This is a genomic window from Demequina gelatinilytica, assembly GCF_000971115.1.
Lineage (GTDB): Bacteria > Actinomycetota > Actinomycetes > Actinomycetales > Demequinaceae > Demequina > Demequina gelatinilytica.
This window is the reverse complement of the sequence record NZ_BBLV01000002.1, coordinates 168,873-225,911: the sequence shown is the minus strand read 5'-3', so window position 1 is coordinate 225,911 and position 57,039 is coordinate 168,873. Positions and strand designations below refer to the sequence as shown.

The following is a 57,039-nucleotide window of genomic DNA, read 5'->3' as shown; positions in this document are numbered from 1 at the left end:
CTGACAGTGCCAACGGATCCCGCCGCGACGCGCCGGCGATCGGGGACGATGCGCGCGAATCGGCCGGCGTGTCGGGATCAGGTCCGTTGTGGCTGTCAGGGGCGGGCGGGCGTGCGAGAACGGGGTTATGGGCGGAACGTCCCGCCTTTTGTTGTATGGTGCCAATTAACCTAGTCGAAAGACACGGGGTGCCATTGGGGGCGTCCCGGGTGGACGGTCCCGGCGAGCGGCGCGAGCAACGATGCGCCCGTGTGCCCGCACCGTTCTGGCCAAGGTCGGCCACACATTCACCGAATCCCCGGAAGGGATGTGCCATGAGCGCACCTACTGCAGCCACGCCCGCCATCGGCGGCGGGTCCATCACGTCGTCGCTCAAGCGCGGCGTGTTCTGGAACTACGGCGGCCTGTACTTCTTCTACTTCGCCATCTGGCAGATCTTCTTCTCCTTCCACGGCCTCTGGTTCAAGCAGGCCGGCATCGGCGAGGGGGACATCGGCCTCATCAACACCGTCATGGCGATCACCGCGCTGTGCCTCCAGCCGCTGTACGGCTACCTGCAGGACCGCCTCGGGCTCAAGAAGCACCTGTTCTCCTTCGTGGTGCTGTGCGGCGCGATGGTGGGCCCGTTCTTCGTGATCGCCTTCCCGGCGCTCGCCGCATGGAACGTGACCGGGGCGGCCGTGGTCGCCGGCATGTACATGTCGCTCGTGCTGCTCGCCGGCGTCAGCGTGGTCGAGGCGTTCAACGAGCGTGCCTCGCGCGCCAACGAGTTCGAGTACGGCCACGCGCGCCTCTTCGGCTCGATCGCCGGTGGAACCATCACCGCCGTCGGCGGCTGGATCTGGACCAACGTCAACCCCGACTCCATCTGGTGGGCGGCCTCGTTCTGCGCCCTGGTGCTCGGCGCGCTGCTCTTCGTCGCCAAGGTGCCTCACCAGGCCGCCGAGAACGCCGCCAAGGGCGAGGTCTCGGAGACCAAGGTCACCAAGGACACCATCAAGGGGCTGCTGTCGAACCGCAGCTTCGTCGGATTCGTCGTGCTGATGTTCGGCACCGCCGCGCTGTACGACGTGTTCGACCAGCAGTTCTCCATCTACTTCGAGCAGCACGTCAACCACGGCGACCCCGTGTCGCTGTTCGCCAACGTGGTGACCGTCCAGATCTTCTGCGAGGCGGCGGTCATGCTGGTCGCGCCGTGGTTCGTCAACAAGATCGGCGCCAAGCGCGGCCTGCAGCTCTTCGCCGCGATCCTGGTGATCCGTGTGCTCGGCTCCGCCATGGTCACCACCACGGAGGCGCTCATCGCATGGCGCCTGCTCGCTGCGATCGAGATGCCGCTCATGCTCGTGTCGGTGATGAAGTACATCACCCGGATGTTCGACGTGAAGATTTCCGCGACCGCCTACATGCTCGGCTTCGGCGTCGCCAAGTCGCTCGGCGTCGCCGCCTTCTCGCTGCCGTTCGGCCACGCCTACGAGACCATCGGCTTCGCCGACGCGTACCTCATCATGTCCGTGGTGATCGTCGGCGTGACGGTGATCGCGAGCTTCCTCATGCGCAACGACAAGGGGCTGGACGACGCGATCGACGCAGATCCCGGCGAGCCCCGGGAGCGCGAGCTCGTCGCAGCCTGACCGGGGCGCCGCGGGCACGATGCGGAGGCCGTCCGGCCTGGGGGACCTACCCAGGGCGGGCGGCCTCGTCGTAGTGTGGGGGCGCTGAGGGGTCTGAGGGAGGTCCGATGCGCCGCATCGTCGCGCTGTCCGCCGTCTCGAGCGCGCTCGCGCTCGCGCTTGCCGGCTGCACGCCCGCGTCCGAAGGCGCGCCGTCGCCGGGCGCATCGTCGACCGTCGCGTCGCAGCCGGCGGTCACCGCCGGTGCGGGCGGCGGGGAGACGTCGGACCCCACCACCACCGTGGTCGAGGCGCAGGAGCCCACCACCGCGTACATCGCGCGCGCGAAGTCGCAGACGGTGGAGGTGCTGACCGAGCCGGACGGCGACGGTCAGATCACCATCCGCGCCGACGCGGTGCTCACCGTCCCCGACCAGACGCCGCTCGTGTTCCTGGTGGACCAGATCCAGGGTTCCTGGGTCCACGTGTACCTGCCGGTGCGGCCCAACGGCTCCATGGGCTGGGTCGCGGCGGACGATGTGGTGCTGAGCGCCACCGACTACCGCGTCGACATCGCGCTGAGCGAGTTCGAGCTCACCGTCTGGGACGGCGAGGACAAGGTGCTCAGCACCGAGATCGGGCTGGGCACGGAGGACCTGCCGACCCCCGGCGGCACGTACTACATCCGCGAGCTGGTCCAGCCTCCGAACCCGGACGGCGCCTACGGCCCCTACGCGTACGGCCTGTCCGGCTACTCGCCCGTGCTCGACGAGTTCGCGGGCGGCGAGGCGATCATCGGCATCCACGGCACCAACGACCCCGACTCCTTCGGCAAGGCCGTGTCGCACGGGTGCATCCGGCTGCCCAACGACGTCATCACGGAGATCGTGGAGCAGGTGGGGCTGCCGCTCGGCACCCCCGTCTACATCGAGGAGTAGCGGCCCCTCCGGGAAGCAGGCAGGGACCCCGGGACGGCGAGAGGCCCGGGGGCTCGACCTGCTGAGGAAGGTCGAACCCCCGGGCCGGGTACGCCGGGGATCAGCCGGTGTACGTCACCACGCCGGCGACAGCGGTCGCGGGCGGGGCGTCCAGGACGACCACGATGTCCGTCGGAGGCTCCGAGTTGCACTCGGGGGTGGCCGGCGGGTACGAGACCGTGAAGGACTTGGAGGGGTTCACCGTGAGGATCACCTCGACGCCGGGCTCACGGGTCCAGCCGTAGTTGGCGTCGCCCACGGGCTCCCACGACTCGGTCGCGGTGCTGTACTCCCAGCCGGGCCAGCCGTCCGCCACGCCGTCCTCGTCGACCGACGCGCCGGGCCACAGGATCCTGCCGGAGCCGATCGCGACGGTGCGCGTCCAGTTCTGGCTCGGGTCCGTCGGGTGGACGAACGTGAGGGTGGCGGTGCCGTCGCCCTCGTACTGGCCGTCGGGGTCGTCGAGCACGATGTCGTAGCCCAGGTAGGGGGCGTCCGCGGTGCAGACCTCCCCCAGGATCGACCCGTCGATCGACGGCTCCTGGGGCTCGTCGACGGCGCAGCCCTCGGTCGCCTGGTCCTCGATCGTGTACTCGACGGTGAGCTCGGTCGCACCCCCGGCGAAGGCGTGGCCCTCGTCGGCGATGAACGTGACGCTGTGGTCGCCGGGCTCCGTCGCGGGGGTCTCCGTGGCGGTCGCGTGCTCCGTGGAGACGGTGTCGATCGACCCCGGCGCCGCGCACGTGGCGGGCGTCACGGTGATCGAGGCGCTCGCGTCCTCGCAGGGGATGACGCCCTCGAGCACCACGGTGCGGTAGAGCGTCTCGACGTCGATCTTGTCGACGAGCCACGCGACGATCCCGCCGCTCAGGTCGAGCTGGTAGGTGGTCGTGGTCTTGAGCGCGAACTGCGTGAAGGTGGCGACGCCGCACGCGGGCTCGCCCTCCCAGTCGCTCACCTCGACGGACGCGGGCATGGTGCACGTGCCCGGCTCGTCGGCGGTCAGGCCCGCGGGGACCTCGGTCTGGAGGCCCGGCAGGTTGGTGCAGACGTCGACCGGCGGGATGGTGCAGATGCCGTCGTCGTCGACCTCGTAGCCCTCGGGGACGGTGGTCTGCATGCCGTCGAGGTTCTTGCACACGTCGATGCGCGGCGGCTCGCACGGGCTGCAGGTGCCGTCCTGGTTCGCCTTGTACCCCTGGGGGACCTCGGTCTGGACGCCGTCGATGTTCGAGCACACGTCCACGACGGGCGGCGCGCAGTGCTCCGCCTTCTCCGCCTCGGTCATGTCACGGCTGGTCTTCTCGGTGGTGGTCGACGACTGCTGGTCGAGCACCCACTCCCACGCGGACGCGTCCCACACCCAGTCGGTGGTGGTGATGGTCCGGGTCTTCTCGACCGTCTCGGAGCCGCAGATGTAGTCCGAGACCTCCCACTGCCCCCGCTCGACCTGCGGCGCGGGCTTCTCGGGCTTCACGCGCTCGCCGCACGTCACCGAGCCCTGCCAGTGGTAGTTGGTGCCTCCCACCTGGACCCACGTGACCGCGTAGTAGCCCCAGTCGGGCCAGCTCGAGTGCGCGGTGAAGTCGAAGGTCTTGGTGCCGGACCAGGTGCCTCCGTTGTTGTGGAAGTTGAGCGTGGTGGTCGCCTGCGTGACCAGGTTCGTGAACGTGACGTTCATGTCGTTGGCCTGGCCGGCCGGGATGTTCTCGGGGTAGGTCACCACGAGGTCGGTGCATGTGGGCGCCGGGTACTCCCAGTTCCAGTCGAAGCTGCGCCCGCTCGGGCACTCCGCCTCGCCGGTGTAGGTCTCGCCCTGCGCCGTGTTCTCGTCGGTGACCTCGTCGATGACGTACGAGCTGGTCTGCCCGTCCTTGAACCACTCGCCCACGGTGGCGCTCGCGTCGACCGCGATCGGGTTCTTGCCCGGCTTGAGGACCTCGTCCACGTACGGTGTGCCGGAGTACTTGCAGACCCACACCTTGTGGATCCCGTCGTTGCCCGGCTGGGTCCCGCCCTGCGTCGCCTGTGCGGCGGGCGAGATGCCGATGATCGCCAGAGTCGCCACGGCGAGCGCGACGACGTATTCCCTCAGTCTCATGTTGTCCTCCCGGCCTGGAGCAGCCGGGCGCCCTCAGCGACACCCATTCCCCCAGGTCGCACCCATGCTCTTGCCGGCCCCGAGCAGCGTCAAAGGCGTGACGAAGGTCACATGTACCCAAGTGGCGGCGATATACGTGCGTGAAGGATGTGACAGAAGTGAGACTGTTATCGGCTCAAGTGTGGCGGCGAAGCGGCCGATGCGGGGCGAATCGGGCGCGGCGTGTCGGCTCGGCATCGCCCCAGGTCCTCTGATGATCGCGGCTGTATCTCAATAGATCTTGAGATAGTGTGAGCCCATGACCGACCGCGCCGCCGTCCTCGCGGCCCTCGCCGACCCTCATCGGCTCGCGATGGTCGACGCGCTCGCGGAGGGCGACCTCGCGCCCGGCGAGCTGGGTGCGCGAGGAGGCCTCGCCTCGAGCCTGCTCGCGCATCATGTGCGTGTGCTCGAGACGGCGGGGGTGGTGGTGCGGCGCCGCTCGGATGCCGACGGCCGGCGCTGGTACCTGGCGCTCCAATGGTCACCCCTCGTCTCGGTCGCCGTCGCGGAGCGCGATCGGCGCGCCGCGGCCCGCCCCGCCCGCGTGGTCTTCGCGTGCACGGGCAACTCCGCGCGCTCCCAGATGGCCGCCGCGCTGCTCGCGGCCGAGCGCATCGTGCCCGTCGCCTCGGGGGGCACCGACCCTGCCGCGCGCATCCATCCGCTCGCGCTCGACGAGCTCGACCGGCGCGGGGTCGCCCCCGCCGCGCTCGCGCCCGCCCGTCTCGAGGACGTCCGCCGCGACGGCGACCTGGTGGTGTCCGTCTGCGACCTCGCGTACGAGCAGTGCGGCGGCGACCTCCATTGGTCGGTCGCGGACCCGGCGCTCGAGGGCACCACTCGTGCCTTCGCCGCCGCGTTCGACGACCTCGTCCCTCGGGTCCGGCGCCTTGCCGCGGCCCTCGCCTCGTCACCTACGGAGAAGATCTGATGACCGACAAGCCTGCCGTCCTGTTCCTGTGCGTGAAGAACGGGGGCAAGTCCCAGATGGCGCTGGGGCTGTTCGCGCACTATGCCGGCGACCGCGCGAGCTCGTGGTCCGGCGGTTCCGAGCCCGGCGAGTCGCTGAGCGCCGGTGCGGTCGCCGCGATGGCCGCCGTCGGGATCGACATCACGCATGAGCACCCCAAGCGCTGGACCGACGCCCAGCTCCAGGAGGCCGACGTCATCGTCACCATGGGGTGTGGCGACGCATGCCCGTACATCCCCGGCAAGCGCTACGAGGACTGGGCCATCGAGCCCGGCCCGTCGGAGGACCAGCGCGACCAGATCGATGCGCGCGTGCGCGCGCTCATGGAGAGCCTGGGCCTCGAGCCCGGACCGTCGGTGGTCGCCCCCGCCTGAGGACGATGCGGGCGGCTCAGCCCGGGTAGCGCGGCTGGCCCTCGGCGGGCTCGGCCGCTCCCGCGACCTCGCCGACCGCGTCGTCGTCCAGCGGCTCCGCGGCGTCCGAGCCGTCGTCGGTCCCGGTGTCCGGGTCCACGGTGGGGTCGGTGGTCGGATCCACCGTCGGCTCGGTGGTGGGCTCGACGGTCGGCTCGGTGGTGGGCTCGACGGTCGGCTCAGTCGTGGGCTCGGTGGTGGGCTCGACGGTCGGCTCGACGGTCGGCTCGACCGGGGGCTCGTCGCACACGACCTCGCCGGTGTAGACGCCGTACACCACCTGATCGCCGAGCGCGGCGTCGATCGTGTACGTGTAGCTGCCTTCGGGGAGCTTCTCCGCCGGGATGGACTCGTGCATGCCCATGAGGTCGCCGTCGCCGTCGGTGTGGGTCACGGAGTCGCCGGTCGAGCTGGTGACCCGGAACGTCCACGGCGACTCGGGCGCGTTGTCGTACGTGATGTCGAAGAACATGTCGCCGCCGCACGACGCGTTCACCGTGATGCTGCCCCAGCCGGGGTAGTAGGACGCCGGGGCGATGCCCTCGGCTGCCGCTCCCGTCGCGACCGCGACCGCGGCCGTCGCCGCGACGACCGTTCCCGCCACTACCCCCAGCGCGTGCATCGGCCTCATGGTGCCGCTCCTCAGCCTCGTCGTGCAGGGCGGTGCCCCCGCGTTTCGCTTGTATTGATGCAACAATCTTAGGGCGGGTGCGGACCCGGCCAGGGGGACGCACGTCCCGGGCGACGCGGGTCCAACGGCCCTGGCACGCGCCGCTCGCCTGGGTGGAAGAATGGCGCGCGTGACCACGACGGCCTCGCAGTCTCCCGTTTCCGCCGACGCCGCGGACCTCGCCGCCGATCTCGCGCGCGCGATGGAAGGCGAGGTCGACGCGAGCGCGCGTCGCCGCGCCGAGTACAGCTCCGACGCCTCGAACTACCGCATCCCGCCGCGCGTGGTGGCCTACCCGCGCGATGCCGACGACGTCCTGGCCGCTCTCGCGGTCGCGCGCGAGGCGCGCACCCCGGTGACGATGCGCGGCGGCGGCACCTCCGTCGCGGGCAACGCGATCGGCCCCGGCATCGTCCTCGACGTGAGCCGTCACATGAACCGGATCCTCGCCGTCGACCTCGACGCGAAGACCGCGCGCGTCCAGCCGGGTGTGATCCTGTCCGACCTCCAGAGGCGTGTCGCGGGCGCGGGGCTGCGCTTCGGTCCGGACCCGTCGACCTCCACGCGAGCGACGCTGGGCGGGATGATCGGCAACAACGCGTGCGGTCCGCACGCGGTGGCCTTCGGGCGCACCGCCGACAACATCGCGGCGCTCGACGCGGTCGACGGCATCGGCCGGCGCTTCGAGGCCGTGCGCGGGGGAGCGGCCGCGGTGCCGGGGCTCGAGGAGCTGGTGCAGGCCAACCTCGCGCTCATCCGCACGGAGTTCGGGCGCTTCTCCCGCCAGGTGAGCGGCTACTCCCTCGAGCACCTGCTGCCGGAGCTCGGCGGCGACCTCGCGCGGTTCCTCGTGGGAAGCGAGGGCACCCTCGCGATGATCCTCGAGGCGACGGTCGCGCTGGTCGACGTGCCGCCGGCCCGCCTCACGGCGGCGTTCGGCTACGACGACATGCCTGCGGCGGCCGATGCGGTGGTGCCGATGCTCGCGCACCGGCCCCAGGCGGTCGAGGGGCTCGACGCGCGCCTGGTCGCGCGGGTCGCGAACGCGACGGGCCCCGTGCCGGACCTCCCCGCCGGTCAGGGATGGCTGTTCGTGGAGGTCGGAGGCGAGACCGAGGAGGAGGCGCGGGCCACGCTCGAGGCGCTCGCGGCGGACTCCGGCACGGCCTCGTGGCGCGAGGTCGCGGACCCGAGGGAGGCGGCGCGTCTGTGGGCGATCCGCGCGGACGGCGCGGGCCTCGCGGGCCGCACGTCCGACAACAAGGAGGCGTGGCCCGGCTGGGAGGATGCCGCGGTGCCTCCCGAGCGCCTCGGCGCGTACCTGCGCGACTTCGACGCTCTCATGGAGCGCCACGGTGTCGAGGGTCAGCCCTTCGGGCACTTCGGGGACGGGTGCATCCACGTCCGGCTCGGCATCCCGATGCAGGAGGACGGGCGGCCGCTCCGGGCGTTCATGGAGGACGCGGCGGCGCTGGTCGCCTCGCACGGCGGCTCCCTGTCGGGCGAGCACGGCGACGGCCGCGCCCGGTCGGAGCTGCTCGCCACGATGTACTCCGAGGACGCGGTCGCCCTGTTCCAGGGCGTCAAGCACCTGTTCGACCCCGAGAACGTCCTCAACCCCGGCGTGATCGTCGACCCCGACCCGCTGGACGCGCACCTGCGCAGGCCCGCGGCCGCCCGCACGCCTGCGCTCGGGCTCGCGCTCGAGCACGACCACGGCGACATGGCGGAGGCGCTCCACCGCTGCACGGGGGTGGGCAAGTGCCGTGCCGACTCGATCGGGTCGGGCTCGGGCTTCATGTGCCCCAGCTATCAGGCGACGGGTGATGAGAAGGACGTGACCCGCGGTCGCGCGCGCGTGCTGCAGGACGCGCTCATCGGCACGCTCATCGGCGGCCTGAGCTCTCCCGAGGTGCTCGAGAGCCTGGACCTGTGCCTCAGCTGCAAGGCGTGCTCGTCCGACTGCCCGTCCGGCGTCGACATGGCCGCGTACAAGTCCGAGGTGCTGCACCGGACCTACAAGGGCAAGGTGCGCCCGATGACGCACTACTCGATCGGGTGGCTGCCGCGCTGGCTCAAGGTCGTGGGCCTCGCGCCGCGCCTGATCTCCGCGGTCCTCAGGCCGGACTGGCTCCAGCGCCTCGTGGTGCCCGTCGCGGGCATGGACAGGCGACGCCGCCTGCCCGAGTTCAGGGTGCCCTTCCGGCGCTCCGAGGTCGCGCGGCGCCGCCGCGCGGACCCGGCGCGCGCGACGCGGCTCGACAACCTCGTGGTGCTCTGGGCGGACTCGTTCACCGACGGTCTCGACCCGCAGATCCCCACCGCGATCGTCGAGGTGCTCGAGGACGCAGGGCTCGACGTCGTGGTGGTCGCAGGAGACGCATGCTGCGGGGTCACCTGGATCTCGACGGGCCAGCTCGACGGCGCCAAGAAGCACCTGTCCCATCTGCTCGGTGTGCTGGGGCCCTGGGCCGTCAACGGCGTGCCGATCGTGGGCGTCGAGCCCAGCTGCATGGCGGTGCTCCGGGGCGACCTGGTCGAGCTCCTCCCGGAGGATCCGCGCGCCCGGGCCGTGGCGTCGTCCACCTACACGCTGGCCGAGGTGCTGACCGGGCGCGCGCCCGCGAAGCCCCGCGAGGACTGGCGCGTGCCGGACCTCAGCGACGTCACTGCCGTGGTCCAGCCTCACTGCCACCAGTACTCCGTGCTGGGCTTCGCCGCCGACCGCGAGCTGCTCGCGCGTGCGGGCGCGGCCGTGACGGAGACGGCCGGCTGCTGCGGCCTCGCGGGCAACTGGGGTACCGAGAAGGGTCACTACGACACCTCGGTCGCCGTGGCGGAGAACTCGCTGCTGCCTGCCCTGCGCGAGGCGCCCCCGGGGTCGCTCTACCTCGCCGACGGTGTCTCGTGCCGCACGCAGGCGGACGACCTCGCGGGGGTGCAGGGGCGGCACCTCGCGGAGCTGCTGCGCGAGAGGCGCGACGTCGCGCGTTGACGGGCCCCCGGGCGCGGCATCGTCCGCCCGCTCTTGACGGCACCCGTTAGGGTGCGCGTGTGGGCCGGGGGATGAGGATCGTGATCGTGCTGCTCGCGTTCGGCCTGGTGGTCGCCGTCGTGGGATGGCCGCTGTACGTCGCGCCTGCGCACGACGAGCCTCGCGCCGTCGACGCGGTCTACGTGATCGGACCTCCCACCGACGAGCGGATCGCGCTCGCGGAGGGCATGATCGCGGACGGGCTCACGGACACGCTGGTGATCTCGCTCATCGAGGACCCGGTGCAGCGGGCCGCCATGCCCGCGGCTGCCGCGGCCTGCGACGAGCCGCAGGACTTCACCGTGCTGTGCTCGCAGCCGGCACCCTTCACCACGCGCGGGGAGGCGCGCTGGCTGCGCGACCTGGTCGACGATCACGGCTGGCAGTCGGTGGCCGTGGTGACGGTCACCCCGCATGTCACGCGCACGCGGGTCATCATGGAGAGGTGCTGGGACGGGGACATCTCCTATCTGGAGTCGGGGGAGAGCCTCGCGCCGTGGCAGTGGGCCTACCAGTACGCGTACCAGTCGGCGGCCTTCGTCAAGGTCGCGTGGGAGGACGGATGCTGAAGCGGTCGCTCGTGGTCGGGATGGTCGGCGCCGTGCTGCTGGCGGGCTGCTCCGCCGGGCCGACGCCTCCCGACGAGCTCGCGAGCGAGATGTTCGAGCTCGCGAACCAGGAGCGCGTGGCGCAGGGCCTCAGCCCCGTCGAGTGGAGCGACTGCCTCGAGCAGAAGGCCGAGGAGCGCGCCGCGCCGTTCGTCGAGGAGGCGGACCTCGAGCACGACGTCCTGGTGTCGACGTGCCACGAGGGCGCGAAGGCAGGGGAGAACCTCTCCCGGTCCGACGCCTCGGCCAAGGGTGTGGTCGCGGCGTGGATGGGATCGGCCGGGCATCGCGCCAACATCCTCGACGCCGAGTTCACCATCGGCGCCGTGGCGTGCGTGGCCGCGGATCCGGGTGCCGACGGCGAGGACAGCGGTGTCCGCGCGTGCTCGTTCCTCTACGAGGGCGACGCGCCCGAATAGCGGATCTGCGTGCCACCTCGCGCTCATCCGCGCAGAATCCGTTCTTACCAGAATGCCGCGAACAAGAAAATAGCGACATTCTGCCCACACGGTGCTAGCGTCAAGGGAGCGCCGCGGGGTCAGGGGGGCCGACGCGGACCGAGGGGGTTGAGGGACCATGTTTGGTCGTGCCATCGTTGCGACACTCTTTGCTGGTGCGGTGGCGTTCCTGCCTGCCGTCGCCAATGCGAGCACGGAGGAGCCGCCGGACTATCCCGCGGAGGAGCCGCACATGGCGTGCACGCCCCTCTTCGCGCAGCCGGGGACCGAGTTCCACGTGCTGATCACGGGGCCTGCAGGGTCGATCGCGACCATCCAGGCCACCAACGAGGACGGCGATCCGACCATCGCGGGCACCGTCACGTCCGCGCCCAAGGAGATCGTCGGCCCCGGGGTGGTGTTCACCGTCACGGTGCCGCCGAACACCACGGGCAGCACGGTCGCGGTCGGGTTCGTCGACGGCGTCGAGGTGGGCACGTGCCAGATCGGCCTCATCGAGGTCTTCAACACGACCACGCCCACGCCTGAGCCGTCCGAGTCCGAGACCACGTCCACCCCCGAGACGTCCGAGCCCGGCAGCACCCCTGAGGTGACCGAGATCGTGGTGGTCGAGGATGCGGGACCGGTCGACACCGACACCACCGAGGCCGTGCTGTCCGGCACCGGCTTCGACGGGGTCCCGATGGCGGCCGGAGCTGCAGCGCTCCTGGTCGCGGGTGCGGCGGGCGTCGTGTTCGCGGCCCGCAGGAACGGGGCTCGCGAGTAGGCGAGGGGCCGCACGAGGCCGATGGCGGGATGAGGCGCGGATGGGGGGTCGCTGAATGTCGATCGCGGTAGTCGCACCAGCACGCGTGACGGTGCGCCCCTGGGGGATCTCCCTCCAGCGGCGCATCGCGGTCACGGACACGCTCGTGGTGGCGCTGGTCATGGTCATCGCGCACGGGCTGCGCTTCGGGTGGGACCCGTTCGTGGGGCTCGTGGGGCCCTCGGGTCCCGCGCCGTGGTGGCTCACGGTCGCGATCTCCGTGCTCTGGCTGCTCGAGCTGTCGTGGACGCGATCCCGGGACGTGCGCATCCTCGGGCAGGGGCCCGAGGAGTACGAGCGCGTGGGCGCGGCCGGGTGGCGCACGTTCGCCATGGTCGCGATCGTCGGCTTCTTCACCCAGTGGGGTGTGAGCCGCGGCTACCTCCTCTTCGCCATCCCTCTCGGCACGCTCGTGCTGTTCGGGTACCGGCGCGCGTGGCGCCTGTGGCTCCAGGAGCAGCGCAGCCACGGTCGCATGCGCCAGCGCGTGGTCCTCGCGGGCCCCCAGCGCACGGTCGAGCAGATGATCCGCCGGCTCGCACGCGCCCAGAAGGACCATCCCTACGAGGTGGTGGGCGTGTGCCTCGCAGGCGACCGCGACGTCCCGCTCGCCCCGGACATCGGGCCGATGCGCGTGCTCGGGTCCATCGGCGAGGCCCCGCGCATCGCGGACGATGTGGATGCCGAGTTCATCGTGCTCGCCGGCACCGAGGAGGTGTCGCTGCGCGAGGCGCGCCGCCTCGAGTTCGCGCTCGAGGACACGGGGGTGGGGCTCATCGTCGCCCCGACGGTCGCGGATGTCGCGATCCCGCGCATGGTGGTGAGCGAGGTCGCGGGCCTGCCGCTCATGCATGTGGACCCGCCGCGCTTCACGGGCCCGACGCGCGTCCTCAAGTACGCCGCGGACAAGGCCGGCGCGCTGCTCATCCTCGCGATCGTCGGCCTGCCGATGCTCGGCATCGCGATCGCCGTGAAGCTGTCGAGCCCGGGGCCGGTCTTCTTCCGCCAGAGCCGCGTGGGGCTCGGGCACGAGCCGTTCGAGATGCTCAAGTTCCGCAGCATGTACGTCGACGCCGAGGAGCGCAAGGCCGAGGTCATGGGCGAGGACGACGACGGCAACGGCGTGCTGTCGAAGCGCCGCGACGACCCGCGCGTGACGCCGGTGGGTCGCATCCTCCGCCGCTACTCGCTCGACGAGCTCCCGCAGCTGCTCAACGTGCTCAAGGGCGACATGTCGCTCGTGGGCCCGCGTCCGCCGCTGCCGGCCGAGACCGAGCTGTGGGATCAGGACGTGTCGCGCCGCCAGCTGGTGCGCCCCGGCATGACGGGGCTGTGGCAGGTGAGCGGTCGGTCCAACCTCTCGTGGGACGAGAGCGTGCGGCTCGACCTGCACTACACGCAGAACTGGACCATCGGCCTGGACCTGGTGATCCTGCTGCGCACGGTGCGAGCCGTGGTCGCGGGCCGCGGGGCCTACTGAGGCGCGAATGGGACTTTTCAGGCAGCGTGCCCGCGAGGCATGATCGGAAGGTCGGCGCGGGGCGGCTGCCACGACGCCGACGCGGCACTACTGGGGGGATGTGCAGCATGGGGGACAAGCTCCCGATCACCGCGGTGATCATCAGCAGGAACGAGGAGTCGGGCATCCGCGCGACGCTCGAGCGCCTGCGGGACTTCGACCAGGTGATCGTGGTCGACTCGCGCTCGACGGATCGGACGGTCGAGATCGCGCAGGAGTGCGGCGCGACCGTGGTGCCGTTCGACTGGGACGGCCGGTACCCCAAGAAGAAGCAGTGGGGCATGACCCACGCGGGCGCGCGGCACGACTGGATCCTGCTCCTCGATGCCGACGAGCTGGTCACCCCGGAGCTCGCACAGGAGATCCGCGCGCGCCTGCCCGAGCTGGCCCGTCGCGAGTACGGGGCGTACGACATCCGCCTGCGCTACAAGTTCGCCGGCCGTTTCCTGGACCACGGCCACACCGTGGTGAAGCGCTCGCTCGTCGACCGCCGCGTCACGCGGTTCGTCGAGCTCGAGGAGCTGGGCTGGGACTACGAGGTCGAGGGGCACGTCCAGCCGCAGTCGGACCTCCCGATCGGCCGCATGGCCGCCCGGATCGAGCACGACGACCGGGATCCGGTCGAGTCCTGGTTCACGCGTCACAACAAGTACTCGGGCTGGGAGGCCCGCCTCATGGCGGACCGGGAGCTCTTCCGCGAGGTCGCGCACCGCCGCACGTCGCAGGGGAGGGTGTGGGCGAAGGTGCCCTTCAAGCCGCTCGTGTTCTTCCTCTACTCCTACGTCGCGCGCGCCGGCTTCCTGGACGGCCGCGCGGGCTTCGACTACGCCGTCGCGTTGTCGATGTACTACTGGCAGATCGGCGTCAAGGCGCGCGAGAACGTGCGCCTCGCCCACAAGGAGGCGGTGTCCGCATGAGGATCGTCCACATCTCCTGCTCGGTGGCCCGCAGCGCGGGCGGCCCCGCCGAGCTCCTGCGAGGGCTGGTGCCGGTCGAGCGCGAGCGCGGCCATGAGGTGGTGGTGGTCACCACGGATCAGCACGCGAGGCTCGACGACGACCTGGTCATCGACGGCGCGGAGATGGTGGTGGTGCCCGCGGTCGGTCCGCACTGGATCGGGGCGGGGCGAGGCCTGCGACGTGCCGTCCGCGACGCGGTGCAGGGGGCGGACGGCGTGCTCATCCACGGCGTCTACCAGTTCTCCTCGATCTGGGGCATGCGCGAGGCGCGTGCGGCGGGGGTGCCCTACCTGGTCGCGCCGCACGGCGTGTGGACCGACGGCCATGCGCCCGCGCACCCGCTGCTCAGCAAGGTGTGGGACCGCGTGCTGCTCGAGCCGGCGATGAAGGGCGCCCACCGGTACGTGGGCGACTCGCGCGTGGATGCGCAGCACCTCCACGACCGCGGCCTCGACCCGGTCGCGTCCATCGTGCTCGGCGTGGATCCGGCGCTGCACGCGATCGACACGCCGTGGGAGCGGCGCACCGGCGTCCTGTTCCTGGGCCGTGTCGCGCGCAAGAAGCGGCTCGACCTCACCATCCGCGCGTACGCGCGCTCGGGGCTCGCGGAGCGCGGGCATCGCCTGGTGGTCGCGGGGCCCATCGAGCAGGGGCTGCCGTACGACCCTCGCGAGCTGTGCGCGAGCGAGGGCGTGACGGAGCATGTCGACTTCGTGGGCGTGGTGAACGGTGCGCAGCGGCGCGAGCTGCTCACGCGCATGCGCGTCTTCATGCTCCCGAGCGACGACGAGAGCTTCGGCATGGCGGCGGCCGAGGCGGCCTCCGCCGGCATGGCCGTGGTGGCCTCGCATCACGTCGCCGCGTGGATCGAGGCGGAGCAGGACGGTGTCGCGCGCACGTGGGACCAGGACCCGGACGTGCTAGCGCGTGCGCTGCGAGAGGCGGCGGCGGACGATGCCGGCGCGGCGGCCGCCGTGATGACGGACTACGTGCGCGCCAGCTGGACCTGGCAGCATGCCGCCGAGCAGGTCGAGGAGATGCTCGCGGCCGAGCCCGCGCCGACGCCGTAGCGGGACCCGGGTCGGCTACGCCGTCGCGAAGACCTCCTCGACGGCATCGCCGAGCGCGGCACGATGCGCGGACCACGGGAGGTCGGTCGCGCGCGCGTGCGCGGCGGCGCGGGAGGCCTCCCTGGCCGTCGCATCGTCCGCGAGGACGCTCAGCCGTGACGCGATGGCGTGGGCGTCGCGGATGGGCACGATCCACCCGGGAGCACGCTCGCCCGTGAGCCCGCCCACCAGCTCGGGGCCGGCGGTGTGGTCGGTCGCGATGATCGGGGTGCCCTGCGACAGGGCCTCGGCGAGCACCAGCCCCGAGCCCTCGAACAGCGAGGGCAGCACCAGGACGTCGTGTGCGCGCATCTGCTCGAGGACGCGCGGCAGCGGCAGCGAGTCGATGTACGTGACCGTGGACAGCGCGGCGCGCAGGGCGGCGTTGTCGGGGTCGCTCGGGCGGCCCACCACGGTGAGCTCGACCGCGCCGCCGAGCGCCGCGACGGCCTCGAACAGGTAGGACAGCCCCTTGCGCTGGGAGAGCCCTCCCACGTAGAGCACCTTGAGCGGCCCGGCGGAAGGGACGCCGGGGGTCGCGGCGGGCTCGGGCACGCCGTACGGGACCACGCGGATGTCGAGCGCGTCCCCGCCCGGGGCGCTCGCGAGCGTCCGCTGGGTGAACGCGCTCGCGCACAGGATGCGCGTCGCGAGCGCGATCTCGCGGTCCTTGCGCTCGAGCTTGGCCTGCGAGTCGCGTAGGGCGGAGATGGTCGACGCCCACGCGGGCTGGAGCTCGGCCTCCTCGCCCAGGATCCGCAGGGACTCGCGCCAGTAGCCGATCGGGAGGTCGTAGAGGCGCGGCAGGCCGCGCTCCGCCGCGGCCTCGAACGCCGTGGCCGCGCCGTCCTCGTAGAGGTAGACGCCGTCGAAGGCGCCGCTACGGATCCGTCGCGCCACCGCGGCGTCGATCGCCTCGCCCCGCTTCTGGATCGAGAAGTAGCCGTCATGCATGTCGACGGGGAGGATGCGCTTGCGCTCGAGCACCAGCCGTGCCGCCTCGGGCAGAGGGTGGGTCCGCAGGGCGTGGGCGAGGCGTGGGTCGAAGGACCGGCGCTCGAGCTCGCCTCGGAGCCGCGAGGGGGCGAGCCGCGCGAGGCGCGTGGTGTCGAGCCCGGTGTGGAACTCTCCCAGCAGGCCGCGTTCCTCGAGGGCGAGCGCGGCGTGGCGCACGTTGGTGTTGGCGTTGGGATGTCCGAGGATCAACATGCGGCGGAGCCCTCCGAGTCTCGGGTGACGCGACGGTGCGGATGAACCGGGCGGGGGGAGTACCGGTAGGCGACTTCGTCACCTACTGTAGGTGACGTGCCCCGGCGAGGCACCCCCCGTCGGGGGTGGATCTCCCGCGAGGCTCGAGCCGCGAGGCAAGCGGCCGCCGACAGCGCATGGGGGGCGTGCGATGGGGGATTCGTGGTGACGCCGGAGGCCGACGCGGCGAGCCCTCGCTCGGGCATGCGTGCCGTCGCGTCGCGCGCGGCATCGTTCGCGGGCGTCACGGTGATCACCCAGATCCTCGCGCTCGCATCGGGGCTCATCGTGGTGCGCGCGATGTCCAAGGAGGACTACGCGCTGTACGCGATCGCGACGGCCACGGTCGGCGCGTCGGGGGTGCTCGCCGACTCGGGCCTCAACTCGATCCTCATCGCGTCCGCGGGTCGCGCGCGCCGTGCCGGGCGTTCGGTGGTGCCGCCGTTCCTCGCGGCGCACGAGGTACGGCGGCGGATGCTGCTCATCGTCGTGCCTGCCTTCGGGCTGTTCACGCTCTACCTGCTGCTCGCGAACGGCGGCGGGACCGCATCGTCGCTCGTCATGGTCGCGCTCGTGGCCGCGACCGTGTGGCCCGAGGCCAACGCCTCGCTGTATCGCATGATCCTGCAGATCGGTGATCGGGTCTCGGTGATCCAATGGGTGACGCTGGCGGTCGCGATCGGCAGGCTCGTGCTGGTGGTGACGCTGTGGATGGTGCCGCGCTCGCTGCTGCTGCCGTTCCTCGCGGTGCAGGCGCTGGCGTCCGTCGCGCAGCTCATCCTCATGCGCAAGCACGCACGCGTGATCATGTGCGACCGGCCCGAGCAGGAGCGCGACGATCTCAAGCCGTACGTCAAGGCGTTGTGGAACGTCCTGCCGCAGAACATCGTCCTGGTCGCCTCCCCGCAGCTCATCACTCTCGCGCTGACGCTCGAGGGCAACTCCGCCGCCATCGCGGAGATCGCGGCGCTGTCCCGGTTCGGGATGGTCATGGTGGTGCTGCAGCAGGTGGTGGGCAACGTCGCCGCGCCGCTGGTCGCGCTCAGCTCCGAGTCCAGGCGGGCGACCAACAAGGCGCTCGTGGTGATCGTGGGCGGCATGACGGTGGCGGTCGCGGGCTTCGTGGTGGTCACGGCGCTCGCGAGCGACCTGCTGCTGCGGATCCTGGGCCCCGGCTACGAGAACCTCCACGACGAGCTGGTGCTCATCGCGATCGGCTCGGGCCTGTCCACCATCGCCGGCTATGCGCTGGGCGTCATCAACCATGCGCGCGGGTGGACGTCCTACTCGTGGGTGTACGTGCCGCTGTTCATGATCTGGGCGGTCATCGCGCTCACCACGCTCGACCTCAGCACCTCCATGGGTGCGGTGCTCATGGTCGCGTCGCTCCCGCTCGTGGACGTGGTGACGCAGATCATCCGCCTGAGCGTGGGCTACCGCCGCCTCACGGAGTGACGGCCGCCGCGTACGCGTCGACCAGCGCGCGCGCGTAGTCGTCGTCGCCCGGCCACCGCTCGACACGAGCGCGTCCCGCGCGCCCCATGCGTGCGCACTCCTCGGGGGAGTCGACCAGCCGTGCGAGCGCTCCGGCGAGCGCATCCACGTCGCCCCCGGGGACGCCGATGCCGGTGACGCCGTCGACCAGCCACTCGGTCACGCCGCCCGTGGCGGTGGCGACGATGGGCCGCCCGGCCCACGCCGCCTCGAGGCCCACGAGCCCGAACGGCTCGGGCCATCGGTTGGGCATCGCGATCACGGAGGCGCGCGAGAGCTCGGCCCAGCGGGCGTCGCCCTCGACCCAGCCGGCCACCTCGACCCGGTCGGGCGCGACGCGCGCCGCGTGCGCGCGCGCCTCTCCCAGCGCATGGCCGTCGCCGACGATGCGCAGGCGGGCCTGGGGCACGTGCGCGATCGCCTCGATGAGCACGTCGAGGCCCTTCGCCGGCACGGCGCGACCGAGGAACGTCACCAGGCCCGGCTGCGCGGTGTCGAAGCTCGGGTCCACGGGGTGGGTGGGCGCCGGCGGCGGCACCACGTGCACGCGCTCGGCCGCGACGCCGTTGGCGATCGCGGTGCGCCGCACGAACTCGGAGAGGACGATGACGGCGTCCGCGGTGCGCACGGTCGGCAGCTCGCGCGACACCGCGCGGTACTGCTGCGCGAGCTGGTCGAACCGCACGGTGTGCCCGCATCGCGCCCATTGGAGCACGCACGCGGGACCGTGCGCCCGCTCGCACGGCTCGCCGTCGCCCAGGTAGCGGTCCATGGCCGAGCAGCCGTGCCCGAATGCGTGCAGCGTCCGCACGCGTCGGAAGCCCTCGAGGCCCGGGGCGGTCCACGAGTCGTGCACGTGGACCACGTCGGGCGCGAAGCCCGGTGCCTCGTGCGGCGCGAGGTCGGGATCGCCGCTGAGCGCGGTGACCCGGGCATCGTGCCCGGCGCGGCGCTGCGCCTCGACGGTGCGCCGCACCAGGATCTGCAGACCGCCCACCGGGCCGTGGTCGCGGAGGGTGTGGAGGATGCGCAGCTCGCTGCTCATGCCGCGACCGTCCGGGGGAGGTGGGCCTCGACGGCCTCGGCGGTCGCCTCCCAGCTCGCGAGCGGCACGTCCCCGGTCGCGAGCACCCGTTCCATCGCCGCGCGTTCGGAGGCGTCGACCGCGAGGGCGACCGCCGCATCGGCGTAGGCCGCGGGATCCGGGTCGGTGAGCCGCAGCGCACCCGCCTGGGCCGCGGCGTGCAGGAAGGCGTCGGTGCCCTCGCCCGTGTTCGTGACGGTCGCGAGGCCGTGATCGAGGCAGGCGGCGAGGCTGCCGCGCCGCCCGCTCGCGCCATCGGAGAACGGCGACAGGGCGAGGTCGCCCGCGCGCAGCGCGAGCGCGGCGTGCTCGGGAGGCAGGCCGATGCGCAGGTGCGCGGGGACGCCTGCGTGCGTGGCGAGCCCGCGCGCGGCGTCCTCGTCCTTGCCCACGTACAGGAGCTCGAGCGGGGCCTCCGCGCGCGCCGCGGCCAGCGCGGACTCGAGGTAGGCGACGCGCCCGGGGTCGAGATGGCCGAACACCACCGCGAGCAGCGCGTCCGTCTCGAGCCCGAGCGCGGCGCGGGCCTGGGCGCGCGTCGCGCTCGCGCGCGGAAGGTTGGACGGCACGGGGACCAGGGTCAGCGCCTCGGTGAGGGCGCCGATGCGCGCGAGCCCCACCGCGTTGTTGGTGAGCACGTGGTCCGCGCCGCGCGCGAGCGCCGCGAGCTGGGCGCGCTGGTAGCTCCACATCACGGTGTGGCGGAGCCCGGCCGGCGGCACGTAGGTCTCGTGCGCGAAGACCACCAGGCCTGCGTCGGGGGCGGCGCGACGGATGCGCCGCGCGAGCGTGAGGAGCCCGGGGCTGAAGCCGCGTGCGCCGTACGCGAAGTGCTCGAGCTGGAGCACCAGGAGCTGCGGCGGTGCCGCCGCGACCGCCTCGACCAGGCCGTCGAGCCGGCGTACCGGTCGCGCGCCCCAGGCGTCGACGTAGCCGTCCGCCGTGGACCCGCCGCGCCCGAGCACGCGGACCTCGTGGCCGCGCTCCCGCAACGCTCGCGCGAGCCGTGCGGTGTGGTCGCCGATGCCGTCGAACGGCACGGTTGCGCCGGGATAGGCGAGGTCGATGCGGGCCATGGATCACGTTCCTCTGTGCAGGGCGGAGGGGGGTGGGCTGGCGTCGGGCTCGGGCGGCGGGTCCTCATCGCGCATCACCGCGGGCGAGGTCAGCACCACCAGCGTGACGAGGATCGCGAACGCGCCCTGCGACGTGGGCTGCTGCGTGATGGTGCCCGCGGCCAGGAGGTACGCGATGATCGCGAGGATGAGCAGCCGCTCGGGGGGTGCCGAGTGCGCCCGCACCAGGATGTGCACCACCGCCCACAGCGCCATCGCGAGGCAGCCGAGCGCGAGCCCGAGCCCGATCAGCCCCAGCTCCGCCGTCATCTTCTGCTTCTCGATCTCGACCCATATGGACCCGAGCCGCTGCACGCCTGCGGTCGAGTGCGCGCCGGCCCCGGTGCCCACGAGCGGGATGGGTTCGGACAGGAAGCCGGTGACGTTGTTCCACACGCGCCCGCCGCTGTCCTCCGAGTTCGAGGCCTGGTCGACGCGCGTCGAGAACGCGTCGAGCGCCGCGGCGAAGACCCGGCTCACCACGATCATGCCGATGATCGCCCCGATGGTGAGGCCCACCACGGTGAGGATCGAGCGGGTGGTGAGCCGGAACGCCGCGATGTAGAGGAACGCGACGATCACGATCGCGTCGGCCACCACGATCGACCGCGAGCCGGACACGGCGGACATGACGGCGAGCGCGGCGACCGCCGTGCCGTGGAGGGCGGTCCGGCGCGGACGGAAGGTGAGCGTCGCGAGCGACAGCGCCAGGGCGATGGGGACGAAGGAGCCGAAGCCGGAGGGTGAGGAGAAGGTGCCCGCGGGGCGGACCACCTCGCCGGCGTTGAGGAAGGTCGCCTCCTCGCCCTGGGTCATCTGGTTGGCCCAGGACGATGCGGGCGAGAACACCTGAAGGGTCACGAGCGGCACGCTCACCAGCGCGAGGACCGCGAAGGTGTCGGCGATGCTCGCGAGGGCCGATGCGGGGGCGTAGGTCGCGGCGAACACCACCAGCAGCGGCGCCACCAGGTAGGCGCGCCACCCGAACACGAGCGTCACCGGGTCGATGCTGCCGCGCATCATCGCGAAGCTGCCGTGCACCACGAGCACGAGCGTGGAGATCCACAGCACTGTCCACCACGGGTGGCGGCGGCGCGGGGCGCCGCTGATGAAGAAGGCGATGATCGCGCCGATGAGCATCGCGTCGCGTGCGATGTAGAAGACCGTGTCGAGCGCGCCGGGACCCCACTTGCGCACGGCGCCTTCGAGCACCCACAGCGCGACGTAGGCGACCAGCACGCGGGTGGCGTTGCGCCGGGTCGCGGCGACGCGCTCGTGGTCGCCGCGCGCCTGGGCCGCGAGTTCCGAGGCGCCGTCGTGGGCCGCGAGCGTGCTCATGCGGTGCCTCCGGCCTGCGCCGAGGCGCGCGCGACGGCCTTGCGCGACCGGCCGACGGCCTCCTCGAGCACCGCGAGGTAGCCGTCGACCATCCGGGCGGGCCGTGCGCGCTCGGCGGCGGCGCGTCCCGCGTCGCGCAGGTGGGTCATGAGCGCGGGGTCCGTGAGCAGGCGTTCCGCGGCGTCGGCGAGCGCCGCGGAGTCGCCGTTGGGCACCGTCAGCCCGGCATCGCCGATGGCCTCGATCAGGCCGCCGTCCGCGGTGCCGATGGGCACCGCCCCGCAGGCCATCGCCTCGAGCGCGACCACGCCGAAGGGCTCGCGCCAGCGGGAGGGGATGAGCGCGATGCGATGCGAGTCGAAGGCGGCGCGCACGCCGGCGAGGTCGAGCGCGCCGGTGAAGCGGACGGATCCGGCCAGGCCCGCCCGCTGCGCCTGGGCCTCGAGCGCGGCGCGTTCGGGCCCGTCGCCGACGATGGTGAGGGTCGCTGCGTGGCCCCGTGCATGCAGCAGGCTCAGCGCGTCGATCGCGAGGTCCGCGCCCTTGTCGCTCACCAGGCGTCCCACCAGCACCAGGTCGCCTGTGCGCTGGTCGAGGGGCGTGGTGGCGTGGAAGACGTCGTCGCGGTAGCTGTTGTGGACCACCGTCGCGCGCGGCCCGACCTCCGCGGCGATCGCGCGGCTCACGGCGATGCTGGGCACGCGGCGCAGCAGCCACCGCTTCACGCGGTCCTGCGGTGCCAGGGACCCGTCCGGACGGCTCACCCACGTGTGGACCGCGATCACCACGGGCCGCGGATGGCGCGCGAGCGGCCACAGGTAGCGGGTGACGGGGTTGTTGTGGAGCACCACGTCGGCGCGTCGGTGCGCGTCGAGCAGCGCCCTGCGATCCGGGTCCCCGAGCACCTCGACGCCCGCGGCAGCGATCCCCGCATCGTGCCCCGTGGTGCGCGTCGCGACCACCACCTGGTGCCCCGCGGCCACGAACCCGCGCGCGAGCAGGCCGGACATGGTCTCGATGCCCCCCACATCGGGCGGGAACCTGTGGCTTACCAGCAGGATCCTCACGTGCGCCACCCCCCATGGCCGTGACGGAGGCCGCCCTCTGCAGCGGCATCCTCCCTCGTCGTTCCCCACTCTAGGCGGGGGGCAAGGCGGGCGAAAGGCTTGTTCTAGGACAATCCGCGATAACGCCCTTATGCTGAAGGACTAGACGGGAGGGGGACCCGAATGGAATTCCGCGACTACCTGGTAGTCCTGCGATCACGATGGATCTCGATCACGCTGTGCACCCTGCTCGTGGGGGTGCTCGCCTACGCATGGACGTCCACCCAGCCGCGCGTCTACAGCTCCTCGGGCGAGGTGCTGGTCACCATCCCCGTCTCGGGTGACGCGATCGCCGCGGACAACTACACGCGGACGCGCGTGGCCTCGTACGTCGCGATCGCCGAGTCCGATCAGGTGGCGCAGTACGCCTCCGAGCAGGAGGGCGTGACGGGCACCCCCGGCTCGCTGCTGGCGCGGGTCAACGTCTCCAACCCGTCGGACACCGCGCTCCTGCGGTTCTCCGCCAAGGGGCCCACCCCCGAGTCCGCGAAGCGGCTGGTCGAGGTGTGGATCGACGGCACCACGGAGGCGATCAACGTGATCGAGGCGCAGGCCCGCAACACCAGCCAGGAGCTGGTGACGGTGACCAGCCTCACCGCGCCGCGCCTGCCCGTGTTCCCCACCTCGCCGCAGGTGAAGCAGACGGTCGCGGTCGGGCTGTTCCTGGGCTTCATCCTCGGGGTCGCCCTCGCGTTCGTGCGGGCCTCGCTCGACCGGCGCGTGCGCACGCGTGACGATGTCGAGCGCAAGTTCGGCGTCCCCGTGGTGGGACAGCTGCCGTGGGACGGTGCTCTCGCCAAGAGCGGCCCGGCGGACTCCGCGCCCGGGTACCTGCTCACCGAGGCGGTGCGGCAGCTGCGCACCAACCTGCAGTTCATGAACGTCGACAACCCGCCGCGCGTGCTTGTGGTGACGTCGCCGGTGCCGGGCGACGGCAAGTCCACCGTCTCGCTCATGCTCGCGGAGGCGATCGCGGAGTCGGGCCGTCCGGTGGTGCTGGTCGACGCGGACCTGCGCCGGCCCACGCTCGCGAAGGTGCTCGGCCTCGACGCCGATGTGGGCCTCACCTCCGTGCTCGCGAACCAGGCGACGCTCGACGAGGTGGTGCAGAAGGCAGGCAGCTCGGGCCGTCTGTCCGTGCTGGCGGCCGGGATCATCCCGCCCAACCCGTCCGAGCTGGTGGGGTCCGACGCGATGCGCAACCTGCTCTACTCGTTCCCCGAGGACGTGATGGTGCTGGTCGACACCCCGCCCCTGGTCCCCGTGACGGATGCCGCGGTGCTCGCGGCCCGCACGGATGGGGCGCTGGTGGTCGCGCGCTCGGGCAAGACCACGGTCGACATGCTCGATGAGGCGCTGAGGATCCTGGAGCGCGTGCAGGGCCGTGCGCTCGGGGTCATCCTCGACGGCGCGACGGCGGGCGGGCCCCGGGTCAAGCAGTACGGCGGCTACCAGCCGATCGCTCCCGTCACCGGGTCCCGCGCGGGGTCCAGCCGCGAGGAGCAGCCGGACGAACCGGAGGGCGAGCCCGAGGCTGCGACGCTCGAGCAGGACGAGGAAGCGGACGCGACGCCGGAGGCGCACGCATCCGAGGATGAGGGCGACCGCCACGCGGAGACCCCCGCGGAGGTCGCCGACGGCGATCAGCGCGAGGCGCGTGAGGCCGAGGAGCGTGAAGCCGATGCGCTGCTCGGGAGAATCTTCCGGTCCTGACGGGCGCGGTCGCGCAGCGCGCGGGCGTCGGTCAGACGCCCCGCACCCAGGCCGTGAAGGCCGCGACCGCCCCGCGGATCAGGAGGTAGGACTCGTGGTACGCGGCTGCGTCGCGCCCGTACGGGTCGGGGACGTCGTCGAGCTCGTAGCCCGACAGGATGTGACGATGCGCGGCGACGGCGCGCGGGACGTCGGCGAGGCGCTCCTCGACGGTCGAGCCGGCGAGCGTGGCCCCCGTGCCCGCGGCGGCCGCGAGCTCCGCGAGCGTGAACGTGCGCTTGAGGGCGGACGGCGCGGTCGACACGGCGAGGCGACGATGATCCGTGGTCATCGTCACGATGAGGTCCGCCTCGCGCATCACCGGATCCGTGAGGAGACGCGCGTGGTGGGGATCGCCGTCGATGCCGTCCCGGGCGAGCTCGGCCCGCATCTCCGCCGGGATGCCGTGGCCCACCAGGGCGTGGGTGCCGGCGCTGCTCACGGTAGCGACGTTCCCGAGCGCGTCCGCGAGGAGCAGCTCGGCCGCGGGGGAGCGGCAGATGTTCCCGGTGCAGACGGTGAGGATCGTGGGCATCTGGCTCCTCGGCTGTGGCGCTCGCGCGGGTCGAGCCTTGAGCGTACCCGAGGCGCCTCCGGAGGTGGCCGTGGCTAGCGAGGCGACGGACCAGAAGGCTCCGGAGACCCCGGACGCCGCGCCCAGGAAGCGGCCGTGGCGGTGGATCGCGCTCGGTGTCGCGGTGGTCCTGCTCGCGGCGGCGGTGGTGATGGGGCTCGACGCGTGGCGCGCGTACGGGGCGTCACGGGACCTCGCGGCGCACTCGACGGAGGCGCGGTCCGCGCTGGTCGCCGGGGACGTCGACACGATGCGCACGGAGGTCGGCGCGGTCCAGGAGGCCGCGCATGCGCTCGACGGCTCGGTCGACGGCCCGCTGTGGTGGCTCGCTGAGCATGCGCCGTGGGTGGGCGCGCAGGTCGAGCCGGTGACCACCATGGCCCGTGCGGCGGTCGCTGTGGCGGACGATGCCCTGGTGCCGCTCGCGCAGCTCGACGACCTCGACGCGCTGTCGGGCCCGACCATCGATGGCGGCCGGATCGACCCCTACCTGCTCGAGCCGGCGCGAGATGCGCTCGCGGTCGCGGCCCAGGTGCTCGACGAGCAGACCGCGACGCTCGCGGAGGTGAGCCTGGGCGGCACCGTGGCGATGGTCGCCGCGGAGTACCGCGATGCGACGTCGCAGCTCGAGGAGCTCGCGGACCTGGTCGACGGCGCGCACCGCGCGGCCGAGCTGTTCCCGACGATGCTGGGAGCCGAGGGCGCACGCACCTACCTGGTGATGGTGCAGAACAACGCGGAGCCCCGTGCCACGGGAGGCATCCCCGGGTCGGTGGTCGAGCTCCACGTCGACGACGGCCGGATCGCCCTGGGGAGGTTCGTGCCCGCGAGCCACCTGGTGGGCACCGCCACGGCTGACCCCGTGGTCGAGCTCACGGCGGACGAGTCCGCGACGTTCACCGACCGCATGGCCCGCTATCCGCAGGACGCGAACTTCACACCGGAGTTCCCCCGCGCCGCGGAGCTGATCTCCGCATTCTGGTCGCGGGCGCAGCAGGCGCTCGGCGAGGACGCCTCCGCGGTCGACGGGGTGCTCGCGATGGACCCCGTGGCGCTCGGGTACCTGCTCGAGGGCTCCGCGCCGCTCGACGTCGACGGCGTCACGCTCGACTCGCACGGGCTGTCGACCGTGATGCTCAACTCCGCGTACTCGCTGTTCGACGACGCCGACGCGCAGGATGCGTTCTTCGCGACGGCGGCATCGTCCCTGTTCGACGCAGTGGTCGCCGGGGCGCCCGGCCTCGCCTCGGGGATCGAGCGCGCGCTGGACGAGGGCCGGGTGCGGCTCTGGTCCGCGCATGCCGATGAGCAGGCGGTGCTCGACGGCTCGGCGATCGCGGGCACGTTCCTCGAGGACGGCGGGCTGGGTGTGTTCCTCAACGACGGCTCGGGGTCCAAGATCGGCTACTACATCGATACCGCCGTGGACGTGACCGATCGCGTGTGCACGGACGGCACGGTCGCGGGTCAGACCGTCGCGGTGACGCTCACGCACACGTTCGACGGGGACGTGGCGGCGCTGCCGGAGTACATCGCGGGCGGGTTCTTCGTGCCCGCAGGCGAGTTCCACGCGAACCTGGTGCTCGCGCCGATGCTCGGGACCCGCGTGACGTCCGTGATGGACGGGGAGGAGTCCGCCTGGGTGAGCGTCACCACGGTGGACGGGCGCACGCTCGTGACCTCGCGCATCGTCCTCGCGCCTGGCGAGTCGCTCACCTACACCTACGACGTCGACGCGCCAGGCGGGGCGGTGGTCGACGCGGGCGTCACGGTGACGCCTGGCGCGCGCACACCCCAGGTGACGCGCACCGCGGTGGTCGCGGCGGGCTGCTGAGGCGCTCGCTCAGCGGCTGGCGGCCGGAAGCGACCCGGCGACCTCGGAGGCGAGCGCGGCGAGCCTCTCGACGAACTCGTCGAACGTGAACCGCTCCGCGTTCGCGGCGCCCGCGCGGCGCAGCTCGGCCGTCTGGAGCCGCTCCGCGAGCGCGGCCCAGTCCACCGTGGCGAGGTCGTCCTCGACGTAGAGCGCGCCGTCGCCGCCCACCTCGCGGAACACGGGGACGTCGGAGCACACCACGGCCGCGCCGAGCGCCTGAGCCTCGATCACGGGCCACCCGAAGCCCTCGTAGCGGGACAGCTGGAGGAGCACGCGGGCCTTGGAGTACAGCGCGGCGAGGGCCTCGTCGCTGATGTTCTCCTCCTGGTCGATCATGGCCGCCTCCTGGCCCGTGAGCAGGGCGCGCTCCTGGTCCGTGACGGGCGGGCCCACCAGGTGGAGGCGCATGCCGGACAGCCCGGGCTGGCTGCGCAGGCGCTTCCACACGCGGATCGCGAAGTCGCGGCGCTTGCGCCACACCAGGTTGGAGACGATGAGCGCGTCGCCGCTGCGGGCACGGTCCTCGGGCGCGAGGCCGCCCTCGCGCGGGGCGAAGGCGGCGCGCATGGGGTTGTGGATCACGCGGGCCGGGACGTCCGGGAACTCCGCTGCGACATCGTCCGCCGTGGCCTGCGAGATGCAGTGGATCATGCTTGCGCGGTGGATGCCGCGCACGATCAGCCGCTGGCGGATGATCTCGCTCGTGTCCGGCTGGTGCTCGGGGAACTCGCGGCGCGAGCCGCGGACCGCGAGGAGGTCGTGGCACGTGATGATCGCTCGCCGGCGCAGATGGGGCCACAGCAGCCAGGCGCCGTTGCCGTGATCGGAGATGTGGACCACGTCCGCGCGGCGCGCCCGCCGGAGCATCGCCAGCGGGAACAGCACCAGGTTCTCGAGGTGGGACACCAGGTGGCTCAGCGGTGCGATCGGGATCGCGCGCGACAGGGCGTCGTTCGGCTGCGCGTAGTCGACCTCGAGCGGGCCTGCGGCGTACGCGTCTCGGAGCAGCTCGGAGTAGTGGCGCATGCTCCAGCTGTCGACGGGATGGTTGCCCAGGACGAGCACGGTCCGGTCCGGCATGGTCCGGATTCTTGCACGGGTGCGTGGCACGTGACCAGGGTCTTCGGCAAATGGGGCGATCTGGGCGAAAGGGTGTGCGTCCTGGGATGACGGCGTTATCCTCGGGTTGTCGCGGGAACCCGGCCCGCGCTGGGGGTGTGGGATGCGTGGTCTGCTGCAGGCCTTCGTGGGGGCATGGCTGCCGTCGCGGTTCAAGAACTTCTGGCTGCGGAGGCTCGGGCATGAGGTGCCAGGCTCCGCGCGCGTGGGGATGGTGCTGCTGTCGGGGCAGACGCGGCTCTCCATGGGGGCTCGCGCGAGCATCGGCCACTTCAACGTGATCAAGGATGTGGGCCGCGTCGAGCTGGGCGAGGACTCCGTGATCGGCCAGTGGAACTGGATCACGGCCTCGACCGAGCTGGTCCGCAAGTTCGGGGCGCCGGGGCGGCTCACGCTCGGGGCGCACTCGGCGATCTCCAGCCGCCACTACCTCGACTGCTCCGGCGGGATCGACATCGGGGCGTTCACCACGGTCGCGGGGGTGCGGACCACCATCTTCACGCACGGCATCGACTGGCGGGACTCGGCGCAGAAGGTGACGCCCGTGAGCATCGGGGACTACGTGCTGATGGGCTCCAATGCGGTGATCCCGCCCGGCGGCACCGTGCCTGATCGCGCCGTGGTCGCGATGGGCACCGTGATCGGCAAGGACTCGGGCGAGCCCGGCTCGCTCATCGCGGGTCCGCGCGCCGGCGTGGTGAAGCCCTCGCTCACGGGCGCCTACTTCGATCGCAGGCGCGGCTACGTCGCCTGAGACGTGCGCGCATCGTCCCGCTACGCACGTAATGTCCCGTTTTCCCTTTTCAACCCGATAGTTCCGTTCTAGTCTCGTCTCAGCGGGCCCGTGGGGGGCGGGTCGCTGGAGGGGGAAGACGTGACCGTCGGAGCTGAGGGACGTGGCGTTGCCATCGTCGGGATCAACTACCCGCCGGAGCGCACCGGGATCGCACCTTACACGGGTGCCCTGGCGCGCGGGCTGGCCGCGCGGGGATGCGACGTCACCGTCGCGACCGCGCAGCCGCACTACCCGGAGTGGCACATCCACGAGGGCTACCACCGCTGGCGCGGCGACGAGCTGGACCGCGGCGTGCAGGTGCACCGTCGGCTCCATCTGGTGCCGGAGCACCCGCAGGGGATGGCCCGGCTGATGTCGGAGCTGTCGTTCGGCGGGCGCGTGTCGCTCGACGGGCACATCGGGCACCCCGACGTCCTGCTGCTCGTCTCGCCCGCGCTGTTCGCGACCGCGCTGCTGGAGATGCGCGCGCGGTTGATGAACCGGGGCACCAAGGTGGTCGTGTGGGTGCAGGACCTCTACGGCAAGGGGGTCGCCGAGACCGCAGGCGGCGGGGCCGTCGAGAAGATGATGCGCGCGGTCGAGGGTCGCGTGCTCCGCGCCGCCGACCGCGTGGTGGTGATCCACGACCACTTCCGCGAGACCATCAGCCGCGAGTACGGCGTGGATCCGGAGAAGATCGCCGTGGTGCGCAACTGGACGCACCTGGCCGCGCATGAGCCCATCGACCGTGCCGCCGCGCGCGCCGCGATGGGTTGGGGCCAGGAGGCCGTGCTGCTGCACGCGGGCAACATGGGCGTGAAGCAGGGGCTCGACCACGTGGTGAAGGCGGCGCGGGTCGCCGCGGAGCGGGGCGAGGATCTGCGGTTCGTCATGGTGGGCGACGGCGGCGAGCGCGCCAAGCTCGAGGAGCTCGCCAAGGGCGTGGACAACCTCGAGTTCGTCGACCCGCTCGACGACGAGCCCTTCCGGCAGGCCCTCGCGGCCGCCGATGCTCTGCTGGTCCATGAGGCCCCCGGCGTCTCGGAGATGGCCGTGCCGAGCAAGCTCACCTCCTACTTCGACGCGGGGCGGCCCGTGATCGCCGCGACCGATCCGTTCGGCATCACGGCGGACGAGGTCCGCGCCGCCGAGGCCGGCGTGGTGGTCCAGTCGGGCGACCCGGGCGCCCTGGTGACGGCCGCGGTGCGGCTCGGCGCCGACCGCTCGCGTGCCGATGCGCTGGGCGCCAACGGCCGCGCGTACCGCGAGCGAGTCCTGTCCGAGGCTGCAGCGGTGGACGCGTTCGCCGCGGTGCTCGGCATCAAGGACCGCCGTCGGAACCCTCCGGAGATGGCGGCTACCCTGCCCTTCCCGGACCGCCGCGCGCCCCGCACGGCGCCGGCGGCCATGCCTCCCAAGGTGGCGTAGGCAGGCGCGTTCCCGGTGCATCGTCCCTGCCAGGGCGGCGCATCGGTCGAGCGCGCCCCGATGCTTGCGTGTACGTCGCCAATCTCGGACAGATGTCTGATTCGCCCTTTTCTTCCTGTTCCAACCTGGCTAGGGTCGGAGCCAGCGGGGGCAACCGCCCCACGCGAGGGGGGACGACCATGACACCCGGATCATGGGGATCGCTGTGCGAGGAGCGTGCCGCAAGGTGCGCTCCTCGGATGTGCGCGCCCCCGCCCGGCGGCCACCACCTCCTCGGCGCGCGTCCGGTGCGCCGTTGCTCGGAGAAGGGCAGGCGGCGTATCGACGTCGGCTGAGGCTGCTGAGGGGGAGCTCGGATGGTTCAGGCTGCATTCCAGCCGTCGTGGGGGCGACGGATCCTGGGACTCGAGGGGTTGCGCGGCTTCGCGGCCACCGCCGTGGTGGTGGGGCACGTGCATGCGTACAACGCCAACGGCGTGGGCTGGGGGGTGCTGAGCCCGGTCATCTTCCTGCTGCTCAACGGCCTGGTGATGTTCCGCGGGCTCACCGGCTTCCTGCTGTTCAGGCCCTTCGCGACGGCCATCATCACGGGGCAGCGGTGGCCTTCCATCGGCCGCTACGCGACCAACCGCGTGCTGCGCCTGTACCCGGCCTACCTCGCGGTGCTGCTCATCGTCTCGCTGGTGCTGGGCGTCGCGTACACGATCCCGGTGGAGCCGGGTGGCGTCGAGGACATGGACAACGTGGGGTACATGACGGATCCGGGGCGTCTGCTCCTGGACGCGTCGCTGCTCCACACGCTGTTCCCGTACAGCATCAAGACGGGCCTGGGAGTGTCCTGGAGCCTCAGCGTCGAGATGCTCTTCTACGCGGTGATGCCGCTCATCGCCTTCGGGGTGATGAAGATCCGCACGTTCGACCCCCGGCGCAACGTGTGGCTCGCGCTGATCCCGGCGGCCGTGATCATGGCCATCGGTCTCACGGGGAAGTTCGTGCGGATGCAGCTGCTCGAGGGCCTGCCCCCGGGCGACGAGTTCTACTACGACTGGGGCGGCAACTGGTACGCCGTCCTGGCGCGCAGCTTCGCCGTCCACGCGGATCTGTATGCGTTCGGCATGATCGTCGCGGTGATCGTCGCGGCCTTCGAGAACGACCTCCTGCGCTCGCAGCTGGCTCCTCGGTTCCGGCTGGGCGCGGTCGCGGTGGCGCTGTTCGCCGTCGGGGTCGTCATGCCGCTGGTGCCGCCGGCGTTCGACCGCACGCCGGTCGCGATGGCGTACTCGGCGGTGATCCTGTTCATCGCGCTGCCGGATCGCACGGGCAGCCCGAGCCTCACGGGCCGGGCGCTCGAGTTCCTGCCGCTCCGCTACGTGGGCGTGGTGTCCTACGGGGTGTTCCTCTGGCACGTGCCGGTGATCTGGATGCTCGAGAGGTACGGGCTGCCCGACCAGAGCTCCGCGTGGGGCTTCGTGGGCAGCCTGGTGCTGGTCATGGCGATCTCGGTGGGGCTCGCCACGCTGACGCGGCAGTTCATCGAGATCCCGGCGCTCAGGCTCAAGCGGAGCACCGAACGGGTGCCCGCGCGCGTCCCTGCCGCGCCGAAGGCGCAGCCGGCGCCCGACTGACGTGCGCCGCGCATCGTCCGGCGGGGATCCCTGCCGGACGATGCGCGCGAGGCACCGCTCAGACGCGAAGCGCGGCGGCGTTCTCCAGGTACCACTCGTAGGTGCGGCGCAGGCCCTCCTCGAGGGGGATCTGGGACGTCCAGCCGAGGTCCGCGAGGTAGCTCACGTCGAGCAGCTTCTGCGGGGTGCCGTCGGGCTTGGACGTGTCCCATTCGGTCGCGCCCTCGTAGCCCGTCACCTTCGCGATGGTCTCCGCGATCTCGCGGATGGTGACGTCCGTGCCGGTGCCCACGTTGACCTGCGACGGGCCGTCGTAGTGCTCGAGCAGGTGCAGGCAAGCGTCGGCCATGTCGTCGCTGTGGAGGAACTCGCGGCGAGGCGTGCCCGTGCCCCAGTTGGTCACGGACGATGCGCCGCCGCGGGCGGCCTCGTCGTACCGGCGGATGAGCGCGGGGAGCACGTGCGAGCCCTGCGGCGAGAAGTTGTCGTTCGGGCCGTACAGGTTGGTGGGCATCGCGGAGATCCACGCCTTGCCGTACTGGCGGCGTGCGGCCTGCACGTGCAGGATGCCGGCGATCTTCGCGATCGCGTACGCGTCGTTGGTGGGCTCGAGGTGGCCCGTGAGGAGGCTGTCCTCGGGGATGGGCTGCGGCGCGAACTTGGGGTAGATGCAGCTCGAGCCGAGGAACAGCAGGCGGTCCACATCGTGCGCGAGCGCCGCATCGATGACGTTGGTCTGGATGCGGATGTTGTCGCTCAGGAAGTCGACCGGGTACGTGCTGTTCGCCATGATGCCGCCCACCTTCGCGGCGGCGAGCACCACGTAGCGGGGCTTGGTCTCGGCGAAGAACGCGAAGGTCGCCTCGCGGTCCTTGAGGTCCAGCTCGGAAGACGAGCGGCCCACCACGTCGGTGAACCCGGCGGCCTCGAGGCGGCGGACGATCGCCGAGCCCACCAGGCCGCGGTGCCCCGCGACGTAGAAGGTCGCGGAGCGGTCGAGCGGCGCCGGGGTGTACTCGACGCCGTCCGACGCGGTCTGCACCGTCACACCGCCGCCCAGGAACCGAGCTTCACCGAGTCGATCCACGGCGAGCCCTCGTGCGTGATCGCCTCGACGTCGGCCTCGACCATGAGGCGGGCGAGCGCGCGGCCGTCCACGGTCGCCTTCCAGCCCAGCTTCTCCTCCGCCTTCGAGGCGTCGCCGATGAGCGCGTCGACCTCGGTGGGGCGCAGGTAGCGGGGGTCGAACTTGACGTGGTCCTCCCAGTTGAGGCCCACGTGCGTGAACGACTCCTCGAGGAAGTCGCGGACCGTGATGCCGGTGCCGGTCGCGAGCACGAAGTCGTCGGGCTCGTCGGCCTGGAGCATGCGCCACATGCCCTCGACGTACTCGGCGGCGTAGCCCCAGTCACGGATGGAGTCGAGGTTGCCCAGCCACAGGTCCTCCTGCAGGCCGGCCTTGATGCGGGCGGCGGCGCGCGTGATCTTGCGCGTCACGAACGTCTCGCCGCGGCGCGGGGACTCGTGGTTGAAGAGGATGCCGTTGACGGCGAACATGCCGTACGCCTCGCGGTAGTTCTTGGTGACCCAGTACGAGTAGACCTTCGCGGCGCCGTACGGGCTGCGCGGATAGAACGGGGTCTCCTCGTTCTGCGGCGGCGGGGTCGCACCGAACATCTCGGAGGACGAGGCCTGGTAGAAGCGGGTCTCGATGCCTGCGAGGCGGACCGCCTCGAGCATGCGCATCGAGCCGACGCCGGTGGTGTCGCCGGTGTGCTCGGGCTCGTCGAAGCTCACGCGCACGTGCGACTGCGCGGCGAGGTTGTAGACCTCGTTCGGCTTGATCTGCGCGAGCAGCGTGGTGAGGCGCGCGCCGTCGGACAGGTCGCCGTAGTGGAGGAACAGCTTCGCCTCGGGGTTGTGCGGGTCCACGTAGAGGTGGTCGATGCGCTGCGTGTTGAAGGTCGACGCGCGGCGGATCAGGCCGTGGACCTCGTAGCCCTTGGAGAGCAGCAGCTCCGCCAGGTACGAGCCGTCCTGGCCCGTGATGCCTGTGATGAATGCAACCTTGCCCATTGATCTGTCCCCCTTGTTGCAGATTCCGTCAGTCAAGTCATGACCGGGCAGGCAGATCCGAGCGGTGCCCGGGCGCTCCCTCGCACTGATCCCGGTACGGGCAGAGTAGTCCAGGAGCCTCGCTCTCAGGGAGGGGCAATTCGGGACGGACGTGGCGGTTCTGCCGCATACCGGTGCCAGAAAACTTGGTGATCCGGGCCGCGCTCATGCGGCCTCCCACACCTCGAGCGCCCGCCGCCCGCCCAAGCGCGGGGTGCGGGCCGGGTCCACGCTTCCGGGTGGCGTGAACCACACCGTCCCCGCGCGGACGCACACCTCCCAGCCGTCGTCGTGGATGCGATGGTGACAGGACGTGCATAGTGCGACCGCGTCCGCCAGGTCGGTGCGCCCTCCGTCGCGGTGCCACCACTTGATGTGATGCACCGAGACCCACGCGGGCGGCGCATGACAGAACGCGCAGCCTCCGTCGCGTTCGATGATGGCGAGGCGCTGCCGGCGCGTGAAGAGCCGCACCTGGCGACCGAGGTCGAGCACCTCGGATGCCCCGCCGAGCACCGCCGGAAGGATCTCCGCGTCGACGGCCATCCTTCGCAGCGTCCCTGCCGTCAGCGAGCTGATCGCCTGGTCGCAGTCGCCGAGCGCGAGGCTGGCCCGCGACCCCAGCTCCTCGCGAAGCGCCTCGATCGGGAGCCGCACCACCACCGTGGTCTTCACCCCCGACGTGGGGCGGTCGCAGTCGAGGCCGTGCGAGAAGAGCATGGAGAACGCGTCCGCCATGATCTGCCAGCGCGGGCGTCGGTCGACCATGGCGGGGTCCTGGCTCCGGCGTCGGCGGTACTCATCTGTCACCTGCGCCTCGAGCCACGCGCGCACGGGCGCGGCTGATGCGGGATCGAGGCGCGCGGTGATCACCACCGTGCCGTCGGCCTCATCGATGATCCGGACGGAGCGCTCCTCGCGCTGCCACCTCTCGCGCGCCAGGGCATCCGACGGCGAGTGCCGCGTCAGCAGCTCACGGCAGGCCCGGCGCAGGTCCCACAGCGGAAGGGACTCCGCCTTCTCCAGCAACCGAGCCTCGAGCTCCGGTCCGCGCTCCTCGAGCCTCTCCAGCGTGCGCCGGACCAGGGCGGCCTGCTCGGGGGAGAGGCGCCCGGCCGCGAAGGCGCCCGCCACGAGCGGGAAGGGAGCAGGGGCATCGTCCGGCGGTGCCAGGAGCTCGCCGGCCTCGATGGTGTCCCGCGCCTGCCCGAGCCCTCCGCCTGCCGTGGCGGCGGTGAGGTGGGTGGGCGACTGGTGGCCCTCGCCGCGCGCGACGGTCCGAGGCTCCGCCGCGACGGCGGCGGAGATCGCCGCGAGCGGCACCTGGGCGACGCGCGCGAGGGCCGCCGCGGCCCGCTGCGCCGCGAGCTTCTCGCGGGGCTCAAGCGTGCGAAGGTCCCGGTCCGCGAACGCGGCCAGCGCCCGCGTCGCGGCCTCCACATCGGCCATCGAGAACCCCAAGGTCTGCATGAGGACAGTCCATCATCCACCTCTGACAATCAGTGCGAATCGGAAATCGTCGCCTGGGGAGAACGCGGCGGTGCCGGCGCGAGCCACCCCGCGACGGCGGCGACCATGCCGCGGATGAGCGAGTAGGTCTCGCGGTACTGCGAGACGCTCCCGCCGAAGGTGTCGGGGACGTCGAGCGCGGCCGAGGCGGACGATGCGCGCGATCCCCGCGCGGCGACGTCGACCACCTCCGCGATGCGCTCCTCCACGGATGCGCCCGCGGGCGGGGGTGCCTGCCGGGCGATCGCGGCGAGCTGCCCGAGCGGGACGGTCCGCGCGCCCGCGGTGGGGGACAGGAGCGCGATGTAGTGGCCGTGCGCGCGAGCCATCGGGATGATGAGGTCCGCCTGCTCGGCCACCTCCCTGGTGAGGCGTCGGGCACGATGCGCGCGCCCGTCCAGGCCGTCCTCGCGCAGCACGCGGCGCATCGGCCGGGGGATGGAGGACCCCTCGCGCGCCGAGATCCCGGCCGACGTCACCTCGACGGACGGACCGAGCAGGCGCTCCAGGAGCAGCGCGGCGGCAGGCGAGCGGCACTGGTTCCCGCTGCACACCATGAGCACTGTCGCCATGCGGACCTCCGGAGCGGACGCTCCGGCGCGGAGCTGTCGCCGCTACGTTGCTGGTGCCTGCAATCCTGCCAGGTGGGACGCGTGGGGGAAAGGGTCGGCGGTGCTCACCGGCTAGCCTGTCGGGAGCCCGCCCGGGCGAAGCGATCAGCTGAGGAGCTCCCCCGCATCATGTCGAGGCGACGTCACGCCATCCCTGCACGCCGTGCCCGCGTCTGGCCGTGGGTGGTGGCGTCGGTCGCCGTGCTGGTGCTGGTGACGGGCGCGGCCTTCGCGTGGGACGCGTGGCGGCTCCTCGACTCCAAGGAGGCGCTCACCACCAGCGCCGAGGACGCCAAGGCCGCGCTCACCTCCAGGGATGCCGATGCGCTCGAGACGGCGGTCGCCACGCTCGAGGACGCCGCGGGCGACTTCGCGGGCGCCACGGACGGCCCCCACTGGTGGCTCGCGGCGCACCTGCCGTGGGTCCAGGATCAGGCGACGCCCCTCATCGAGGCGGGCCGGGCCGTCGATGCCATGGCGACCGGCGCGCTCCAGCCGTTGGCGAGCATGGGCAGCCTCGACGCGCTCGAGGTGCCCGGCTTCGAGGACGGCCGCATCGACCCGTATGTGCTCGAGCCCTATCGCGAGGCGCTCGCGCAGGCCGCCGCCACCCTGGACGAGCAGGGCGAGGTGCTCGCGGCCGTCGACCTGTCCGAGACGCGCCACGAGATCGCGGAGCCCTTCGTCGAGCTGCGCGAGCAGCTCGACTCCGTCGCATCGCTGGTGGATGCCGGGCACGTGGCCGCGGAGGTGCTCCCGGGCATGCTGGGCGCGGAGGGCGAGCGCCACTACCTGGTGATGGTCCAGAACAACGCGGAGCCGCGCACGACGGGCGGCATCGCGGGCGCGATCATCGAGCTCACGGTCCAGGACGGGCGCATGACGATGGGGGCGTACTCGTCGGCCGGCGAGGCATCCGACCGCGACGGCGTCGGCGGCCTCACCGAGGATGAGGAGCGCATCTTCACCACCCGGATGGAGAAGTTCGCGCAGGACGTCAACTTCACGCCCGAGTTCCCGCGCTCGGCGGAGATGCTCACGCGGATGTGGGCCAACAAGCATGAGGGCCAGATCGACGGCGTCATCTCCGTGGACCCCGTGGCGCTCGGCTGGATGCTCGAAGGCGCGGCTCCGGTGGAGCTGGGCCCGTTCGCGATCACCGGCAGCAACCTCGCCCAGGTGATGCTCAAGGAGTCCTACCTCGAGTACCCGGACCCCAAGGATCAGGACGCGTTCTTCGCCCGCGCGAGCGCGGAGCTCTTCGGGAGCATCGTCTCCGGGGACGGCGCCGCCGTCGACGGGGTGGAGCGGGCCATCGAGGCGCGTCGCTTCCTGGTGTGGTCCGCGCATGACGGCGAGCAGGCCCTGCTTGCGCCCACCACCATCGCGGGCGCCTTCCTGGAGAAGGACGATGCGGTGGGCGTCTTCTTCAACGACGGCTCGATGGCGAAGATCGGGTACTACGTCGCGATGGACACCCGGGTGACCAACCACGTCTGCACGGACGGGCGCCTGGTGTCGCAGACCATCGACGTGACCCTCACCCACACGTTCGACGGCGACGTCGACGCGTTGCCCTGGTACGTCAGCGGCCCGGGCACCGCGGTCGAGCCAGGCGTGTTCGCGGGCAACGTGCTGGTGTACCCCGCGGTGGGCACCGTGGTCACCCGCCTCACCGAGGACGGCGAGGAGACGGGCGCTGCGCCCGAGCTCCACGACGGCAGAAGCGTCATCGAGAAGTGGGTCGAGCTGACCCCCGGACAAACCCTGACACTCTCATACGAAGTGACGCCGCAGACCTCGCAAACCGCCCCGAACGAGCTCCTGACCACGCCGGGCGGGCAATCTAAAGTTAACGAATCGGGTGTCGAATACCTGGTAGAAGGCTGTTAATCTTGCGGAGACGCAACTGTGGCTGCCGCTGAGGGCGCCAACACTGGGAGGGCACTGCCATGAAGATCCGTACCTTCGCGACGCTTGCCGCCGGCACGGCGCTCGCGCTCGCTCCGACCGCCGCCTCTGCCGAGGACTACGGCACCGTCAGCTCCATGGAGTGCAACCCGCTCACCGTCGAGGCCGGCGCGCAGGCGACCTGCACGCTCACCAGCGACGGCGTGTCCGTCGTGTGGCAGGTCACCACGAGCGGTGACGACGTCACCCTGGTCAGCGTCGCCGGCACCGTGTCGACGGCCGCCCAGGACATCGTGGGCGGCACCTCGGTGCTGACCTTCGACGCCCCCGACGCCGCCGGCACCATCGGTGTCATCGCGATCGTCGACGGCGAGCCGGTGGATACCGCGACCATCACCGTGGTCGCGGCGGACGACACCGAGGGCGCGGGCTCCGGTTCGGGCACCGACTCGGGCACCGGCTCGGACAGCTCGGCCTCGGGCAGCGACGATGAGCTGTCGAGCACCGGCTTCGACAACGCCGGCCTGGTCATCGGCGCGGGCGCGCTGCTGGTCGTGGGTGCCGGCGCGGTCGCGTTCGCGGCCCGTCGCCGTACCAACGTCTAGGACTTCCGCTTCACAGGAACGCCCCCGCCGGATGGCGGGGGCGTTCTGCGTTCCCGGGCAGCGCATCGTCCGGTCACGATGCGCCGGAGACGCCGCGGGCCCCGCACCCGGGAGGGTGCGAGGCCCGGTCGGGGCGGCGTGGCGTCACGCCTTCGCCTTCGCGCCGTCCTCGCTGTACTGGTAGCTGTAGCCGTAGCGGCCGTAGCCGTACGCGTCAGGGCCCTTCGAGGGCAGCATGGTGAGGACCACGCCGGAGAGCGGGGCGCCGACGGTCTCGAGGGCCTGGATGGCGCTCTCGACCTGCGGGCCGTGCGCGCGGCCCGCAGCGACGATCAGCACCGTGCCGCCCACCAGGCGCGCGAGGACCGCGGCGTCGGTGACGGGCAGCAGCGGGGGAGCGTCGTAGAGCACGATGTCGAACTCGCTGTCGAGGCGCGCGATGAGCGACTCCATGAGCGAGCTGCCCAGGAGCTCCGACGGGTTGGGCGGGATGGCGCCCGCGGGCAGCACGAACAGCTCGGAGCGACCCCAGCGCTGCACGGCGGTCTCGAGGTCCACGCGGCCGATCAGCACGTCGGTGAGGCCCACGGCGCTCTCGATGCCCAGGTACTTGCCCGCCTTGGGGCGGCGCAGGTCCGCGCCGACCAGGAGCACGCGCGCGCCGGCGTCCGCCAGCGTGATCGCCAGGTTGGCCGCGGTGGTCGACTTGCCCTCGGACTGGATGGAGGAGGTGATGACGAAGGACCGCTCGGTGCGACCCGCGTCCAGGAACTGGAGGTTGGTGCGCAGCGTGCGGAAGGACTCGGCGCGCGGGCTCGTGGCGTCCTGGTGGACGATCAGCGGGCGCTGCTTGGCCTTGGGGTCGAAGACGATGCCGCCCAGCACGGGGGCGTCGGTGATGCGCTCGATGTCGCGCTCGCCCCGGATCTTGGTGTCGAGGGCGGAGCGCAGCAGCGCGTAGCCCACGCCGAGCGCGAGGCCCAGCATGAGGCCCAGCGCGGCGTTGAGCTTGCTGTTGGGGGAGGTGGGGACCGTGGGGACCTCGGGCTCCTGCACCACGGACAGGCGCACGGGGGAGCCCTCGAGCGGGTCGGTGGTCTCGATCTCCTCGACGGTCTCGATGAGCTGCTCGGAGGTCGCGCCCGCGAGCACCGCGGCGAACACGGGGTCCGCGTTGGTGACGGTCACGTCGATCACGGTGGTGTTGAGCGGCGTCGAGGCGGAGAGGCTGCCGCGCAGCTCGCTCACCGACATGGGCAGCTCGAGCGCGTCGATGGTCGGCTGGAGCACCGCGGAGGTGGTGACCAGGTCCGCGTACGTCTTGACGCGCTGCTGGGTGAAGGAGTTGCCCTGTGCCAGGTCCGCGACGGAGCTGGAGCCGCTGGTGGACACGAAGACCTTCGCGGAGGCCGTGTAGACGGGCGTCGCGAGCATCGAGTAGGCGACGCCCGCACCGGTGCCGAGCACCGTCAGCGCGAGGATCGCGAACCAATGCTTGCGAAGGATACGAAGATAGTCCTGAAGTTCCACAGCTCTCCCCAGCCGGCGCACCTCCGGCGCCGCCGGGTGCATTGTTCCATGCGCATCTCACGGCTTTGTTGCACGTCTACAAGCACATTTGGGACATAGGTGTGACCTGCTTCACACAAGGCGAAGTTTGCCGATAACCTGTGCCCGTGACGCTGGGGGCCACCGCACTTCCGCGCGCATCGGCGGAACGGATGCACGGCCGCACCGGATGGTCACGGAAGTACCTTTTGCGGCTTGTGTTCTCCGATTTCTTTGTGGTCGCGCTCGTCATGACCATGGCCCAGGCGGCCCGCTTCGGCTGGAACCCTCTCGAGCGGGTCTCGGGAGACCTGGCGCCGCCCTACCTGCTGGTGACCATCGCGATCGGCTTGCTGTGGATGGTCCAGCTGTCCGCGACCCGCTCGCGCTCGCCGCGCATCCTGGGCCACGGCCCGCAGGAGTTCCAGCGTGTGCTCGCGGCGGGCTTCTGGACCTTCGGGATCGTCGCGACCGTTGCGTTCGTGCTGAAGCTCGACATCAGCCGCGGCTACCTCTTCTTCGCGATCCCCCTCGGGACGCTGGTGCTGCTGGTCTACCGCGGCGCGTGGCGGCTCTGGATCCACGCGCAACGCGACGCCGGGCACCTGCAGGCGCAGGTGCTGGTAGTGGGGCCGCTGCGGACCTCCGAGCAGATGGTGCGTCGCCTCAACGGCGCGCGCCGCGCCGGCTACCACGTGGTGGGCGTGTGCACCCCGCCGGGGACCGTGCCTTCCGAGGTGCTCGAGGTCGACGGCGTGCCCGTGCTGGGGCCGCTGGACGATGCGGTGGTCCAGGCGGGCGCGATCGGCGCCGAGTACATCCTGCTCTCCGGTAACGACGCGATGTCCCTGCGCGAGGCGCGCTCGCTCGGGTGGTCGCTCGAGGGCTCGGGCATCGGGCTGATCGTGGTGCCCTCCATGGTGGACGTCGCCGGCCCGCGCGTGCAGATGTCGCCGGTCGAGGGCCTGCCGCTCCTTCACGTCGAGGAGCCGCAGTTCAGCGGTCCCAAGCTGGCGCTCAAGACCGTCGCGGATCGCGTGGGCGCGTTCCTCGCGGTGGTGGTGCTCGCGGTCCCGATGGCCGTGATCGCGCTGGCGATCAAGCTCACCAGCCCCGGACCGGTGCTGTTCAGGCAGGCGCGCGTGGGTCGCGACCACCAGCTGTTCGAGATGCTCAAGTTCCGCTCGATGTACACGGACGCCGAGTCGCGGCTCGCTGAGCTCCAGCTCGACAGCGACGGCAACGGCGTCCTGTTCAAGATGCACGACGACCCGCGCGTGACGCGCGTGGGCAAGGTGCTGCGCCGCTACTCGCTGGACGAGCTGCCGCAGCTGTTCAACGTGCTGCGGGGCGAGATGTCGATCGTGGGACCGCGCCCGCCGCTGCTCAGCGAGACGGAGGCGTGGGACGAGCGCGTGGCGCGCCGCCAGCTGGTGCGGCCGGGTCTCACGGGCCTGTGGCAGGTGAGCGGCCGCTCGGATCTCACGTGGGAGCAGTCGGTGCGTCTGGATCTCTACTACACGGAGAACTGGAGCCTGGGCATGGATGCGCTCATCGTCGCGAAGACGGCGTGGGCCGTGGTGGCGGGCAAGGGCGCGTACTGAGGGAAGTGCGTGGCGCGCATGGCGCGCCGCGAAGTTGAGGGGCTGAGGGAGAGTGACGCAGGTTGACTGAGGCGACCTATTCGGACGTGTCGAGCGTGCCCGACGACGTGCGCGTCAAGGTGGGCCCCGTCGGCTTCCACGCGCGCGGCTTCGACCAGGCCGTCGCGGAGGTGCTCGAGACCGTCGCTGCTCGTCGCGGGGTCTCTATCCGCCTCGCGAACGCGTGGTGCGTGGTGCTCGCGAGCGAGGACGCCGAGTACGCCTCGCTGCTGAACTCGCCCGGGTTCACGTATGCGGATGGCGCGCCCGTGGCGCGCGCGATCCGGCGCGAGGCGCCTGCCTCGGAGCAGGTGCGCGGGCCGTCGCTGTTCGAAGGCGTGATCGACGCCGGACGTGTCGCCGGCACCCGCCACTTCTTCCTGGGCGCCACCGAGGAGACGCTGTCCGCGCTTGCTAGGGAGCTCGAGGCTCGCTATCCGGGCGTCGAGATCGCCGGCGTGTGGTCGCCGCCGTTCGGGCCCGTCGATGAGGCGATGCTCAGCGAGGCGACGGCGCGCGTCGCGGACGCCGAGGCCGATGTGGTCTGGGTGGGGCTCGGAACCCCGAAGCAGGACTATGCGGCGGTGGAACTCGCCGCGCGCACGGGGCTCACGTGCGCCGCCGTGGGCGCGGCCTTCGACTTCGTCGCCGGTACCGTGCGTGAGGCGCCGAGGTGGATGCGCCGGGTGCACCTCGAGTGGTTGTTCCGCCTGGCCTCCGAGCCGCGGCGGTTGTGGCGGCGGTATCTCATCGGGAACGCGAAGTTTGTGCGCGTGGTGAGCCAGGGGGCGCGCGAGCGTTGAAGGTAGTCGTCATCTCGCAGCTTCCGCCCCCGGTGCATGGATCCACGATCATGACGCAGCGGTTGGTCGATGCTCTTGAGTCCCACGGTGCCCAGGTCGCCGTCGTCGGCCGAGAGTTCTCCTCGAGCGTGTCTCAGGTCGGGCGCTTCGAGCTCAGGAAGGTGGGGGCCGCCATCAGGTTGGTGGCCAAGGTGTGGAAGGCTGGGGCCCCGTCGCGCGCCGATGCGGTGGTGTTCTTCGCCACCAACCGGTCCTTCTCCTTCATGGTCGACGTGGTGCTCGCCGCCGTGCTGCGAGCACGGCGAGCAGACGTGGTGAACTACCTCCACACGAACGGCTGGGCGGCGCTGGCGGCAAGGAGCCCGCTCCACCGACGGGCCGTACGCTTCCTGCTCGGTGCCGCACGTCGGACGGTGGTGCTCGGGGAATCGCTGGCGGACGATGCCCGCAGCGCTGGCGCGGGGGGCATCGAGGTGATCGCCAACTCTGCGCCCATGCCTGATCCGACCAAGTCCGAGGCGCAGCCACGCGCGCAGGTGATCTTCCTTGGCAACCTGATCCCTGACAAGGGCTTCGACGACTACCTCCAGGTGGTCCGGGAGCTTGGCCCCGAGTTCACGGACGTCGAGTTCTCGCTGGGCGGGGCGCCGTCCTACGACGGCCAGCTCGAGGAGCTCCGAGCACGCGCGAGCCAAGAGGGGCTGCGCGGCCTCTCCATCCTCGGCCCCATCGATGCCGAGCAGCGTGACCTTCTGCTCTCTCAGAGTCGGGTGATGGTGTTCCCCAGCACGTATGCGTTCGAGGCCCAGCCCCTCGCCATCGTCGAGGCCATGTCCTACGGTGTGCCGGTGGTCGCATACGACGTCGGTGGGATCCGCGATCTGATCGTCGACGGGGAGAACGGCCGCCTTGTGCGCGCGGGTGACGCTGCAGCGCTGGTCGCCGCGGTGCGAACCCTCCTCGCCGATGCCGAGCAGCAAACGGCCTTCGGTGAGGCGGCAAAAAACTCGTTCGCCGCCGCGCACTCTCCTGCGGTCTTCGGAAGGGCCTGGGCAGAGGTTGCAGGGGTGCGAGCGTGAACACACCTGCGATCGTCACCATCATCCAGGAGTACGTTCCGAGGTATCGGGCGCCCCTGTTCCGGGAGATGCGTCGGCTGGCGGCGGAACGCGGAATCGACCTGCGCATCGTCGCCGGCACGCCGCAGGGCGCGCAGGCGGCGCGCCGAGACGGTGACGGGTTCCAGGTTGACGAGGAGCTGCGTCAGCGCGAGATCCGCATCGCGGGTCGCCGGATCGGGATGAGACGCACCTCGCGGCACTTCGCCGAATCCGACCTGGTGGTGGTCGAGCAGGCGCGGAGGAATCTCGATGTCTACGCGGCGGTGTTGCGCGGCAGACGCAACATCGCCATGTGGGGGCACGGCCGTGACTTCACGCGAGCCTCCGGCCGCGTCTCTCGCGGGGTGCTGGACGCGCTGACGCGGCGTGCGACCTGGTTCTTCGGGTACACGGAAGACAGTGTCGAGGCTGCGGCACGCGCCGGCGTGCCGGAGGGCCGGTGCACGGTCCTGTGGAACACCACCGACACACGTTCCCTGCGCTCAGATCTGAGCGACCTCACGCCGGATGAGGTGGCTCGCTTCCGAGAGGGCCTGGGCGTGGGCCCTGTTGCTGTCTTCATCGGGGGCCTCGACTCGTCCAAGCGCCTCGACTTCCTTGTCCGGGCGTGCGAGGAGGTCGCGCCGAAGGTCGAAGGCTTCTCCCTGGTGGTACTAGGCGCGGGTCCGGCAGGGCCGGACCTCCAGGCACTCGCTGCCGAGCGCCCCTGGATGCACGTGCGGCCTCCGGCGTTCGGGCGCGAGCTCGCGATCGCATTCGCCTCCGCGGATGCACTCGCCATGCCCGGCCGGGTGGGTCTGATTGCAGTCGATGCGCTGGCTGCGCGCGTTCCGGTGGTGACCACCGACTGGCACGGCCATGCGCCGGAACGGGCGTACCTCACCTCGGAGAACTCGGTCACCTCTCACGACTCGCCGTCCGCGTACGCCGAAGCGCTGAGCGCGGTGCTCTCTGACCGCGCACTGAACGCCCGGCTGCGGGCCGCGTGCGAGGGAAGCGACGATCTCCTGAGCATCGAGGCGATGGCCGCGCGGTTCATGAGCGGCATAGAAGGAGCTCTCGATGCGTCCTGACCATGTCCTCATCGCCATCCTGGCCTCCTACAACAGGCGTGCGCTCACGCTGCGCGCGCTCGAGAGATTCTTCGTGGCGGCCGACGCCGGCGGCCTCAACGCTCGAGCCGTCCTGTTCGACGACGGCTCAGCCGACGGCACAGCGGATGCGGTTGAGGGCCAGTTCGGCGCGCGCACGGAGGTGCTGCGTGGCGACGGCTCCAAGTTCTGGGCCGCATCGATGCAGGCGTCCGAGGCGCGGGCGATCGCCCTGGCGAAGGAGCTCGACGCACGTCGCTACACGCTGTTCTGGCTCAACGACGACGTGGATGCGGATGCCGATGCGCTGGTTCGGCTCCTGAAGGTGCAATCCGATAACCCGGACCGGATCCTCGTCGGCTCGACCCGCGATCCAGAATCGGGGGAGGTCACCTATGGGGGGATGCGACGGTCCGGAGCGCACCCGCTCGCCTTCGCGCTCGTGGAGCCGGCTACGGATCCGGAGCCTGTCGATGCCATGAACGGCAACGTCGTGCTCGTGCCGGATACCGTCGTCGCTGCGCTTGGCGGGCTCGATGGCGGCTTCTCCCATGCGCTCGCGGACATCGATCTCGCGACGCGCGCGGCGCGCGCCGGGGTCCCGGCGCTCCTCGCGCCTGGCACCTACGGCACATGTGCGCGCAACCCTGAGCCGCACTATCGGAGTGCGTCGGAGGCGTGGCGCGGCTTCACGGGAGTCAAGGGCGGAGGCAATCCGCGCTCAACGGCTCGGATCCTTCGACGCTTGGCTCCGATCGCATGGCCGTTCTGGTGGTCTGCGACTTACGCCAAGTGGTGCATGCGGGCGGGAAGTCGCTTCGGAGCCGCTCGGCCGGCTGCCCTTGGCGCACCGTCGGAGGATCGAGCGTGACGGCGACGTCTTCTGATCACGAGAGCGAAAGGGCCGACGAAACTATGCGGTGGACGACCGGCAATAGGCTTTCGCCCATGGTCCACGGCATGCAGGACGCCCCGTTGCGCATCCTGCATCTGATGGGGCCACTGCGCCCGAGCGGAATGGAGCGGATGCTCGTGTCCGCGGCGCCGTATTGGCCGGCGCATACAGCGCACGTCGTGGTGGGCCAAGGCGATGATCACCCGTTCGCTCCCGAGCTCGAGGCCGCGGGCTACGAACTCGACACGATTCCCTCGATCCGTGTCCGGGCCGGCGTGGATGCGCTTCGCCGTGCCGTCGCGAACCACCGGGCGGACGTGGTGCACATCCACACCGAGGGCGCTTACATCAACGCGGTACGTGGCTCCCGTGATGCGAGCGCCATCGTCAGGACCATCCACAATGTCTTTCCCGTGACGGGGAAGGCAAGCTGGTCGCGGCGAGCGCAGGCGTTGCTGGGGGACCGCCGCGTCGAGGCGTTGGTCGCGCCATCACCTGACGTCGCGTCGCAGGAGCGCGCTCTCGGACGTGAGTGCGAAGTCGTCTACAACTGGGTCGCCGACGACTTTTCAGACGTCGCAGATGTGCAGTCGCCGACTCGCCACGCGGTCATCGTCGGCAACATGTCACCTATCAAGAACCATGTGCTCGCGCTCGAAGCACTGGTGGGGAGCGGCATCCCGCTGGCGCTCGTCGGAGACACTTCTGGCGCGTCGCCGCGCGAACAGGAACTCCTCGCGCAACTGGATCGTGACGGTCTTCTCCTTCACTGTGGGCCCGGTGACCCCATCCCTTGGTTGTCTGGAGCAGGTGTCTACCTCATGCCCTCGCGCCACGAAGGCATGGGAGTCGCTTTGGCTGAGGCCTTGACGGTCGGCGTGCCATGCGTGATCTCGGATGTGCCCGGACTGCGCTGGGCGGCAGACCTCGTTGGCGTCACCTCGCTCCCGCTCGATGTCCGACGATGGCGGCAGGCCCTGACACTGGCGCTGGCGCAGGGGCGCACGCACGATCGCGCGCACCCTGACTTCTCCGCATCGCGGGGTGCGCGCGAGTATGCCGGCGTCTACGCGCGTGTAGTCGGTGGCGCACGATCGGCGGCATCAGCGTGAACGGCGCGGCCCTGGCAGGGCAGGCGTGGTTGGGCATGCTAGCGATGGGGGCGCTGGCGATGTATTGCATCGCGGTGGCGGCAGTCGTGCGTTACCCCGGCCTCGGGCTTGCGCTCACCGCGGTGATTCCTGCCATCATCTGGGAATCGCCGCAGGCGCCGCGGGTCGCGGGGGTCCTTGGCTTCACCATCTACCTCGATGACGTGATCGTCCTGGTGCTGGCGGGAGCGCTGGCGGTAGCCGCGACGCGGGGGCGTCTTGTACCGCGCAGTTTCCACGTTGCGACCGCACTCCTGTTGCTTGCGTTCGTTGGCAGCTTCCTTGCAGGTGCAGTCGGTGGCGACCTCGGAACTGTGGTGGTCGAAGCGCGAGGCTTCGTCGCGGTGCCGATTGCGCTCCTTTGGGCCGCTTCGATCCGCTACCAGGATGGGAAGGCGCTCGGGTGGCTCATGCGCCGCTACGCCACGTGGGTTGTCGTCGGACTCATTGTGATCGCGATTTACCACGGCGCTCGCTATGGGTTGGGCGGCGCAGATGCGCTCTTGATCAGCGATTCTGGAGAAGTGGTCCAGACGGGGCGCATTCTCACTTCCGGCCAGGCGCTTATCCTCGGCATCTCGGCGCTGGCGCTCCTCACACCCGGCGACGTCCCGTCATCGCGGTGGACCCGCGTCGTTGCATGCTTGGGGCTCGCTACCCTGGTGTTGTCGCAGCAACGAACCGCGACTGTCGCCATCGTCGCGGGCCTTGTGGTCATCTTCGTCCGCCTGGGCGCGAAGCAGAGGGCGACAGCGATCGCGAGCGCCAGCGTGGGCGCGCTTACGCTGGCGATTGCGTATGCGGCGGGGTCACTTGGCAGCCTCCCGGAGCAGCTCGTTCAGTCGGCTACTAGCTCGGGGACTTACGAGGGCCGCACGGCCAGCTGGAGCGCACTTGTTTCTGACGCGTTCTCGCGGGGTGCTTCGGTAGTCATGTTCGGGCGCCCGTTCGGTTCGGGATTCGGGCGTTTCGAGGGGAATGGACGATGGGTCGAGTTCTCTCCGCATAATTGGTACGTCTCAGTGTTCCTGCGCGCTGGGCTGATCGGACTGATCCTGCTGTTCTGGCTCCTCGTCGCGGCATTGCGACTCGCATTGCGAGCCGGAGTCGCCCCGTGGCTTCCAGGCGCGTGGGTTGCCGTCACCGTTTTCGGCTGGGCGTATTCCTGGCCTTGGTACGTGCTGCCGCTGCTGGTGTGCGGATTGGCGGCGCCCTTCGTCTCGGACCACTTGGGTTCTTCGCGCACGGCAAGCACATATCGAAAGCTGCCGGGAAGTCGGCGCCTGGTGGGGAGTCATTGACGTGGCACGCGTTCTATACGTACCGAATGAAGTCGGGTCGTGGCGGCAGCTTGCCCAGCGGCGAGCGCTGAGGGAGTTGGCAGCGTCCGGCCGGATCGAGGCTGGCGAGGTTTTCAGCCTCCTTCACCGCGTTCGCGGGGGAGAAAGCCCAAGCGCCGCGTTCGCCGCACTCGCGAGCGTTGTCCGAGAGTTCAGGCCGACGATCGTTCTTATGCAGCATCTTGGTGGCACGGGACTTGATCGTGACGCGATGCGCCAACTCCGATCACTTGCCGACTTTGTCCTCGTCTACCACGAAGGTGATCCTTTTCGGTGGCCGTTGCACGCGCTGCCACGCGAAGCTCGAGCGATCGGTCGTGTAGCGGACGTCGTGTTCGTCTCAGGCCGCTCCACTTTCCCCAAGAACTTCACCAGGATCGGCGTCCGCGACGTGCGGTACCTGGAGTGGGGATTCGACCCCGACCGGTTCCCTGATGAAGGAGCTCCTGCTTCGGCAGGCCGGGACCATGACGTCGTCGTGATCGCCCACCGCAACACTCCGAGGCTCCGCGGCCTACCCGATTGGCGCGACCGCATCGCGTTCGTGGACGCACTTCAAGATGCTCTCGGCGACCAATGCGCCATTTATGGCAGAGGCTGGTCCGGACCGGGTGCCCTCGGGCCGTTGCCATTCGATCACCAGCAGAGAGCCATCCGCTCAGCTTGGATCTCCGCGAATTGGGACCACTTCGCAAGCGAGCACTCTTACCACTCGGATCGGCTGGCGATCTCGCTTGCGGCAGGCTCCGTCCATGCGACGACTCTCCACCCAGGTTTCGACGAGATCTTCTCGGACCCGGTCAGAGAAGCGATGGTTCTCGCGACGTCGCCGTCGCAACTGGTGCGGTCGATCGTCGATTACCTCGAGCGAACCGGCCCGCAGGATCGGCTTCGTGCCATGGCTGTGGGCCGAAGCCACGCATGGACGCATCTGCGTTTCGACGATCAGTTCGTCCACATGCTCAACGCAGCGGGGGCCTCGATCGACGTCGCTTCTGCGGCTCGAATCTGGTCTGTGCGCACTCCCGTGGACGTTCATGTCTAGTCGCAATGCGGCGTCCACGGCCTCGACGGCGTCGACCGCCAAGCGCATCGCGAGAGGCGCCTCCAGCATCTACGGCGCGACCCTGGTGTCCGCGCTTCTGCAGCTTGGTTATGCGGCGATCACATCGCGAGCTCTCGGTCCGGATGCGTTTGGTGCCTACGCCATTGCGCTCTCCTCGGCAGTGCTGTTCAGCACGGTTGCGACCGGTCCCGTGGTTGCACTCGCCGGGCGCACGGAGAGTGTGACAAGGCCGGCGTTGGGTGCTTTGTGGCGTGGTGCCGCGGTGGTCGGAGCGATCGCTGGTGCAGCGATGTACGCGAGCGCGCCGTTCTGGGCCTGGCTGTGGGATGCGCCAGAGGCTGAGCCTGTGCTGAGGTTCGTCTCGCTCAACGTTGCAATCGGACCGTTGAGTGGGGTCGCAGCCGCGCTGGTCAGACGTATAGGGCATTTCGGTTCGCTTGCTATTGGAATGGTGGCGGCGAATGCGATCGGCATGGTTGTCGGCGTGTCCGCCGTGCTGCATTGGCATCAGGCCCTAGCGCTCGCCGTATCCGCACTCGCAGCGCAGGTGATATCGCTTCTGGTCTTTGCGGTTATTCTCCGGCCGTACTGGCGCGTGCCTGGCGCGCCAGTACGGATATCGGCGTTTGCGCAGTATGGAGCGACAATCGTCTCGAGCCGGATGATCGGGTTCGTCTCGGGCTTCATCGGCAAGTTCGCGGCTGGTCACGCATCAAGCGTCGCCGCTTTGGGCTACTGGAACCGAGCAGACGTCGTCTCAAGTGTGCCGATCCAGCAACTCCAGAGCGCGATCGTTCAGTCGGTCTACCCGGAGTTCCGGCACGATATTGCGTCGCCGGAACGTGCGAGACGGGTGTGGGTCGACATGCTCGCGCTGATCTCGTGGCTGCTCTGGCCGGTGATGTCGTTTGCGGCCGTTGGAGTCGTTGTGGCGATGCCGCTACTTCTGGGTGATGGATGGGACGCGGCGCAACCGATCGCAGCCGTGCTTGTCGTATCTGGCGGGTTGCAGATATCAACGATGGTGCTGGCTGCAGCTGCTGAGGCCATCGGCAATCGCAGGTGGATCCTTTCTGAGCAGCTGACCGGGCTCAGCATCCAAGTGGCCGGAGCAGGAACCGCGGTCGTAGTCGGCAGCGTATGGCCCGCTGTTCTTGCGATCCCGGCCGCGTTCGCTGGTCAGCACACGGTGGACATCTATTTTGCTAGCCGAGGTGGATACCTACCGTTGAGGCCCCTTGCGGTGAGGTATCTAGGCGCGGCGAGCGCCGCGGCGTTGACAGGCGGCGCGGCATTCGGTCTATGGCGAGCCTTCGGGGACTACGGCGCCGGCGCCACGATTGTCGCTCTGGGATCGATGTTCGCCGCCACGATCGGAGTGTGTTGGACCTTCCGCCATCGCTTGCCGCCTTATCAGATTGCGAAGCGCTATGGAGTCATGGGGAAGACGATCGCGTGAGCAGCCTCACTCGGGCTGGCGCCACGCACGTATGTTCAGAAAGGGAAGTGGAAGGTAGATGCGAAAACACCGGCTAGAGACGCTGCCCACCAGGATCCGAGTGCGAGCGCAAGTGCACAGCAATTCGCGCGCGCGCGCGCAGCAGGGACCCGCGCCGCTTTTGCTCGAGCGGACCCCCCGTGAGAGCGAGTGGATCGCGGAATCGACCTTCATCTCGGAGCCGCACCCTTTCGCGATGCTGGGCCACCAGGTCTCATCCTGGTTGAGCGGGCTGCTCTGGACGCGCGACCTTGGCGGTCGCTATTTAGGCGGCACGATGACGCAGAATGACCCCGAGCTGCTGCGCTTGCCGGTGGAGCCGGGTGCTGCGCTGGGGCGCACCGTACGTCTACCGGCGGTACGAGACGAGCGCGACCCTGGGTCTGCGGTGATTCTTGCCAACGCGGTGACTTCCGCCGTCAGGCGCAGGCGCGGCCCGTGCTCCTTCATGTTCGCGCTTGATCAGCTGCGCTACGACCAGACGCCGGCGTCGGAAGCATTGCGCCAAGGTGCACTCAATGGCGTGGCAGGTGACCGTATCCGCAGGCTCGAATCTGAGCCGCCGTACGTTGCTCTCCACATGCGGCGGGGCGACATCGACCCCAATGCGCATGCGGCGCGCTGGGTCCTTCCTGAGTGGTACGCGGAAGTGATCGCGAAGCTACAAAGTGACAAGGCGGTTGCCGCCACGAGGTACTTGGTCTTCACTCAAGGTGCGCAGGCGGCGGAAGAACTGCGAGATGCGCTCCCCGGGGGCGTAGAAGTCATCGGTGATGGAACGCGCGAGTCAGATTTCGCGCACATGGTCGCCGCGCGTCTTCTGGTCCCGGCGCCGTCGTCATTCTCTTTCACCGCGGCCCTGGCGTCGCGCGGGGCAGTGTTGGCGCGCTCGCCCTGGTGGCACGAGATCCCCGATGCCGGAAGGTGGGTGCCGCTCACATCCGGTGGCGACTACGAAGCGGCTGCCCTGGCGCGGGCGATGAACTCGACGGTCGCTTCCTAGTGCGGCGGGAGCAAGTGGGGTATGCAGTGCTAGTCGATCTTCGCAGTCGCGCCCGCAACAAGAGGGCTGAGCATTGCGAATTCTGAGTTGGTTCCATACCGACGACAGCGGTGTCGGCAACTATGCGCAAGTCTCTGGCGATACTCGGGACGAGTCGTTTCGGGACGTTTACCGTCGCTGCATCGGGGTGTTCTTCGCGACTGCGCGACGGGCGAACCCGGACGCGCGGCTCGAGTTGGTACTCAACCGGGAGTGGGATGCGGATGCTTCCCAGGTTGCCGCGCAGGTGTCCGCGATGCTTGCCGATGCGGGCGTTTCCATCTCGGTGATCGAATATGAGCACGAGCCCCCGTCGACGTTCACAGATCGATGGCGCAACCAGTTCTTCGTCCTCGATGTTCTGGCGCATATCGCAAGCACTTCGGACGCCGATGAGCCCTTTGTTGTTCTTGACAGCGATATCGCCTGGTCGACTGCCGGCGCGGCTGATGGGCTTTGGCGGGAGATCGAGGAGGCCGGCGTGGTGACTATGCCCGTCGGATATGAGCACGCGCACCGGGTGAACGGGCTCAGCACCGAGGAGCTGGCCGACCTTCTGGGCCAAGAGACGTTCGACTACTGCGGTGGTGAGTTTGTCGCGGCGATGACCGGTCGATTGCCGGAGCTCGTTGAGGCTGCCGAGGACGTGTATGCCCGCCTGATGGAGGCACACCGCGCCGACAACTCGCTTGCGTTCGAGGAGGCGCACGTGCTGAGCGCGGCCTACGCGCAACTCGGAGCGGGGCCTCTCGCGGATCCCCAGGCGGTGCGCCGCATGTGGACTCAGCCCCTCAAGTTCCGCAACGTCGGCGAGGTCGACCTCGGGCGAGCCCTGTGGCACGTCCCAGCGGAGAAGAGGTATGGGCTTCGCCGGCTCTACGGAGACCTGACCAGTGAGTCGAAGGCGCTCGCACTCGCGAATTATGAGGACTCCGCGTGGGTTGCGCATCTTGGTTCTCGCCTGGGGGTCCCCCGCAACTCGCCCAAGAAGTGGGTGTCGGATGTCGCCGGGGCGGTGCGACGCCGCGTCCGGTAGCAGCGCTGCTTTCCAAAACGTCCGGTTAGTCTGACCTCAACGTCCGGTTGGCACAGGGATACCGCGGAGGTCGGGCTGAGGATGAGCGACACCCCCAGGGCTGACCGGAAGTCACGCCACCGCGTCTGGCCCTGGCTGATCACCGGCCTCATCGTCGCGATCCTCGTCTGGGCGGTCGCGCTCGCGTGGGACGCCCTTGCGCTCGCGGGTGCCGCCCGGGAGGTCGACCAGCATGCGACCGCGGCACAAGAAGCACTGAGCGACCGCGACGCAGCGGCTCTGAGCGAAGAGGTCCAGGCCCTCCAGCAGTCCGCCCATGACCTCGCCGGCGCGACCGATGGCCCGCACTGGTGGATCGCCGCGCACCTGCCGTGGGTGAGGAACCAGGCCGCGCCCATCGTCGCCGTGGGGGAGGCGGCGACCGTACTCGCCGACGACGTCCTCGAGCCGCTGTCGCAGCCCGGCGTCATGGACGCGCTCGACGTGCCCGCCTTCGCGGACGGGCGCATCGACCCGCACCTCTTCGACGCGGCGACCGCACCTCTACAAGAGGCCGATGACGCGCTGAGCGCCCAGGAGGACGCCTTGGCTGCCCTCGACCTCGCCTCCACCACAGACCTCATCGCCGCGCGCGTGGTCGACCTGCGCACACAGATGCGCACGCTCGGGGACCTGGTGCACGGCGGCCGCGTCGCCACCGAGCTGCTCCCCGCGATGCTGGGCGCCGACGAGCCCCGCACCTATCTGGTCATGGTCCAGAACAACGCGGAGCCGCGTGCCACCGGCGGCATCCCCGGCGCCGTCCTCGAGCTCACCGTCGACGACGGCCGCTTCGCGCTGGGCGACTATGTCGCCGCCTCGCAGCTGGTCAACCGCGACGGGGTGGGCGGCCTCACCGACGACGAGGCACGGATCTTCACCGACCGCATGCAGATGTTCCCCCAGGACGTCACCTTCACCCCCGAGTACCCGCGCGCGGCGGAGATGCTCACGCGCTTCTGGGAGGCCGACGGCCGCGACCCGGTGGATGGCGTCGTGTCCGTCGACCCGGTCGCGCTCGGCTGGATGCTCAAGGGCGCGGAGCCCGTCAAGGTGGGCGACTTCGTGCTCCGCACGGGCAACGCTGCGCGGATCCTGCTCAACGAGGCCTATCTCAAGTACCCCGATCCCAAGGAGCAGGACCGCTTCTTCGCCCAGGCGTCCGCGGCGCTGTTCGCCAGCATCGTCTCGGGCGAGGCGACGGCGTTGGGCGGCGTCGAGCGCGCAGTCGAGGAGGGTCGCCTCCGCGTGTGGTCGGCCGATGCGGGGGAGCAGTCGGCGCTCGCGGGCACGGACATCGGCGGGGCCTTCCTGGAGACGGACGATGCGCTGGGCGTCTTCATCAACGACGGCTCCGGGGCGAAGATCGGGTACTACATCGACACCGAGACGTCCGTGGCCGACCGCGTGTGCTCCGACGGGACCCTCGGGGGGCAGGCCGTCACCCTCACGCTGACCCACACGTTCGACGGCGACGTCGCGGCGCTGCCCCCGTGGGTGACCGGCAACGGCAAGTCGGTGGACAAAGGCGATTTCGCGGCCAACATCCTTCTCTATCCCGCCGGCGGAACCGTGGTCACCGAGGTCCGACGGGACGGGGAAAAGGTTGACGCGACCCCCGAGATACACGAGGGCAGGCGCATGGTCGAAGTGCGCGTCGAGATATCCCCGGGGGCTTCCACGGAATTCCAATTTGATATTGGCACCGAGGTAAACAGCCTGCTACGCCCCCATTTTGTTTCCACACCCGGTCCGAAACCCAATGTTTACACGCTCTCCAAGGACGACATTCCGGACAAATGTTAAAGTGGCCGAGTCCGCCAACGCGGGTCTTTTGCGCCGCAACCTTGGAGGTAACAATGATCGTGCGTACTCTCGCCACCGCCGCACTGGGAACCGCGCTCGCGCTCGGTCCCGCGCTCGCGGCGTCTGCAGAGCTCTACCCGGCTCCCGAGGGTGCGCTCACGTGCAGCGTGACCCAGGTCCCCGTCGACACCGTGTTCACGTGCACGGTGACGTCCGACACCGGCACGAATGCACAGCTTCAGACCGTCTTCGCGGGCGATGACGCCACCATCGCCGGCACCGTGACCTCCTCGGAGGTCCCGCTCGTCGACGGGGCGTCCGACTTCACCGTCACCGCGCCCAGCATCGTCGGCACCATCGGCATCACGGGCATCGTCGACGGCACCGCCGTCGACACCGCCTCGGTCGAGGTGGTCGCATCCGACGTCGCCGGCGGTGGCGGCACCACCGGCTCCGGCGGTGGCCTCTCCGGCACCGGCTTCGAGAACCAGGGCCTCGCGATCGGTGCGGGCGTCCTGCTGGTCGCCGGCGCCGCGACGGTCTACATCGCGGCACGTCGCCGCTCCGCCGGGAACCACTGACGGCACCCGATCTCGGGTAGTCGGCCCGCTCGCGCACGGCGCGGGCGGGCCGGCTCAAGCCTGGTCCTTCTAGTCACAAAGGCCCCGAACAGGGCCGTCCGATCGTCGTAGGATGGTCGGCCGGACTTCTGAGGGGCAGGCAGTGAAGACTTTCGCGTGGATCATCGCGCTCGCGTGCATCGCGCTCGGTCTCACGTCCCTCCGTGATGCCGACGGCGGGTCGGCGGCGGCGCCCTCGAGCGCGGCGCCGTCCGCGACCGCGGCGCAGCCCGACGAGCGGGTCTTCGAGACCGGCGTGCCTGCGGAGCTCACCGCGGAGGCGCGGACCGAGATGCGCGAGTGGGCGGAATGGCTCGACAGCGCAGAGGACCTGGCCATCCCCACCGAGTACGTCGAGGGCGGCGGGGATGCGGTGGTCGCGCAGTTCGAGGCGCTCGCCGCCTCCTACCCGGGCAGCCAGGCGAACGCGACCGCGCTGGCGGCTGCGGCAGATGACCTGGCGCCGGCCTACCGCGCTCTCGACCGCGGCGCCCCCGCAGAGGCGAGGGCGGCCCGATGGTTCGAGGCCGCCGCGACCGACCTCGATGGCTTGGGTGCCCGGATAGTCGAGGACTTCGAGCGCGCGGAGCGCGAGTCGGGGTATCGCCTATCGGGTCAGGCCTTCGACACGGACGCGGCATGGACCAACTCCGCGACCGTCGAGCGATGGCTCGACGCTGACACGGTGGAGACCAGCCTGGGAACCGTACGCCTCATCGGGATCGACACGCCCACGCTCGGCGAGGGCTGCTCGACCGCGGACGATGCGCTTGCCGCCGTCGAGCAGATCGCACCCGCCGGCACCATCGTCACGCTGGTGAACCCGCAGGCGGTCGAGGACACCGACAAGTACGGCCGTCTGCTCCGCTACATCGACCTCGCCGACGGCACCGACGTCGGGTACTCGCTGCTGCTCAACGGGGTTGCCGAGGCGCGCTTCGACTCCCGGGACGGGTTCGTGTGGCATCCCAGGGAGAAGGCCTACCGGGACGGCGCGGTCCAGGTCGCCGACGCCGGATGCGCATGGGTGAGCGAGTTCGCCTCAGGCTTCGCGCCGGCCGAAGGCGAGGACGTGGAGAACCGCGCGGCGCGGCTCGCCTCGGTGGAGCTGGCCCTGGATGGCGCCGGGACCAGGTTCGAGATCCTCCTCGAGTCGGCGCAGGCCGCCCATGCCGCCGCCGAGAAGGCCGAGAAGGCTGAGAAGGCCGCGGCCCAGGCCGACTAGCGCGCCTTCTCGGTGGTGTTCTCGTAGCGGTACCCGTACCGCCCGTAGCCGTACGCGTCCGGTCCCTTGGTCGCGAGCATCGTGAGCACCAGTCCCGACAGCGGCGCGCCCACCGTCTCGAGCGAGGCGATCGCGTTGTCCACCTGATGCGTGTGGGTACGCCCCGCGGCCACCACCAGCACCGTCGACCCCACCAGCCGCGCGAGCACGGCCGCGTCGGTGACGGGGAGCAGCGGAGGGGCGTCGTAGAGCACGTAGTCGTAGTCCGCGTCGAGCCGGTCCACCAGCCGCTCCATGAGCGAGCTGCCCAGCAGCTCCGACGGGTTGGGCGGGATCGAGCCTGCCGGAAGCAGGTAGAGGTCGGAGTGCCCCCACCGCTGCACGGCGGTGGCGAGGTCCACGCGGCCGATGAGCACGTCCGTGAGCCCCACCGCGTCCTCGACGCCCATGTAGCTCGCGATCTTGGGGCGGCGCAGGTCGGCGCCCACCAGGAGCACCCGGGCCCCCGCATCGGCGAGCGTGATCGCCAGGTTGGCCGCGGTGGTCGACTTC

At 70.7% G+C, this 57,039-nt stretch carries 49 protein-coding genes (2 of these 49 running past the window's edge); 34 read left to right on the top strand and 15 right to left on the bottom strand.

Translation table 11 applies throughout. From position 1 onward, the window contains the following. The 3 genes from AOM00_RS02410 to AOM00_RS02400 all read left to right on the top strand — a co-directional run. On the top strand, window positions 1-4 hold the final stretch of the coding sequence (locus AOM00_RS02410) for an oligosaccharide MFS transporter (RefSeq protein ID WP_082096446.1). It extends 1,313 nt beyond the left edge of the window; the window shows 4 of its 1,317 coding nt (coding positions 1,314-1,317); the start codon falls outside the window, past its left edge; its stop codon occupies window positions 2-4. A gap of 310 nt (window positions 5-314) precedes the next feature. Further along, complete coding sequence (locus AOM00_RS02405) at window positions 315-1,634, top strand: oligosaccharide MFS transporter (RefSeq protein WP_062516275.1); 1,320 nt, start codon at window positions 315-317, stop codon at window positions 1,632-1,634. Between the two features lie 107 nt (window positions 1,635-1,741). Next, entirely contained in the window at window positions 1,742-2,551 is an 810-nt protein-coding gene (locus AOM00_RS02400; RefSeq protein WP_062516274.1) for a L,D-transpeptidase, read from the top strand. A 100-nt stretch (window positions 2,552-2,651) separates the two neighbouring features. On the opposite strand, the gene AOM00_RS02395 is transcribed toward AOM00_RS02400, so the two are convergent. Then, window positions 2,652-4,691 (bottom strand): hypothetical protein, encoded by a 2,040-nt coding sequence (locus tag AOM00_RS02395; protein ID WP_156158993.1) that lies wholly within the window; start codon window positions 4,689-4,691, stop codon window positions 2,652-2,654. 298 nt (window positions 4,692-4,989) lie between these two features. On the opposite strand from AOM00_RS02395, the gene AOM00_RS02390 reads away from it, so the two are divergent. Further along, complete coding sequence (locus AOM00_RS02390; protein WP_062516272.1) at window positions 4,990-5,664, top strand: arsenate reductase/protein-tyrosine-phosphatase family protein; 675 nt, start codon at window positions 4,990-4,992, stop codon at window positions 5,662-5,664. Then, window positions 5,664-6,077, top strand: coding sequence for an arsenate reductase/protein-tyrosine-phosphatase family protein (locus AOM00_RS02385; protein ID WP_062516271.1), 414 nt, complete (start codon window positions 5,664-5,666; stop codon window positions 6,075-6,077). Before AOM00_RS02390 ends, AOM00_RS02385 begins: the two co-directional genes overlap by 1 nt. A 16-nt stretch (window positions 6,078-6,093) precedes the next feature. Here AOM00_RS02385 and AOM00_RS15330 read toward each other — a convergent pair whose 3' ends face one another. Then, window positions 6,094-6,747 (bottom strand): hypothetical protein, encoded by a 654-nt coding sequence (locus AOM00_RS15330; protein WP_156158992.1) that lies wholly within the window; start codon window positions 6,745-6,747, stop codon window positions 6,094-6,096. Between the two features lie 160 nt (window positions 6,748-6,907). On the opposite strand from AOM00_RS15330, the gene AOM00_RS02375 reads away from it, so the two are divergent. The 7 genes from AOM00_RS02375 (at window position 6,908) to AOM00_RS02345 (ending at window position 15,239) form a co-directional block, all read left to right on the top strand. Continuing rightward, window positions 6,908-9,781: an FAD-binding and (Fe-S)-binding domain-containing protein gene (locus AOM00_RS02375; RefSeq protein ID WP_062516269.1), complete on the top strand. Its 2,874-nt coding sequence runs from the start codon at window positions 6,908-6,910 to the stop codon at window positions 9,779-9,781. A gap of 71 nt (window positions 9,782-9,852) precedes the next feature. Further along, window positions 9,853-10,389 carry a YdcF family protein gene (locus tag AOM00_RS15570; RefSeq protein WP_062516268.1) on the top strand — a complete coding sequence of 179 codons (537 nt, stop codon included), beginning with the start codon at window positions 9,853-9,855 and terminating at the stop codon, window positions 10,387-10,389. Further along, window positions 10,383-10,847 (top strand): CAP domain-containing protein, encoded by a 465-nt coding sequence (locus AOM00_RS15565; RefSeq protein ID WP_062516267.1) that lies wholly within the window; start codon window positions 10,383-10,385, stop codon window positions 10,845-10,847. The genes AOM00_RS15570 and AOM00_RS15565 overlap by 7 nt, the downstream gene beginning before the upstream one ends. Before the next feature lie 271 nt (window positions 10,848-11,118). After that, window positions 11,119-11,652: a hypothetical protein gene (locus AOM00_RS02360; RefSeq protein WP_156158990.1), complete on the top strand. Its 534-nt coding sequence runs from the start codon at window positions 11,119-11,121 to the stop codon at window positions 11,650-11,652. A gap of 55 nt (window positions 11,653-11,707) precedes the next feature. Then, on the top strand, window positions 11,708-13,171 hold the full coding sequence (locus tag AOM00_RS02355) for a sugar transferase (protein ID WP_062516265.1): 1,464 nt from the start codon (window positions 11,708-11,710) through the stop codon (window positions 13,169-13,171). A 107-nt stretch (window positions 13,172-13,278) separates the two neighbouring features. Beyond that, window positions 13,279-14,127 (top strand): glycosyltransferase family 2 protein, encoded by an 849-nt coding sequence (locus tag AOM00_RS02350; protein WP_082096444.1) that lies wholly within the window; start codon window positions 13,279-13,281, stop codon window positions 14,125-14,127. Then, window positions 14,124-15,239, top strand: coding sequence for a glycosyltransferase (locus AOM00_RS02345; protein WP_062516263.1), 1,116 nt, complete (start codon window positions 14,124-14,126; stop codon window positions 15,237-15,239). The genes AOM00_RS02350 and AOM00_RS02345 overlap by 4 nt, the downstream gene beginning before the upstream one ends. Before the next feature lie 15 nt (window positions 15,240-15,254). Here AOM00_RS02345 and AOM00_RS02340 read toward each other — a convergent pair whose 3' ends face one another. Further along, window positions 15,255-16,487 carry a glycosyltransferase family 4 protein gene (locus AOM00_RS02340; protein WP_062516262.1) on the bottom strand — a complete coding sequence of 411 codons (1,233 nt, stop codon included), beginning with the start codon at window positions 16,485-16,487 and terminating at the stop codon, window positions 15,255-15,257. Window positions 16,488-16,691: 204 nt separating this feature from the next. Between AOM00_RS02340 and AOM00_RS02335 the strand changes: the two genes are divergently transcribed. Continuing rightward, window positions 16,692-17,981, top strand: coding sequence for a lipopolysaccharide biosynthesis protein (locus AOM00_RS02335; protein WP_062516261.1), 1,290 nt, complete (start codon window positions 16,692-16,694; stop codon window positions 17,979-17,981). On the opposite strand, the gene AOM00_RS02330 is transcribed toward AOM00_RS02335, so the two are convergent. Genes AOM00_RS02330 through AOM00_RS02315 form a run of 4 tightly spaced genes read right to left on the bottom strand, consistent with a single transcriptional unit; the run spans window position 17,971 to window position 22,624 of the window. After that, window positions 17,971-19,065 (bottom strand): glycosyltransferase family 4 protein, encoded by a 1,095-nt coding sequence (locus AOM00_RS02330; RefSeq protein ID WP_062516260.1) that lies wholly within the window; start codon window positions 19,063-19,065, stop codon window positions 17,971-17,973. The genes AOM00_RS02335 and AOM00_RS02330 overlap by 11 nt on opposite strands. Next, window positions 19,062-20,180 (bottom strand): glycosyltransferase family 4 protein, encoded by a 1,119-nt coding sequence (locus AOM00_RS02325; protein WP_062516259.1) that lies wholly within the window; start codon window positions 20,178-20,180, stop codon window positions 19,062-19,064. Before AOM00_RS02325 ends, AOM00_RS02330 begins: the two co-directional genes overlap by 4 nt. 3 nt (window positions 20,181-20,183) lie before the next feature. Then, window positions 20,184-21,557, bottom strand: a complete 1,374-nt coding sequence (locus AOM00_RS02320; protein WP_062516258.1) for a hypothetical protein — start codon at window positions 21,555-21,557, stop codon at window positions 20,184-20,186. Continuing rightward, window positions 21,554-22,624 (bottom strand): glycosyltransferase family 4 protein, encoded by a 1,071-nt coding sequence (locus tag AOM00_RS02315; protein WP_156158989.1) that lies wholly within the window; start codon window positions 22,622-22,624, stop codon window positions 21,554-21,556. Before AOM00_RS02315 ends, AOM00_RS02320 begins: the two co-directional genes overlap by 4 nt. A 162-nt stretch (window positions 22,625-22,786) precedes the next feature. Between AOM00_RS02315 and AOM00_RS02310 the strand changes: the two genes are divergently transcribed. Further along, complete coding sequence (locus AOM00_RS02310; protein WP_062516256.1) at window positions 22,787-24,376, top strand: tyrosine-protein kinase domain-containing protein; 1,590 nt, start codon at window positions 22,787-22,789, stop codon at window positions 24,374-24,376. A gap of 31 nt (window positions 24,377-24,407) precedes the next feature. On the opposite strand, the gene AOM00_RS02305 is transcribed toward AOM00_RS02310, so the two are convergent. Further along, window positions 24,408-24,950 carry an arsenate-mycothiol transferase ArsC gene (locus AOM00_RS02305; RefSeq protein WP_062516255.1) on the bottom strand — a complete coding sequence of 181 codons (543 nt, stop codon included), beginning with the start codon at window positions 24,948-24,950 and terminating at the stop codon, window positions 24,408-24,410. A gap of 70 nt (window positions 24,951-25,020) precedes the next feature. Between AOM00_RS02305 and AOM00_RS02300 the strand changes: the two genes are divergently transcribed. Further along, window positions 25,021-26,823, top strand: a complete 1,803-nt coding sequence (locus AOM00_RS02300) for a DUF4012 domain-containing protein (protein WP_062516254.1) — start codon at window positions 25,021-25,023, stop codon at window positions 26,821-26,823. A 9-nt stretch (window positions 26,824-26,832) separates the two neighbouring features. On the opposite strand, the gene AOM00_RS02295 is transcribed toward AOM00_RS02300, so the two are convergent. Then, window positions 26,833-27,945 (bottom strand): glycosyltransferase, encoded by a 1,113-nt coding sequence (locus AOM00_RS02295; RefSeq protein WP_062516253.1) that lies wholly within the window; start codon window positions 27,943-27,945, stop codon window positions 26,833-26,835. A 142-nt stretch (window positions 27,946-28,087) separates the two neighbouring features. On the opposite strand from AOM00_RS02295, the gene AOM00_RS02290 reads away from it, so the two are divergent. From AOM00_RS02290 to AOM00_RS02280, 3 genes are all read left to right on the top strand, one after another. After that, the gene (locus tag AOM00_RS02290; protein ID WP_062516252.1) at window positions 28,088-28,738 is read left to right on the top strand and encodes an acyltransferase; all 651 of its coding nucleotides are present in this window, start codon (window positions 28,088-28,090) and stop codon (window positions 28,736-28,738) included. A 120-nt stretch (window positions 28,739-28,858) separates the two neighbouring features. Then, window positions 28,859-30,187: a glycosyltransferase gene (locus tag AOM00_RS02285; RefSeq protein WP_082096440.1), complete on the top strand. Its 1,329-nt coding sequence runs from the start codon at window positions 28,859-28,861 to the stop codon at window positions 30,185-30,187. A gap of 356 nt (window positions 30,188-30,543) precedes the next feature. Then, the gene (locus tag AOM00_RS02280) at window positions 30,544-31,812 is read left to right on the top strand and encodes an acyltransferase family protein (protein ID WP_082096439.1); all 1,269 of its coding nucleotides are present in this window, start codon (window positions 30,544-30,546) and stop codon (window positions 31,810-31,812) included. Between the two features lie 58 nt (window positions 31,813-31,870). Here the strand turns inward: AOM00_RS02280 and AOM00_RS02275 are convergent, their stop codons facing one another. The 4 genes from AOM00_RS02275 to AOM00_RS02260 form a co-directional block, all read right to left on the bottom strand. Further along, entirely contained in the window at window positions 31,871-32,860 is a 990-nt protein-coding gene (locus tag AOM00_RS02275) for a GDP-L-fucose synthase family protein (protein ID WP_304524073.1), read from the bottom strand. Next, window positions 32,857-33,888: a GDP-mannose 4,6-dehydratase gene (gene gmd / locus AOM00_RS02270; RefSeq protein WP_062516250.1), complete on the bottom strand. Its 1,032-nt coding sequence runs from the start codon at window positions 33,886-33,888 to the stop codon at window positions 32,857-32,859. The genes AOM00_RS02275 and gmd overlap by 4 nt, the downstream gene beginning before the upstream one ends. A 204-nt stretch (window positions 33,889-34,092) precedes the next feature. After that, the gene (locus tag AOM00_RS02265; RefSeq protein WP_062516249.1) at window positions 34,093-35,397 is read right to left on the bottom strand and encodes an HNH endonuclease signature motif containing protein; all 1,305 of its coding nucleotides are present in this window, start codon (window positions 35,395-35,397) and stop codon (window positions 34,093-34,095) included. Window positions 35,398-35,426: 29 nt separating this feature from the next. After that, window positions 35,427-36,008, bottom strand: a complete 582-nt coding sequence (locus AOM00_RS02260; protein WP_062516248.1) for an arsenate reductase/protein-tyrosine-phosphatase family protein — start codon at window positions 36,006-36,008, stop codon at window positions 35,427-35,429. A gap of 168 nt (window positions 36,009-36,176) precedes the next feature. Between AOM00_RS02260 and AOM00_RS02255 the strand changes: the two genes are divergently transcribed. Together AOM00_RS02255 and AOM00_RS02250 are read left to right on the top strand one after the other, a co-directional pair. Continuing rightward, the gene (locus AOM00_RS02255) at window positions 36,177-37,940 is read left to right on the top strand and encodes a DUF4012 domain-containing protein (RefSeq protein ID WP_062516247.1); all 1,764 of its coding nucleotides are present in this window, start codon (window positions 36,177-36,179) and stop codon (window positions 37,938-37,940) included. Between the two features lie 59 nt (window positions 37,941-37,999). Continuing rightward, window positions 38,000-38,563, top strand: a complete 564-nt coding sequence (locus AOM00_RS02250; protein ID WP_062516246.1) for a hypothetical protein — start codon at window positions 38,000-38,002, stop codon at window positions 38,561-38,563. Window positions 38,564-38,707: 144 nt separating this feature from the next. Here the strand turns inward: AOM00_RS02250 and AOM00_RS02245 are convergent, their stop codons facing one another. Next, entirely contained in the window at window positions 38,708-40,093 is a 1,386-nt protein-coding gene (locus tag AOM00_RS02245; protein WP_062516245.1) for a tyrosine-protein kinase domain-containing protein, read from the bottom strand. 254 nt (window positions 40,094-40,347) lie between these two features. Between AOM00_RS02245 and AOM00_RS02240 the strand changes: the two genes are divergently transcribed. From AOM00_RS02240 to AOM00_RS02175, 14 genes are all read left to right on the top strand, one after another. Continuing rightward, window positions 40,348-41,715 (top strand): sugar transferase, encoded by a 1,368-nt coding sequence (locus tag AOM00_RS02240; protein ID WP_062516244.1) that lies wholly within the window; start codon window positions 40,348-40,350, stop codon window positions 41,713-41,715. A 95-nt stretch (window positions 41,716-41,810) separates the two neighbouring features. Beyond that, window positions 41,811-42,557 (top strand): WecB/TagA/CpsF family glycosyltransferase, encoded by a 747-nt coding sequence (locus AOM00_RS02235; RefSeq protein WP_228373378.1) that lies wholly within the window; start codon window positions 41,811-41,813, stop codon window positions 42,555-42,557. A gap of 50 nt (window positions 42,558-42,607) precedes the next feature. Further along, entirely contained in the window at window positions 42,608-43,636 is a 1,029-nt protein-coding gene (locus AOM00_RS02230; RefSeq protein WP_062516242.1) for a glycosyltransferase family 4 protein, read from the top strand. Beyond that, entirely contained in the window at window positions 43,633-44,751 is a 1,119-nt protein-coding gene (locus AOM00_RS02225; protein WP_062516241.1) for a glycosyltransferase family 4 protein, read from the top strand. The genes AOM00_RS02230 and AOM00_RS02225 overlap by 4 nt, the downstream gene beginning before the upstream one ends. Further along, a complete protein-coding gene (locus tag AOM00_RS02220) occupies window positions 44,741-45,640 on the top strand; it encodes a glycosyltransferase family 2 protein (protein WP_062516240.1) in 900 nt (299 codons plus the stop codon). Before AOM00_RS02225 ends, AOM00_RS02220 begins: the two co-directional genes overlap by 11 nt. A 77-nt stretch (window positions 45,641-45,717) precedes the next feature. Further along, window positions 45,718-46,776 (top strand): glycosyltransferase, encoded by a 1,059-nt coding sequence (locus AOM00_RS02215; protein WP_169746800.1) that lies wholly within the window; start codon window positions 45,718-45,720, stop codon window positions 46,774-46,776. Window positions 46,777-46,811: 35 nt separating this feature from the next. Next, complete coding sequence (locus AOM00_RS02210; protein WP_156158987.1) at window positions 46,812-48,116, top strand: O-antigen ligase family protein; 1,305 nt, start codon at window positions 46,812-46,814, stop codon at window positions 48,114-48,116. A 1-nt stretch (window position 48,117) separates the two neighbouring features. Then, window positions 48,118-49,200, top strand: a complete 1,083-nt coding sequence (locus AOM00_RS15560) for a glycosyltransferase family protein (protein WP_169746799.1) — start codon at window positions 48,118-48,120, stop codon at window positions 49,198-49,200. Continuing rightward, window positions 49,193-50,680 (top strand): oligosaccharide flippase family protein, encoded by a 1,488-nt coding sequence (locus tag AOM00_RS15130; protein WP_228373377.1) that lies wholly within the window; start codon window positions 49,193-49,195, stop codon window positions 50,678-50,680. Before AOM00_RS15560 ends, AOM00_RS15130 begins: the two co-directional genes overlap by 8 nt. Before the next feature lie 112 nt (window positions 50,681-50,792). Continuing rightward, a complete protein-coding gene (locus tag AOM00_RS02195; RefSeq protein ID WP_062516235.1) occupies window positions 50,793-51,722 on the top strand; it encodes a hypothetical protein in 930 nt (309 codons plus the stop codon). Between the two features lie 73 nt (window positions 51,723-51,795). Next, on the top strand, window positions 51,796-52,797 hold the full coding sequence (locus tag AOM00_RS02190) for a hypothetical protein (protein WP_156158986.1): 1,002 nt from the start codon (window positions 51,796-51,798) through the stop codon (window positions 52,795-52,797). A gap of 81 nt (window positions 52,798-52,878) precedes the next feature. Further along, a complete protein-coding gene (locus AOM00_RS02185; protein WP_062516233.1) occupies window positions 52,879-54,642 on the top strand; it encodes a DUF4012 domain-containing protein in 1,764 nt (587 codons plus the stop codon). A 53-nt stretch (window positions 54,643-54,695) separates the two neighbouring features. Further along, on the top strand, window positions 54,696-55,223 hold the full coding sequence (locus AOM00_RS02180) for a hypothetical protein (RefSeq protein WP_062516232.1): 528 nt from the start codon (window positions 54,696-54,698) through the stop codon (window positions 55,221-55,223). Window positions 55,224-55,365: 142 nt separating this feature from the next. After that, window positions 55,366-56,487: a thermonuclease family protein gene (locus AOM00_RS02175; RefSeq protein WP_062516231.1), complete on the top strand. Its 1,122-nt coding sequence runs from the start codon at window positions 55,366-55,368 to the stop codon at window positions 56,485-56,487. Here AOM00_RS02175 and AOM00_RS02170 read toward each other — a convergent pair. Further along, window positions 56,484-57,039: the 3' end of a tyrosine-protein kinase domain-containing protein gene (locus AOM00_RS02170; protein ID WP_062516230.1), read on the bottom strand. It continues 821 nt past the right edge of the window; only the last 556 of its 1,377 coding nucleotides appear in the window; its start codon lies off the right edge, out of view; its stop codon occupies window positions 56,484-56,486. The two genes, AOM00_RS02175 and AOM00_RS02170, sit on opposite strands and share 4 nt — an antisense overlap.

Excerpts from the sequence above, each read along its gene's own strand:
- AOM00_RS02405 (WP_062516275.1), top strand. The coding sequence starts at position 315 with ATGAGCGCACCTACTGCAGCCACGCCCGCCATCGGCGGCGGGTCCATC.
- AOM00_RS02400 (WP_062516274.1), top strand. The coding sequence starts at position 1,742 with ATGCGCCGCATCGTCGCGCTGTCCGCCGTCTCGAGCGCGCTCGCGCTC.
- AOM00_RS02395 (WP_156158993.1), bottom strand. The coding sequence starts at position 4,691 with ATGAGACTGAGGGAATACGTCGTCGCGCTCGCCGTGGCGACTCTGGCG.
- AOM00_RS02390 (WP_062516272.1), top strand. The coding sequence starts at position 4,990 with ATGACCGACCGCGCCGCCGTCCTCGCGGCCCTCGCCGACCCTCATCGG.
- AOM00_RS02385 (WP_062516271.1), top strand. The coding sequence starts at position 5,664 with ATGACCGACAAGCCTGCCGTCCTGTTCCTGTGCGTGAAGAACGGGGGC.
- AOM00_RS15330 (WP_156158992.1), bottom strand. The coding sequence starts at position 6,747 with ATGAGGCCGATGCACGCGCTGGGGGTAGTGGCGGGAACGGTCGTCGCG.
- AOM00_RS02375 (WP_062516269.1), top strand. The coding sequence starts at position 6,908 with ATGGCGCGCGTGACCACGACGGCCTCGCAGTCTCCCGTTTCCGCCGAC.
- AOM00_RS15570 (WP_062516268.1), top strand. The coding sequence starts at position 9,853 with ATGAGGATCGTGATCGTGCTGCTCGCGTTCGGCCTGGTGGTCGCCGTC.
- AOM00_RS15565 (WP_062516267.1), top strand. The coding sequence starts at position 10,383 with ATGCTGAAGCGGTCGCTCGTGGTCGGGATGGTCGGCGCCGTGCTGCTG.
- AOM00_RS02360 (WP_156158990.1), top strand. The coding sequence starts at position 11,119 with ATGGCGTGCACGCCCCTCTTCGCGCAGCCGGGGACCGAGTTCCACGTG.
- AOM00_RS02355 (WP_062516265.1), top strand. The coding sequence starts at position 11,708 with ATGTCGATCGCGGTAGTCGCACCAGCACGCGTGACGGTGCGCCCCTGG.
- AOM00_RS02350 (WP_082096444.1), top strand. The coding sequence starts at position 13,279 with ATGGGGGACAAGCTCCCGATCACCGCGGTGATCATCAGCAGGAACGAG.
- AOM00_RS02345 (WP_062516263.1), top strand. The coding sequence starts at position 14,124 with ATGAGGATCGTCCACATCTCCTGCTCGGTGGCCCGCAGCGCGGGCGGC.
- AOM00_RS02340 (WP_062516262.1), bottom strand. The coding sequence starts at position 16,487 with ATGTTGATCCTCGGACATCCCAACGCCAACACCAACGTGCGCCACGCC.
- AOM00_RS02330 (WP_062516260.1), bottom strand. The coding sequence starts at position 19,065 with ATGAGCAGCGAGCTGCGCATCCTCCACACCCTCCGCGACCACGGCCCG.
- AOM00_RS02325 (WP_062516259.1), bottom strand. The coding sequence starts at position 20,180 with ATGGCCCGCATCGACCTCGCCTATCCCGGCGCAACCGTGCCGTTCGAC.
- AOM00_RS02320 (WP_062516258.1), bottom strand. The coding sequence starts at position 21,557 with ATGAGCACGCTCGCGGCCCACGACGGCGCCTCGGAACTCGCGGCCCAG.
- AOM00_RS02310 (WP_062516256.1), top strand. The coding sequence starts at position 22,787 with ATGGAATTCCGCGACTACCTGGTAGTCCTGCGATCACGATGGATCTCG.
- AOM00_RS02305 (WP_062516255.1), bottom strand. The coding sequence starts at position 24,950 with ATGCCCACGATCCTCACCGTCTGCACCGGGAACATCTGCCGCTCCCCC.
- AOM00_RS02295 (WP_062516253.1), bottom strand. The coding sequence starts at position 27,945 with ATGCCGGACCGGACCGTGCTCGTCCTGGGCAACCATCCCGTCGACAGC.
- AOM00_RS02290 (WP_062516252.1), top strand. The coding sequence starts at position 28,088 with ATGCGTGGTCTGCTGCAGGCCTTCGTGGGGGCATGGCTGCCGTCGCGG.
- AOM00_RS02280 (WP_082096439.1), top strand. The coding sequence starts at position 30,544 with ATGGTTCAGGCTGCATTCCAGCCGTCGTGGGGGCGACGGATCCTGGGA.
- gmd (WP_062516250.1), bottom strand. The coding sequence starts at position 33,888 with ATGGGCAAGGTTGCATTCATCACAGGCATCACGGGCCAGGACGGCTCG.
- AOM00_RS02265 (WP_062516249.1), bottom strand. The coding sequence starts at position 35,397 with ATGCAGACCTTGGGGTTCTCGATGGCCGATGTGGAGGCCGCGACGCGG.
- AOM00_RS02260 (WP_062516248.1), bottom strand. The coding sequence starts at position 36,008 with ATGGCGACAGTGCTCATGGTGTGCAGCGGGAACCAGTGCCGCTCGCCT.
- AOM00_RS02255 (WP_062516247.1), top strand. The coding sequence starts at position 36,177 with ATGTCGAGGCGACGTCACGCCATCCCTGCACGCCGTGCCCGCGTCTGG.
- AOM00_RS02250 (WP_062516246.1), top strand. The coding sequence starts at position 38,000 with ATGAAGATCCGTACCTTCGCGACGCTTGCCGCCGGCACGGCGCTCGCG.
- AOM00_RS02230 (WP_062516242.1), top strand. The coding sequence starts at position 42,608 with ATGACGCAGCGGTTGGTCGATGCTCTTGAGTCCCACGGTGCCCAGGTC.
- AOM00_RS02220 (WP_062516240.1), top strand. The coding sequence starts at position 44,741 with ATGCGTCCTGACCATGTCCTCATCGCCATCCTGGCCTCCTACAACAGG.
- AOM00_RS02215 (WP_169746800.1), top strand. The coding sequence starts at position 45,718 with ATGGTCCACGGCATGCAGGACGCCCCGTTGCGCATCCTGCATCTGATG.
- AOM00_RS02210 (WP_156158987.1), top strand. The coding sequence starts at position 46,812 with ATGCTAGCGATGGGGGCGCTGGCGATGTATTGCATCGCGGTGGCGGCA.
- AOM00_RS15130 (WP_228373377.1), top strand. The coding sequence starts at position 49,193 with ATGTCTAGTCGCAATGCGGCGTCCACGGCCTCGACGGCGTCGACCGCC.
- AOM00_RS02185 (WP_062516233.1), top strand. The coding sequence starts at position 52,879 with ATGAGCGACACCCCCAGGGCTGACCGGAAGTCACGCCACCGCGTCTGG.
- AOM00_RS02180 (WP_062516232.1), top strand. The coding sequence starts at position 54,696 with ATGATCGTGCGTACTCTCGCCACCGCCGCACTGGGAACCGCGCTCGCG.